Below are 53881 nucleotides of genomic sequence, written 5' to 3'. Positions count from 1 at the left end.
CTCCGCCTCGTGCGCGTCGGCGTGCCACTCGACGGGTGTCTGCGCCTGCCGGTGTGCCTGCGGCTGTGGACTCGGCGGAGACTGCGGCGCCTGCCCCGGTTGAAGCCGGTGAGACCAGTGAGGCGGAGCCGGCCGCGGCTGCCGAGGTCGCTGAAGCCGTCGAGGAGGCGGCCCCGCGTCGTACGCGTCGCCGGGCCACCCGGCGAGTGACCGCCGCCGAGACCGCTGCCGAGGCACCCGCGGGTGAGGCCCGCGCCGCTGAAGTGCCCGTGGCCGAGGCCGCTGAGGCGGAGAAGGTCGCGGAGGACGAGCCGCGCACCGAAGAGAAGGCCGTCGCCGGGGTTTCCGAAGGCGCCGCGACCCGGCGTTCGCGTCGCCGTGCCGTGCGTTCGGCTGCCGTCGGGTTCGCCGAGCCCGCGCAGCCCGCCGCTGCGGAGGCCGCCGAGGGCGAGGAGGAGACGTCGCGTCGGCCGAGGCGCCCGGTCGCGCCCGTGTTCCAGGCGCCCGTTTTCACCGAGCCGAAGTTCCAGACGCCCGAGCGGGCCGCGGCCGAGGCGGCTGCGGAGGCCGAGGTCGTCGAGCCCGAGGAGTTCCCGGAGGAGCAGGCGGAGCAGGCCGGGGCGCGGCGTCGGCGCCGGCGCCGGGGTGCGGCCTTCGACGAGGAGGCCGAGACGCAGACCGCCGCCGAGACCGCCGCCGAGACCGCCGTGGAGGACGCGGCGGAAGAGGCCGAGGAGCAGGCGGAGGACGCCGTCGACGGTGACGAGGCCGAGGAGACCGGCTCGCGCCGCCGCCGTCGCCGCGGCGGCCGTCGCCGTCGCCGTGGGGAGTCCGCGGAGCCGGGCGGCGAGGACGAGTCGGAGGAGTCCGAGGAGGTCGCCGCCGCGCAGGACGCCGAGGACACCGCCGAGCAGGGCGAGGAAGACGAGGAAGAGGCCGAGGGCCGTGAGGAGCACGGCGGCGGGACCGGCGGCTCCAGCAGCAGCCGTCGCCGGCGCCGTCGTCGCCGTCGGGCCGGTGACGGCGGTGACGCCGGCGAGCCGTCCGACGACGACCCCGAGCGCACCGTCGTCAAGGTCCGCGAGCCCCGCCCGAAGGCCGAGCCGTCCGACGAGGTGCAGTCCATCAAGGGCTCCACGCGTCTGGAGGCCAAGAAGCAGCGTCGTCGCGAAGGCCGCGAGCAGGGGCGCCGTCGCGTCCCGATCATCACCGAGGCCGAGTTCCTGGCCCGCCGCGAGGCCGTCGAGCGCGTCATGGTCGTACGGCAGAGCGGCGAGCGTACGCAGATCGGCGTCCTGGAGGACGGCGTGCTCGTCGAGCACTACGTCAACAAGGAGCAGGCGACCTCGTACGTCGGCAATGTCTATCTGGGCAAGGTGCAGAACGTCCTGCCCTCGATGGAGGCCGCCTTCATCGACATCGGCAAGGGCCGCAACGCCGTGCTCTACGCCGGTGAGGTCAACTTCGAGGCGCTGGGCATGGCCAACGGGCCGCGGCGTATCGAGTCCGCCCTGAAGTCGGGCCAGTCGGTCCTCGTGCAGGTCACCAAGGACCCGATCGGTCACAAGGGCGCCCGGCTCACCAGCCAGGTCTCCCTGCCGGGCCGCTACCTCGTGTACGTCCCCGAGGGCTCGATGACCGGCATCAGCCGCAAGCTGCCCGACACCGAGCGGGCGCGGCTGAAGACCATCCTCAAGAAGATCGTCCCCGAGGACGCGGGCGTCATCGTGCGCACCGCCGCCGAGGGCGCGAGCGAGGACGAGCTGCGCCGGGACGTCGAGCGGCTGCAGGCGCAGTGGGAGGACATCCAGAAGAAGGCCAAGAACGGCGGCAGCTCAAGTGCACCGTCGCTGCTGTACGGCGAGCCGGACATGACCGTCCGGGTCGTCCGCGACATCTTCAATGAGGACTTCTCCAAGGTCATCGTCAGCGGTGACGAGGCGTGGCAGACCGTCCACGGGTACGTCTCCCATGTCGCGCCCGATCTCGCCGAGCGGCTGCAGAAGTGGACCTCCGAGGTCGACGTGTTCGCCACGTACCGGATCGACGAGCAGCTGATGAAGGCCCTCGACCGCAAGGTCTGGCTGCCCAGCGGCGGTTCGCTGGTGATCGACAAGACCGAGGCCATGGTCGTGGTCGACGTCAACACCGGCAAGTTCACCGGCCAGGGCGGCAACCTCGAAGAGACCGTGACCAGGAACAACCTGGAGGCGGCCGAGGAGATCGTGCGCCAGCTGCGGCTGCGGGACCTCGGCGGCATCGTCGTCATCGACTTCATCGACATGGTGCTGGAGAGCAACAGGGATCTGGTGCTGCGGAGACTGCTGGAGTGCCTCGGCCGGGACCGGACCAAGCACCAGGTGGCCGAGGTGACCTCGCTGGGCCTGGTCCAGATGACCCGTAAGCGGGTCGGGCAGGGGCTGCTGGAGTCCTTCTCGGAGACCTGCGTCCACTGCAACGGGCGCGGTGTCATCGTGCACATGGAGCAGCCGACCTCCACCGGAGGCGGCGGCAAGCGCAGGAAGCGCGGGCGTGGCGGTGACGGGCAGGTGCACGAGCACGAGGCTGTGGCCGTCGTCGCGAGCGCCGAGGCCGTCGAGGCCGTCGAGACCGTCGAGCAGGAGGCGGAGAGCGAGGCGGAGGTGGCCGCCGAGGTCGCCGCGCCGGTCGCGCTGACCGCACCGGACTTCACGCCGGACGAGGAGCTGTACAGCAGCGTCGCCGAGGCGGAGGCCGCGGCCGGGCGAGGCCGTTCGCGGCGCCGGGCAAGCCGTCGGGCGTCGGCTCCGGCGGGCACGCCGAGGGGCGGGGGCGCGTCGGTGCCGGACGCGATCGAGCGTCCGGTGCAGCCGGAGCCGGCCGCCGAGGCGCAGGCCGAGCCGGTCGCGGTCGAGGACCCGGTCGTTCCGGCGGCCCCGGCTGCCGAAGAGGCCGCGCCCAAGGGCCGTACGCGTCGTCGCGCGACCCGCAAGGTGTCCGCGCCGGCCGGTTCGCCCGCGGGCGCCGAGGCTGCCGTGGTGACGGTGGCGGACACCGCGCCCACGGCTGTCGCCGAACAACCGCGGGCCGAGGCCCCGGTCGAGGCGCCGGCCGCCGAGGAGAGCGCTGCTCCGGCCCGTCCGCGGCGCCGTGCGGTGCGGAAGGCCACCGCGCCGACCACGTCCGAGGACACGGCCGTCGTGGTCGTGCCGTCGGCCGGGGAGGCACCTGCGGAGGCTGCCGCGCAGGCTGTCGCGGAGGCTCCCTCCGCCCCTGCTGAGGTGGAGGCTGCCGAGGAAGCGGAAGCCGCTCCGGCCAAGAAGACGGCCCGTAAGACGGCCAAGAAGGCCACGGCGAAGAAGGCCGCCACCAAGAAGACGGCTGCCAAGACCGCCGCCAAGAAGGCGACGGCCAAGAAGGCGGTCAAGACCACCGCCACCAAGAAGGCCGCGAAGTCGGCGTCGAAGAAGACCGCGGCGGCGCAGCAGACGCTGCCGTCCGTCACGGCCTCCGCCACCGACGAGAGCGCCGACGAAAGCGCCGACGAGAGCGCCCGCGAGAGCTAGGACCGACCGCTGGTGTGCGGCCGATCACATCGGCCGATCACGTCGACCGCACACCAGCGGCCGCACACCAGCGGCCGCACACCAGCGGTCCCGGTTTGACCCGTTCGGCCGTGGCCCCGTAACCTTGACCGTCGGCGTGTCCACAGATGACGTGCCACATCCCCGTAAACCTCTTCCTCTCGGGCCTGTCCGGCCGGGAGAGGCTGCTCGCTCTGCCGGGCGGCTGGACTGCGGGGGTGCCGTTCCCGAGCGAGAGAGTGAGATCCGCGTGTACGCCATCGTGCGCAGCGGTGGTCGCCAGCACAAGGTTGCTGTCGGCGACATCGTTGAGGTTGACAAGATTTCCACCGCCAAGGTTGGCGACACGGTCGAGCTCTCGACCCTGCTCGTTGTCGACGGCGACGCCGTGACCAGTGACCCCTGGGTGCTGGCCGGCATCAAGGTCCAGGCCGAGGTCGTGGACCACCACAAGGGCCAGAAGATCGACATTCTGCGCTACAAGAACAAGACCGGTTACCGTCGTCGTCAGGGCCACCGCCAGCAGTACACGGCGATCAAGGTCACTGAGATCCCCGCGGCTGCGAAGTAAGGGACTGAGGAGAGATGGCACACAAGAAGGGCGCATCGTCCACCCGTAACGGTCGTGACTCCAACGCTCAGCGCCTCGGCGTGAAGCGCTTCGGCGGTCAGGTCGTGAGCGCGGGCGAGATCCTGGTCCGTCAGCGGGGCACCCACTTCCACCCCGGTGCGGGCGTCGGCCGTGGCGGCGACGACACGCTGTTCGCGCTGCAGGCCGGTGCGGTGGAGTTCGGCACCAGCCGTGGCCGCAAGGTCGTGAACATCGTTCCGGTCGCCTGAATCGGCTGATCGGAAGCTTTCGCGAGGCGGACCTCACTTCCCGGTCGGGGAGGTGGGTCCGCCTTTCGCGTGTTACACATCTCGGCAATCTGTGACGTTTCTGGAGGCACCACACCATGACCACCTTCGTGGACCGCGTCGAACTGCACGTCGCCGCGGGTAACGGAGGCCACGGCTGTGCCTCCGTCCACCGTGAGAAGTTCAAGCCGCTCGGCGGGCCCGACGGCGGTAACGGCGGGCGCGGTGGCGATGTCATCCTCACCGTCGACCAGTCCGTCACCACGCTGCTCGACTACCACCACTCCCCGCACCGCAAGGCCACCAATGGCAAGCCCGGTGAGGGCGGCAACCGGTCGGGGAAGGACGGGCAGGACCTGGTCCTTCCGGTTCCGGACGGCACCGTCGTCCTCGACAAGGCGGGCAATGTGCTGGCCGACCTGGTCGGGCACGGCACGTCGTACGTCGCCGCGCAGGGCGGCCGGGGTGGACTCGGCAACGCCGCTCTCGCCTCCGCCCGCCGCAAGGCGCCCGGCTTCGCGCTGCTCGGTGAGCCGGGGGATCTGCGGGACATCGTCCTGGAGTTGAAGACCGTTGCCGACGTGGCGCTGGTCGGGTATCCCAGTGCCGGCAAGTCCTCGCTGATCTCGGTGCTGAGCGCCGCGAAGCCGAAGATCGCCGACTATCCGTTCACGACCCTGGTGCCGAACCTGGGTGTCGTCACCGCGGGGGCGACCGTCTACACCATCGCCGACGTGCCGGGGCTGATTCCCGGCGCCAGCCAGGGCAAGGGACTCGGCCTGGAGTTCCTGCGCCATGTCGAGCGGTGCAGTGTGCTGGTGCATGTGCTGGACACGGCGACCCTGGAGTCCGAGCGGGACCCGGTGTCCGACCTCGACGTCATCGAGGCGGAGCTGCGGGAGTACGGCGGGCTGGACAACCGGCCGCGGATCGTCGTCCTGAACAAGGTCGACGTACCGGACGGCAGGGACCTCGCCGAGATGGTGCGGCCGGATCTTCAGGCTCGCGGTTACCGGGTCTTCGAGGTGTCCGCGGTGGCGCACATCGGGCTGAAGGAACTGTCGTTCGCGCTCGCCGGGTTGGTGGCGCAGGCGCGGGCCGCCAAGCCGAAGGAGGAGGCGACGCGGATCGTCATCCGGCCGAAGGCCGTGGACGACGCGGGCTTCACCGTGACGCGTGAGGACGACGGGCTGTTCCGGGTCCGGGGCGAGAAGCCCGAGCGCTGGGTGCGGCAGACCGACTTCAACAACGACGAGGCCGTGGGCTATCTCGCCGACCGGCTCGGCCGCCTCGGTGTGGAGGACGAGTTGATGAAGGCGGGCGCCCGCAGCGGGGACGGCGTCGCCATCGGGCCCGAGGACAACGCGGTCGTCTTCGACTGGGAGCCGTCGGTGATGGCCGGTGCGGAGATGCTGGGCCGACGGGGCGAGGACCATCGCTTCGAGGCGCCGAGGCCCGCGGCGCAGCGGCGGCGGGACCGGCAGGCGGAGCGGGACGAGGCGGAGCAGGAGTTCGACGACTTCGATCCGTTCTAGATCAGTTCGATCCGTTCTGGATCCAGTTCGATCCGTTCCAGGTCCAGGAGCCCCATAGGCCGACCGGCGTCGGCGCCTGACGGCGTACAAGGCCCGTTACGACACGATCGCGTTGGTCGTTCTGAATCCGTGTCGCAACGGGTCTTCTCTTGTCTCTCTATTTGTCATGCACGTGAACACCTCCGTTCAGCGGGTGGACTGCCCGGAAGCGTGAGCTTCGCAGTGTCCAAGAGGCCAGCGAGGCAAGGAAGTTCGCGCATGACCGGAGCAGTATCCCCTGACCGTCGCCGCTTTCTGACCGCGGGCGCCGCCGTCCTGGGCGCCGCCGCTTCCGCCCAGCTGTGGCTGCCGTCGGCCGCCCGAGCTGCCGAAACCCCACTTCCCGACGGTGTGTTCAGCCTCGGTGTCGCCTCCGGCGACCCACTGCCCGACGGCATCGTGCTGTGGACCCGGCTCGCCCCCGACCCGCTGAACGGCGGCGGCATGCCCGAGCGCACCGTGCAGGTGGAGTGGGAGATCGCCGAGGACGAGCGGTTCCGCAGAGGAGTGCGCCGGGGACTCGCCCATGCCCGGCCCGAGTACGGGCACAGCGTTCACGTCGATGTACGAGGGCTGCGCCCGGGACGCGCGTACTGGTACCGCTTCCGCACCAGCGGCCAGCTCTCTCCCGTCGGCCGCACCCGCACCGCGCCCTCCCGCCACAGCTCCGGCGGCCGGCTGCGCGTCGCGCTCGCCTCCTGCCAGAACTGGCAGCACGGCTACTTCACGCCGTACGCCGACATGCTCGCGCAGGATCCCGACGTCGTGGTGTTCGTCGGTGACTACATCTACGAGTCGACGCCCTCGGCGACGGCGGTGCGCAGGCACGAGGGGACCGGTGAGCCGTACACCCTCACCCAGTACCGCAACCGGTATGCGCAGTACCACGCAGACCCCGATCTCGCGGCGATGCACGCGAACGCGCCTTTCGTGGTCACCTTCGACGACCACGAGATCGACAACGACTTCGCCGGCGAGATCGCGCAGGACCCGGGCAAGCAGAGCCACGACGCGTTCGTGGCCCGGCTGACGGCGGGCTACCAGGCGTACTACGAGCACATGCCGGTCCGGGCGAGCGCGATCCCCAGCGGACCGCACATCCAGATGTACCGCCGCCTGGAGTTCGGCCGTCTCGCCCGGCTCAATGTGCTGGACACCCGGCAGTACCGCAGCGACCAGGTGACCGGCCAGGAAGCCGCCAAGAACCCGTCGCTCACCATGCTCGGCGGGAGGCAGAAGGAGTGGCTGCTGGACGGGCTGCACGACTCGCCCGCCCGCTGGAACCTGGTCGCCTCGCAGATAATGGTCGCCGAGACGGACCTGCTGATCGGCGAGGGCAAGCAGTGGTTCTACGACGCCTGGGACGGCTACCAGGCCGAACGCAACGCGCTGATGGCGGAGTTCGCCGAGGTCCGCAACCCGGTCGTGCTCTCCGGTGACCGCCATCTGACGATGATCAGCGACCTGAAGAAGGACTACGCGGACCCGGGCTCCGACGTGGTCGGCGCCGAGTTCGTGGGCACGTCCATCTCCAGCAACGGCGACCAGGACCAGGCGGCCTTCCGCAAGGAGTGGGACCCGCGGATGCCGGACAACCCGCACTGGAAGCTGCTCGACGCCCACCGCGGCTACCACCTCTTCGACCTCCGCCGCGACGGGATCGACGCGCAGGTGCGGGTCGTGGACACCGTGCTGCAGCCGACGGCGGCGGCGAGCACGCTGGCCAAGCTGCGGGTGGAGTCCGACAAGCCGGGCGTACACCTCGTTTGACGGCAGACGGCAGACGGCAGACGGCAGACGGCAGACGGCAGACGGCAAGACGGCAAGACGGCAAGACGGCAGAACCTGGGAATCGCCTCAGTAACGGTTCCCAGGTTCTCTCAGCCAAGTCTCAGACACTTCTCTTACCCTCCTCTGACTATGGAGACGGACTGTACGAGAGATGAACTCCCGGACAACGCAGCCGCGGCCATAGCCCCGCTGCCCGCCGGGACCCGGCTGCTGCACATCGGCCCGCACAAAACGGGCACGACCTCGATCCAGGGCGCCCTGTTCGCGGCGAAGGATGCGATGCCGGAGCACGGCGTCGTCTTCCCGGCCCCTACCAGGCACCCCATGGAGGCCGTCCTGGCCGTCTGCGCCCGCCCCGGGATGCTGGGCAACGCCAAGCCCACCGAGCGGCACTGGGAACGGCTGGTCGAGCAGGTCACCGCGAGCGGCAGGCGCACCTCGGTGATCAGCAGCGAGTTCTTCGCCGACGCCCCGGACGACGAGACCATCGCCCGGGTCGTCGAGGAACTCGGCGGCGACCGGGTGCATGTGATGGTCACGCTGCGCCCGCTGGCGAAGATCATGCCCTCGCAGTGGCAGCAGTACGTGCAGAACGGCCTGCGCATGGGCTACGAGGACTGGCTCACGCACATGCTCCGCAAGGCCCCGTACGAGAAGCCCAATCCCAGCTTCTGGCGCCGGCACCGGCATGACCGGCTCGTCGAGCGCTGGGTCCGGGTGGCCGGGCCCGAGCGGGTCACCGTCGTCGTGGTCGACGACCGGGACAAAGGCGGGCTGATGCGCACCTTCGAGACGCTGCTCGGACTGCCCGCGAATCTTCTGCAGCCCGTTCCGGACACCGCGAACCGGTCACTCACCCTCGCCGAGACCGAAATGCTGCGGAATCTTAATGTGGAATTCCGCGGCAATGACCTCCCGGATGAGCTCTATTCGAAGCTCGTCCGATATGGCGCCGTGATGCACATGAAGAATACGTGCACCCCCGGCCCCGATGACGTGAAGATCAGCACCCCGCAGTGGGCCGTCGAGGCCGCCGCCGAGATCGGCGCCGAGATGGCCGGGCGGATCGGCGCCATGGGCGTCCGGGTGCTGGGGGATCCGGGGCTGCTGTCCGTCGTTCCGAAGCCGGTGACGGGGACCGAGGCGCAGCCGCGGATCGCGCCCGAGGTGGCAGCTCACGCCCTGTACGGCGCGCTGGCCGCGGCCGCCGCGGCGCCCGTCAAGCACAGCGCCCCCGCCAAGGCGCGCACCGTTCACCAGACGTCTTCCAGGGAGCTGCTGAAGGTGCTCGGGCATCGTTGCCTGAAGCGGCTGGGGAGGCGCTGAGCCGCCCGGGTGTCACGCTCCGCAATGCCGATCCCCTGTGGAGTTACTCACAGCAATTGCAAGGAGGTTCATGGAACGGACTCACCGATGACCAGGCGCGCAAGGTGAATGACAGGTTGCGCGCACATATGCAGTGGAGGTCGCTCACCTTGCACTGCGGTAACCACAAGTGGGACCATTTCCAAGTTCCCAGTCGCCTCAAGGTAGGTCACCTGTGTCACAGCACATTGCCAAGCCGCCCCGTACCACCGCAGTGATCCTGGCCGGTGGCACCGGTCAGCGGGTGGGACTCTCGATCCCCAAGCAACTGCTGAAAATCGCCGGCAAGGCAGTCATCGAACACACTCTGACCACCATTGAGAAGGCCGACTCGATCGACGACATCATCGTCCTGATGGCGCCGGGCTATGTGCCGGACATTGAGAAGATCGTCGCAAAGGCCGGATTCCGGAAGGTCTCCAGGATCATCGAGGGCGGCGCGACCCGGAACGAGACCACCGAGCGTGCCATCGAGGCGCTCGGCGAGGGCCTGGCCGAGGGCGAGGACCGTAACGTCCTCTTCCACGACGCCGTGCGCCCCCTGCTGTCGCAGCGGGTGATCGACGACTGCGTGACCGCGCTGGAGCGCTACCAGGCCGTCGACGTCGCCATCCCGTCCGCGGACACCATCATCGTGACCCGCACACACGGCGAGGACGGCGAGTTCATCACCGAGATCCCGGACCGCTCCCGGCTGCGCCGCGGCCAGACGCCCCAGGCGTTCAAGCTGTCCACGATCAGGCGGGCCTACGAGGTCGCGGCAGGCGACCCCAACTTCCAGGCCACCGACGACTGCACGGTCGTCCTGCGCTATCTGCCGGACGTGCCGATCCACGTCGTCGCGGGCGACGAGTACAACATGAAGGTCACCCAGCCCGTCGACGTGTTCATCGCCGACAAGCTGTTCCAGCTGGCCTCCACCGCCACCCCCGAGCAGTTCGGCGAGGAGGCCTACCGTGAACTGCTCAGCGGCAAGACGGTCGTCGTCTTCGGCGGCTCGTACGGCATCGGCAAGGACATCTGCGAACTCGCCCAGTCCTTCGGCGCCCGCGTCTACGCGCTGGGCCGCTCCACCACCGGCACCCACGTGGAGAACCCGGAGGAGGTCGACGACGCGCTGTCCAAGGCGTACGCCGAGACCGGGCGCATCGACTACGTCGTCAACACGGCGGGCGTGCTGCGCATCGGCAAGCTCGCCGAGACCGACAACGCCACCATCGAGGAAGCGCTGAAGGTCAACTACCTGGCCCCGGTGCAGATCGCGCGCTCCTCGTACAAGTACCTGGCCGAGACCAAGGGCCAGCTGCTGCTCTACACCTCCAGCAGCTACACCCGCGGCCGCGCCGAGTACAGCCTCTACTCCTCCACCAAGGCCGCCATGGTGAACCTCACCCAGGCCCTCTCCGACGAGTGGGCCGGCGACGGCATCCGCGTCAACTGCATCAACCCCGAGCGCACCGCCACCCCGATGCGCACCAAGGCCTTCGGCCAGGAGCCCGCGGGCTCCCTGCTCTCCTCCGAGGCCGTCGCCCGTACCTCGCTCGACGTGCTGCTGTCCGAGCTGACCGGCCATGTCATCGACGTCCGCCAGCAGGACCCGACGGCGGGCGTGGCGAAGGCCTCCGGCTTCGAGGCGGCGCTGGCCTCGGTGCTGGACCGACAGGACAGCGTGTAATAATCGGCGCCTCATAGATTTCCGGAATTCAGGCCTTTGTGGAGACCCATTTACGGGGTGTTCACAGAGGCCTGAAGCCGTACATAACAAAACCGGCATTCCCCCTCCAGGAGCAGGTTTCTCCGTGATTTCCACCGCTATTCGCGTCGCCCGGGTGGGCAGCGCGGCCGAGCTGGCCGCGGCGGCCATCATGATGCTGGGTTACCCGGCGCTCATGCTGGCCGCGCTCGTCCCGAGCGTTCCCGCCTTCGCGGCCGCGGCCGTTGTGACGTATCTGGCGGACCACTATCTGCACCGCAAGGGCAGCTATCTCGTCAACCGCCTGAGCAAGGTGCGCGCGGGTCTGTCGATCCGCTTCCTGATCCGGCAGCTCCTGCTGGTCCTGCTGCTGGCCCGGCTCGACCTCGCGGACGACCTGATCTTCTACGGTGCGGTCGCCGGCTTCATCACCTTCTACGGCCTCCAGGCCCCGCACGGCGCGCTGGTCACCCTCATCCGCAACCGCCGCCGGATGCCGGTCGCCACCCGCAATGTCGACCTGGCCTCCCGTATCCGCATCCCGGACGCCCCGCCGCGCACACTGATGCACCGCTCCGCCGAGAAGATGCTCCACCTCGACCTCGTGGCCGTCGCCGGCGTGCTCGTCTCCGCGGCCACGGAGTCGCCCGTGGCCGGCTTCATCGGCCTGGGCGTGACGCTGTTCCTGGGCTGCCTGTACGTCCTCGCGCTGGTTCCGTACGTCCGCGGCTCGAAGATCCCGCCGAACGCGGAGAAGGTGCTGGCCGCCGTCGACGACTGGCTGGGCGAGTACCGGCCGGACACGGCGCTGTACTTCTCCGGTTCCAAGGACTCCGCGTACCAGGTCAACATGTGGCTGGAGACCATGGAGCAGCTGGACTCCAAGCCGCTGATCATCCTGCGCGAGCGGGCCGTGCTGGACCGGATGGCGCCCACCACGGTCCCCGTCATCTGCGTGCCCGGAGGGGTGCACCTGATGAACATGGACCTCTCCACGGTGCACGTCACGCTGTACGCGGCGAACGTCGGCAAGAACATCCACATGCTGCGCGTCCCGACCATGAAGCACGTCTTCATCGGCCACGGCGACAGCGACAAGCTGGCCAGCGTCAACCCGTTCAGCAAGGTGTACGACGAGGTGTGGACCGCCGGGCGCGCGGGCCGCGACCGTTACGCCATCGCCGACGTCGGGGTCCGCGACGAGGACATCGTGGAGGTCGGCCGTCCGCAGCTGGCGCCGATCCAGACCTTGCAGGGCGTCCCGGACGGCCCTCGCGGCACAGCCGCCGATGGGCGCTGTCCCACGGTCCTGTACGCCCCCACCTGGGAAGGCTGGGACGACAACCCCGGCAACACCTCCCTCCTGCTCGCCGGCGAGAACATCGTCCGCACGCTGATCGCCGCCGACCCGCCGGTCCGCGTCCTGTACAAGCCGCACCCCTTCACCGGCACCCGCAGCGCCGAGGCCAAGGCCGCCCACCAGCGCATCACCGCGCTGGTCGAGAAGGCCGCCGCTGACGCCCGGGTCCCTGCGGACGCGGCCGGGCAGACCGCCGCCAAGGCCGAGCTGGCCCGCATCGAAGCCCGTATCGCGGAGCTGTCCGGCACGGGCGGCGAGAAGCGCGACGAGGCCGAAGCCACCCGTGACGGCGTGGCCGACGTGGCGAAGCACGAGGAGATCGCCCGGCTGCGCGCCGAGTGGAACGACGCCTACTGGCGCTCCTTCCCCGCCCACGAGCACCGCGTCATCGCGGGCGCCGAGCCGCGCCTGTACGACTGCTTCAACGTCTCCGACGCGATGGTCTCCGACATCTCCAGCGTGGTCTCGGACTTCATCGCCAGCGGCAAGCCGTACGCGGTCACCGACTCCGCCGAACTGGGCGAGGAGGAGTTCAAGCGGCAGAACACCGCCGTGCGCGCCGCGGTCATCCTCACCAACAGCGCCGCCGAGCTGGACAAGCTGCTGGCCGCCGTCCGCGACCCGGCCGCCGACCCGCTGGCCGCGGAGCGGAGGGAGCTGAAGCGGTATCTGCTCGGCCCGGACGAGCCGAAGTCCATCGACCAGTTCAACACCGCCGTGGCGAACCTGGCGGTGAAGGCCCAGACCCGCAACCTCGGCCAGGAGTCGCGGATCGCGGCGACGGAGGCGGAGCTGACAGGCTGACGGCTTCCGCCGCCGAAGGCCCCCGAGGAGCGATTCCTCGGGGGCCTTCTCCGTGCCCGATGAACGGACGTCGGCTGGAATTCGTATGAAGTAGGTCACTAATTCATGGTCTTGAGGCAACCGCTTCACTTGTTCGCTCATCTTCAAGGTTGCGAATAAGGCGATACGGGGGAAATGTCCCGTTGACGAGGGGGAAAACGTGACCGTGGCCCAGCCTGATGTCAGCGTGATCATCGGGGCGTACGAAGCGATGCCTTATCTGATCGAGTGCCTGGCATCCGTCGAGGCGCAGACCATCGACCCGGAGCGCATCGAGGTCATCGCGGTCGACGACGGTTCGACGGACGGCACGGGGGAGTATCTGGAGGAGTTCGCGGCCCGCGCGCCCGTGCACGTGACCGTGATCCGGCAGGACAACTCGGGCGGCCCCAGCGGCCCGCGCAACGTCGGCCTCGGCAAGGCATCCGGGCGGTACGTCTTCTTCCTCGACGCCGACGACCGGCTGGGCGCCGAGGCCCTGGAGCGGATGGTCGCGATGGCCGACCGCAACGGCACGGACGTCGTCCTCGGCAAGGTCGAGGGCATCAACCGCAAGCCGCCCGGGTCGATGTGGGGCAGGACGCTGGAGCGCACCGACGTCTACTCCTCCAATATCAAGTTCACGCTCAGCGCCCAGAAGCTGTTCCGCCGCGCGCTGCTGGACCGGCACGGCATGCGGTTCGACGAGTCCCTGTGGACCGGCGAGGACGCGCTGTTCACGATGGAGGCGTATCTGCGGGCCGACGGCGTCTCGGTGCTCGCGGACTACGTCTGCTACTACCTGGTCGGCCGCGAGGACGGCAAACACGTGACGAAGACCGGCGGTTACACCCTGCGCTTCGACTCGGCCCGCGCCCTGATGCGGCTGATCGCCGACCTGGTCCCGGCGGGACCGCGCCGTGACACGCTCATGGTCCGGCCCTTCCTGGTCACGCTGCTGCCGCAGTTCGGCCCCAAGTACCTCAAGGACAGCGAGAAGGTGCGGCAGCACAAGATGGAGCTGGCCAAGCCGATGATGGAGGCCCACTGGAACGAAGAGGTGGCCCGCCGCCTCAAGGTCGAGCAGCGGCTGCGGCTGCACCTGGTGGCCGGGCAGCGGTCCGAACTCCTCGTCGAAGTCCTGGAGTTCCTCCGGACGAAGAAGGAGGCCGCCGCCCTGCTGGAGAAGAAGGGCCGCCGCGTCTACCTCGCCTACCCCCTCTTCCGCGACCCCGCGGCCGGCATACCCGACTCCGTCTACCTCGCCGAGCCCCGCGAAGCCCGCGTCTTCCCCGGCTACCGCGAGGGCGGCGCCGACTCCTTCGCGAGGAAGGTGATCCGCCGGATCCGCCGGGTGCTGCCCGCACCGGGGGTGCGGACGGCGGCCTGACGCCGGACCGGGTCTCCGTCGCCGCACTCCGCGATGACGCCTGCCGAGGTGGTCACGTACTGGACAGACGGGCTGCGTCCGTCCCTCTTCGCGTAGATTGCTGCTACGCGCAAGGAAACGGGGGACAGGGCAGGTGGCAACCGTTAGGCAGGCCGTGAGTGAGGCCCGCAGGATCGTCGTCAAGGTGGGGTCCTCGTCGCTGACCACCGCGTCCGGCGGCCTGGACGCCGACCGGGTCGACGCGCTCGTCGACGTGCTCGCCAAGAGCCGCAGCGGAGGAGAGAAGGAGATCGTCCTGGTCTCCTCCGGTGCCATCGCGGCCGGACTCGCACCCCTGGGCCTGCGTCGCCGCCCCAAGGACCTGGCCCGGCAGCAGGCCGCCGCCAGCGTCGGCCAGGGCCTGCTCGTCGCCCGCTACACCGCCTCCTTCGCCCGCTACGGCGTCCGCGTCGGCCAGGTACTGCTGACCAGCGACGACATGAGCCGCCGCGCCCACCACCGCAACGCGCAGCGCACCCTCGACAAGCTCCTCGCGATGGGCGCCCTCCCGGTCGTCAACGAGAACGACACCGTCGCCACGGACGAGATCCGCTTCGGCGACAACGACCGCCTCGCCGCCCTGGTCGCCCACCTCGTACGGGCGGATCTGCTGGTGCTGCTCTCCGACATCGACGGCGTGTACGACGGCGACCCCAGCAGGCCGGGGACCTCGCGGATCGCGGAAGTGAGCGGTCCGTCGGACCTCGCGGGAGTCGAGATCGGCAGCGCGGGCAAGGCCGGCGTCGGCACCGGAGGCATGGTCACCAAGGTCGAGGCCGCCCGGATCGCCGCCGCCGCAGGCATCCCCGTCGTGCTCACCAGCGCCGTCCACGCCGCCGAGGCGCTGTCCGGCGGCGACACCGGCACCTGCTTCCACCCCACCGGCAAGCGGTCCGCCGACCGGCTGCTCTGGCTCCAGCACGCGTCCACCCCACAGGGTTCGCTGACCCTGGACGACGGCGCCGTGCGAGCGGTCGTCGAGCGCCGCACGTCGCTGCTGCCGGCCGGCATCGCCGCCGTCGAGGGCGAGTTCAGCGCGGGCGACCCCGTCGAACTGCGCGACACCGAGGGGCGCGCGGTGGCCCGCGGGCTCGTCAGCTTCGACGCCAAGGAGATCCCCCAGCTGCTCGGCCGCTCCACCCGGGAACTCGCCCGCGAACTGGGCCCGGCGTACGAACGTGAAGTCGTACACCGGGACGACCTGGTGCTCCTGCACCCGTAAAAGGTGACCGTTCCGCAAAACAGCCCCGCGGCGGCTTGCGGCCTGCTCAACTTTGTCTTAGAGGCCGATCCCATCGAGTCCCTTCGAGACCGGTCCCTTGGGGACCCATTCCGCACGAGCAGCGTAAGGAGGCCGTCGTGAGACGAGTGCGCCCTGGGGCGGCGGCGTCCCGCGATGGTGCCGCCTCCCGCGCGGGCGGCGAGGAGCGCGCCCTGACCAGCGTCGCGGCCGGCGACCGGTACGAGGAGCCCGAGGACGCGCCCCGCCTGTGGCATGTCACCTTGAGCGTCTCCGGCGCCGAGACCCCGCTGAAGGAGGTACGGCGCTGCCTGGAGCAGCTCGCCCACGACCATCCCTTTCTGCTGACCAGCCGCTATGCGGTCGACCACGCCGAGATCCGCTACTGGGAAGAGGCCCGCGACCTGCACGACGCCGCCGCCGTCGCCCTGCGCCTGTGGGGCGAGCACCGCCAGTCCGCGGGGCTGCCGCCCTGGGAGATCGTCGGCCTGGAGGTCATCGACCGCGAGACCTACCACCTGCGGATCGCGGAGGGGTACGGACCGCCGCCGGCGTCACCGGTCGGTGTCCACCCGTTTTAGGCCGGGTGTCTCGGGGGTTGGGATAAGCCCCGGCGTGCCTGGTGAAGCGCACTACCCTTCCCTCATGACCACGCTTTCGCCGTACGACTCGATGTCCCCGGTCACCCGGGCCGCCTACCGCGCCAAGGCCGCCGCAGCCGACCTCGCGCCGCTGCCGCGGGCCGAGAAGGACGACGCGCTGCTCGCCATGGCGGACGCGCTGGAGGTCCGTACGAGTGACGTCGTCGAGGCCAACGCCAAGGACATCGCCAAGGCACGCGAGGCCGGCACCAGCGAAGCCGTCATCGACCGGCTGACGCTGACGCCCGAGCGGGTGCGGGCGATCGCCTCCGACGTGCGGGACGTCGTGGCCCTGCCGGACCCGGTCGGCGAGGTCGTCCGCGGCTCGACCCTCCCGAACGGCATCGACCTGCGCCAGGTCCGCGTCCCGCTGGGCGTCGTCGGGATCATCTACGAGGCCCGCCCGAACGTAACCGTGGACGCCGCCGCGCTCTGCCTGAAGTCCGGGAACGCCGTGCTGCTGCGGGGCTCCGCCTCCGCGTACGAGTCGAACAGCGCGCTGGTGCGGGTGCTGCGCGACGCCGTGGGCGGCGCCGGGCTGCCCGCCGACGCCGTCCAGCTCGTGCCCGGCGAGAGCCGCGAGAGCGTACGCGAGCTGATGCGGGCGCGCGGACTGGTCGACGTACTGATCCCGCGCGGCGGCGCCTCGCTGATCCAGACGGTCGTCCAGGAATCCGTCGTCCCGGTCATCGAGACCGGCACCGGCAACTGCCACGTCTACGTCGACGCGCACGCCGACCTCGACATGGCCATCGACATCCTGATCAACTCCAAGGCGCAGCGCGTCAGCGTCTGCAACGCCGCCGAGACGCTCCTGGTCCACCAGGACATCGCGCCGAAGTTCCTGCCGCGCGCCCTGGACGCCCTCGCGGAGGCCGGGGTCACCGTGCACGCCGACGAGCGGGTGCTGGCGTGGGCGAAGGACTCCAAGGCCACGGTCGTCGAGGCAACGCCGGAGGACTGGGAGACGGAGTACCTGTCGTACGACATCGCCGCGGCGGTCGTCGACTCCCTCGACAAGGCCGTCGAGCACATCCGGCTGTGGACCTCCGGCCACACCGAGGCGATCGTGACGACCTCGCAGCAGGCCGCCCGCCGCTTCACCCAGCTGGTCGACTCCACCACGGTCGCGGTGAACGCCTCCACGCGCTTCACCGACGGCGGCCAGTTCGGCTTCGGCGCGGAGATCGGCATCTCCACGCAGAAGCTGCACGCCCGCGGCCCGATGGGGCTGCCGGAGCTGACCAGCACGAAGTACATCGTCACCGGCGACGGGCACGTACGGCGCTGACGCCGGTGCGTCACTGCGGGTGCGTCACTGCGGGTGCGTCACCGCTGGTACGTCACTCGCCACCGGACTCGCCACCGGCGCTCGGGCGCGCGGCCTGGGTATATGCGGGTGGCACGCGCCCCCGGCTCGCGCCCGTGCAGCACGAGAGGTGTCTCACAGGGCGGATGAATTTCCATACCGTCTGCCCAAATTGACCCCCCAGGTCTACTCTGGATGCGTGCCGGAGGACGTGGGGGGCACGCCGTTCCCTGACGGCTGGGAGCCCGACGACGACCACGACCGCGGGGTGTCGGACGAAGAGTTCGCCTCCGTGGTCTTCGACGAGGCCTTCATCCGGGCGGCCGTGGTGCACGAGCCGACCGCCGTCGAACGCCTCCTGGCCGCTGCCCAGGCCAGAGCCGAGGCCTCCGAGGCGGAGGCCCGCCGGGCCCACCGCAGAAGCGAGCGCTACGGCGACGGCTTCGGCCCCGACGGTCGCGGCGGTTTCGGCCATGATCCGGAGTTCGACGACCTGGACGACCCGGAATCCCCCGACGGCCGCTACGGCGCCCCGGGAAGCTACGGCAAGCAGGTCCGCTGGCACCGCCCGGTCGCGTGGCTGCTCGCCGTCCTGATGGGCATCGGCATGGTCGCGCTGGCCTTCACCGCGGTCTACCGGGGTGCGTCCTCAAACAACCGGGACCGGGTCCCGACACCTGCCTCGACCGGCCTCGAACAGGGCAGTGCGGCGGCACCCTCCGCTTCCGCCAGCTACTCCCAGCCGCCGGTCCCCGCGACCCCGCGCACGCCCTGACGCCTGCCCGCACAACTTGACGTGTACCACAGCGTTTACCTTGCCTCCCAGAGACCTACCCTGAAGATATGGGAGGGCCTTCAGACCCACCCGAGGGGACACCCGAGGGCGGCCCCGGAGGTGGCGAGGACGAGTACCGATCCGTCGTCTTCGACGAGTCGTTCGTCCGGGCTGCCCGCCTCCAGGAGTTCTCCGCGCAGGAGCGCATGGCCGACCACGCGCCCGCCGTGCGACGCCGTCCGCCGGTGCGCCATGGCCTGTCCCGACAGGCGCTGATACTGGTCCTGCTGATCGCGGTCGCCTTCAGCACCGCGGTCTACATGGGCGTACGAAACCCTTATCAGACCCCGCAGTCCCGGCAGTCTGCCGAGCCCCTGCGGATGACGGTCATCCCGCTCGCCCCGCAGGGCAAGGTGCCCGGCGCGGCCGACCCCGAAGAACTGTTCGCGCACAGCCCCGCCGCGCAGTACCGCATCGGCGCCGAGGGCATACCACTGCCCGCCACCCGGCGCACCGAGCACTTCTCGGACAGCCAGGTCGTGACGGCCCTGAACACCGCCAAGGACTACCTCGTCCGCTCCTCCCTCTACCCGGAGGTGCTCACCGGCGGACAGGTCCGCCCCGTCCGTGTCCTGGTCGCCCCGGACCAACTCGACCAGTTCGACCAGAGTTTCCGGCAGCCGACCGCCGACGGCAGGCATGCGCCGACCGGATGGCTGGTCCGCTTCGACCCGAACAAGGCCGAGCTGGCCGACGACGAGATCCGTGTCCAGGGCAGCCTGCACGCGACCGAGGCCGACTCGTCCACGCTGGAGGTCACCTCGGACCACACCTTCGTGTACGCGCTACGGCCCGCCGGCGCCGGCGAGAAGGCCGAGGCGTCCCTGTTCACCGTCCGCCGGGAGCTGCACTTCCGCTTCGACCGCGACGACCTGCGCCTCCAGCAGACCCAGCTGACCGCCTCCTACGTCCAGGCCGGGCCGGTCTCCTGCTCCGACGACTCCACCAACCAGCTGCGCCCGCTGCTGGCCGGCGAGACCGCCAAGGGCGGCGGCCCGGCCGGCACGGACCCCTACGCCACCGGCAGCGCGACGGCGCTGTGCGGAACGCTGGCGCAGAGCGCGCAGCCGAAGGTGTGACTCCGCGGCCTGGGTGGCTGCCGTTGGGTGTGATCCCGCGGTTCGGTTGGCTGTCGTTGGGTGACTCCGCGGCCCGAGCGGCTGCCGATGGGTGTGATCCCGCGGTTCGGTTGGCTGTCGTTGGTGTGGCCCCGCGGCCCGGACGGCTGCCGATGGGTGTGATCCCGCGGCTCGGTTGGCTGTCGTTGGTGTGGCCCCGCGGCTCGGTTGGCTGTCGTTGGTGTGGTCCCGCGGACCGAGCAGCTGCCGTTGGTGTGGTCCCGCGGCCCGGACGGCTGCCGATGGGTGTGATCCCGTGGCTCGATTGGCTGTCGTTGGTGTGATCCCGCCGCCCGGGCGGCTGCCGATGGTGTCCCGGCGGGTGGTGTAGCCGGTCGACGGACCGGAACGCGCAGGTCACGCCGGGCGGGCACCGCGACCGGCTGGAGCGCTCCCGGCGCCTCACCGGGCCACTTCGCCTTCCCGGGTCGACGGCGAGATCGCCGCGGAGCCGGGTGCGGGAGGCTGAAGCGAATGATCGCTTGCACCACCTCGCGGGACGCGACCCGGCTGCCCCGGTGGGGTCAGCGGCTGTCGCCGTCCGGGTCCGTGCTGTCGTCGCGCGGCGGCTGGTCCTTCGGCGTGGACTCGGCCGAGCCGCCCGCCGAGCCGGCGAAGCCGCTGAAGCCGCGGCGCACCCGGCCGCCCAGGTCCCCCGCGCCGCCGGCGAGATCGCTGACCAGCTTCATCAGCGGGTCCTTGGAGGTCTTGACCTGCGTGGCGTAGTGCGACGCCGACTCCCGGAACGAGTCCGAGACCGAGGTGTCCTTGTCCTCGCCGCGCCGCGGGTAGTGGCCGTCCATGATCCGCTGGTAGTCGCGGGACTCGGACCACTTCTTCAGCTCGGCCGCCCGTATGGTGGTGAAGGGGTGGGAGCGCGGCAGCATGTTCATGATCTTCAGTACGGAGTCGCGCAGGTCGCCGCCCGCCTCGTACTCCTCGGCCTGCTTCAGGAACGCGTCCACGTTCATCTCGTGCAGGTGGTTGCCGCCGGCCAGCTTCATCAGGCCGCGCATCGAGGCCTGGAGATCCTGGCCGACGAGCAGGCCCGCGCGGTCCGCGGACAGCTCCGATTTGCGGAACCACTCCCGCAGCGCGGTCACGATCGCCATGATCGCCAGGTTGCCCAGCGGGATCCAGGCGACCCTGAGCGCGAGGTTGGTCAGGAACAGCAGGATGGTCCGGTACACGGAGTGGCCGGACAGCGCGTGGCCCACCTCGTGCCCGATGACCGCCCGCATCTCCTCCTCGTCGAGCAGCTCGACGAGGCCGGTGGTGACGACGATGATCGGCTCGTCCATGCCGATGCACATCGCGTTCGGCTGCGGGTCCTGGTTGACGTACAGCGGCGGGACTTTCTCCAGGTCAAGGATGTAACAGGCGTCCCGCAGCATGTCGTTGAGGTGCGCGAACTGCTGGTCCGAGACGCGCACCGAGTCGGACAGGAACAGCAGCCTGAGGCTGCGCTCGGGCAGCAGACCGCTGAGCGCCTTGAAGACCGTGTCGAAACCGCTCAGCTTGCGCAGCGCCACCAGGGCGGAGCGGTCGGCCGGGTGCTCGTACGCACGCGAGGAGATTCCAGGGAAGCGCCTGCGCTGCCTGCTGGGCACGTTCTCGTGCCCGTTGTGCTCGTGGCCGTCGGACATGTCTTCCCCCATGTGCGTGTGTGTGGCCTTTGCGGACCCTTGTGCGGCCCTTTGCGTCCCCGAAGCAGTGCCCAGCCTAGGCGGATATACCGTGGACGGGCAGTACAGCGAAGGAGTCCCGTCATGGAGCACAACCCCGCGTCCGCCTGGCTCGCCGGAGCCGCGAACGCCGCAGAACAGCAAGGGGCGGGGAACCTGCTCCGGGTCGTACTGATCGTGATGGTGCTGGGCTGTGTCCTGACTGCGTGGTTCCTGCTGCGGGGGTACAAACAAGAGGACGACTGAGGCGGCCGGGAAGTTCCTCCGCCCCGCCCGCCGAGTACCAACGGCGGAGTCGGGGTGAGGCCTGCCGGGCCGCCCGCTTACCATGGGCCGACGTCTTTGTCCCGCCCACACCGGATAGGTCCTGCCGATGATGAGCTTCCACAGCACCGCAGCCCAGTTGGTCACCCTCGCCGCCGAGGGCGAGGAGCACGGCGGCAACCACGAGAGCCTCAGCCCCTATCTGACGGGCGGCGCCGCCTTCTTCATCCTGATGCTTCTGCTGTGGATCACCACCCGCTTCAACCGCGACCGCTGAAGCTGCCGGCCGGAGTCCTCAGGACGGGCCGGTAGGGTCTGCACGCATGGGAGAGCAGGACATGCCTACCGGCCCGACGAATCCGGGCAAGCGTCGCCTCGGCGTCATGGGCGGGACGTTTGACCCGATCCACCACGGTCACCTGGTGGCGGCCAGCGAGGTCGCGGCGCAGTTCCACCTGGACGAAGTGGTGTTCGTCCCCACCGGCCAGCCGTGGCAGAAGAGCCACCGCAAGGTCTCCCTGGCCGAGGACCGCTATCTGATGACGGTCATCGCGACCGCCGAGAACCCGCAGTTCTCGGTGAGCCGTATCGACATCGACCGCGGCGGGCCGACGTACACCGTCGACACCCTGCGCGACCTGCGCGCCCTCAACCCCGACACGGACCTCTTCTTCATCACGGGCGCCGACGCCCTCGCCCAGCTCCTCACCTGGCGGGACACGGCGGAACTGTTCTCCCTCGCGCATTTCATCGGGGTCACCCGCCCCGGCCACCATCTGACCGACGCCGGCCTTCCGGAAGGCGGTGTTTCGCTCGTCGAGGTTCCCGCTTTGGCCATCTCGTCCACCGATTGCCGTGCGAGAGTCGCCAAGGGGGACCCCATCTGGTACATGGTGCCGGACGGAGTCGTGCGCTACATCGACAAGCGCGAGCTGTATCGCGGCGAGTGAGCCGAGAGGGGCACCGGTGAACGACCGATACGACGCGGGGTACCCCGGCGATCACGGCGACCAGTACGAAGTCGTCGGCTACGACGAGTATGGCCGGCCGGTGTACCGGCAGGTCCCGGCCCAGCAGCTCCCGCACCAGCAGTCGTACGACCCGTACGCACAGCAACAGCAGCAGCAAGGCGGTCGGCAGGGCTACGGCTACGACCCGTACAGCACGGGCCAGCAGCCGCCGGTGCCCTCCTACGACCCGTACGACACGGCCTCGCAGCAACCGGTTCCTCCCTATGACACCGGTTCCCAGCAACCGGTTTCGCCGTACGACCCCTACAACGCCTACGACACCGGTCAGCAGGCGCCCGCCGCCTCTTCCTTCGACGCCTTCGGCAACCGCGGCCGAGGGGGCGCCGGCACCGCCACGCCGTACGACCCCTACGGCCAGGCCGCGACCAGCGGCCGGCAGCCGCGCGTCGAGCAGCGCACCGCCGAGCAGCGCACCGCCGAGCAGACCGCCTACATCCCGCAGCAGGCCGGTCCGGCCGAGCACGAGGCCGCGGCGCAGCCCGAACGGGAGTACCACACCGAGCAGTTCGCGTTCGTCGAGGAGCCCGACGCCGACTCCGAGGACGTCATCGACTGGCTGGCGTTCACCGAGAACCGCACCGAGCGCCGTGAGGAGGCCCGGCGCCGCGCCCGCAGCCGGGTCGTCGCCCTGGTCGTCGCCCTCGCGCTGACCGCGGTCGGCGGGGTCGGCTATCTCTGGTACGCGGGCCAACTGCCCGGCCTGTCCTCGTCGGACGACTCGGAGGCCGGCTCGGCGACACCCGTGGGCGCCCAGAAGCGGGACGTGATCGTCGTCCATCTGCACGACACCAAGCAGGGCGGCACCGCCACGGCGCTGCTCGTCGACAACACCACCACCAAGCAGGGCACCACCGTCCTGCTGCCCAACTCCCTGGGCATGACCGACGACGACGGCACCACGACCACCCTCGCCAAGTCCGTCGAGGACGACGGCTCCTCCGGAACGCGCGAGGCCCTCGACACCGTCCTCGGCACCCAGATCCAGGGCACCTGGCGGCTGGACACCCCGTATCTGCAGAACCTGGTGGACCTGGTCGGCAACATCGATGTCACCACCGACACCGACGTGCCCGACCCCGACGCCGAGAAGAAGGGCACCGCGCCCCTGGTGAGCAAGGGCGAGGACCAGACCCTCAGCGGCAAGATGGCCGTCGCCTACGCCACCTACCGCGCGTCCGGCGAGGACCAGAACGCCCAGCTGGAGCGGTTCGGGCAGGTCATGCAGGCCGTGCTGCGCAAGCTGTCCTCCGACCCGGCGGCGGCCACGACCACCGTGCAGACGCTGGCGCAGATCCTCGACCCGTCGCTGACCGACGACGACCTGGGCGCCTTCCTCGCCAAGCTCGCCGACCTCGCCAAGGGCGGCGACTACAGGACGGCGCTGCTGCCCGTCCAGACCGACGGCACACTCAGCGCGCAGGCGAGCGACGGCGTGGTCAAGGACGTCCTCGGCGGCACCGCGAAGAGCCCCGACAAGGATGCCGCCGTCCGCGTGTCCGTGCAGAACGCCAGCGGCGTCAAGGACAACACCGAGCAGGCCCGCGTCGTGCTCCTCAACGGCGGCTTCACCTTCCTGGAGGGCGGCACGCCGGCCGGCGCCCAGGCGGCCTCCAAGGTCACCTACGCCGATGCCGCCGACAAGGAGAACGCCACCGAGGTCGCCAAGACGCTGGGCCTGCCCACCAGCGCCGTCACCAAGGGCGAGGCGTCCTCGAACGCGGACGTGTCGGTGGTGCTCGGCCAGGACTACGAGCCGGCCTCGTCCTGAGCCCCGCGGCGAACGACCGGGAGTGATCTCCTAATCACCCGGGGTGCCGTCGGCGGTCGTGAGACCCTTGATGTCAAGTGACCGCCGACCGAAAGCCACGTAGTGACCGCCACTGACCGTTCTCTTGAGCTCATCAGCACCGCCGCCCAGGCAGCGGCCGACAAGCTCGCACACGACATCATCGCCTACGACGTCAGCGACGTGCTGTCGATCACGGACGCCTTCCTGCTGGCCTCCGCGCCCAACGACCGCCAGGTCAAGTCGATCGTCGACGAGATCGAGGAGCGGCTGAACAAGGAACTCGACGCCAAGCCGGTGCGCCGGGAGGGCGACCGCGAGGCCCGCTGGGTCCTGCTCGACTACGTCGACATCGTCGTGCACGTCCAGCACAGCGAGGAGCGTGTCTTCTACGCCCTGGAGCGGCTGTGGAAGGACTGCCCCGAACTGGAGCTGCCCGCCGACGCCAAGGCCACCCGCGGCAAGGCCGCCGAGCACGCCAAGCTGCAGGCCGAGGAGGACGCCGCCGAGTTCGGAGAGCTGCGGTGAGCGCGCCCGCCGGCGCGAGGCCGGGCCGGGGCCGCCGCGTCATCCTGTGGCGGCACGGCCAGACCGCGTGGAACGTGGAGCGCCGTTTCCAGGGCACCACCGACGTCGCCCTGACCGACGCCGGCCTCGCCCAGGCCCGCCGCGCCGCCCGGCTGCTGGCCTCCCTGAAGCCCGACGCGATCGTCGCCTCGGACCTGAAGCGGGCCGCCCACACGGCCGCCGAGCTCTCCGGGCTCACTGGCCTGGAGGTGGCTCACGACGAGGGGCTGCGCGAGACCTACGCGGGCGTCTGGCAGGGGCTGACGCACGAGGAGATCATCGCCCGGCACGGCGAGGAGTACGCCGCGTGGAAGCGCGGTGAGCCGGTCCGCCGCGGCGGCGGCGAGCTGGAGACGGAGGTCGCCGACCGCGCCGCCCCCGTCGTGCTCCGGCACGCCGAGAAGCTGCCCGACGACGGCACGCTCGTGGTGGTCAGCCACGGCGGCACGATCCGCACCACCATAGGCCGTCTCCTCGGCCTGGAGGCCCGCCACTGGGAGAGCCTCGGCGGCCTGTCCAACTGCTGCTGGTCCGTCCTCGGTGAGGGCGCCCGCGGATGGCGGCTGCTCGAACACAACGCGGGGACGCTTCCGGAGCCGGTGCTCGGCGACGACGACTGAGCGCTGCGCGGCCCGTGACCCGGATTTCACTTTCCGGCAGGTCGCAGGCTACAGTTCTTCTTGTTCGCCCGCCGAACGGGGCGAGACATTATGCGGCTCCGCCGCGTGGTGCAAGGGGCTATAGCTCAGTTGGTAGAGCGCCTGCATGGCATGCAGGAGGTCAGGAGTTCAATTCTCCTTAGCTCCACAGGAGGACTGTTCTTGAGATCTATCAGGAGTGGTTCACGAGATCCCGTCCGATCGAGTCGATCTGGCGGGATCTTGCAGTTTTCGGGGGTGGTTCGGAGGTCGGCCGGGGCTGAGGGGCGGTTCCGGGGCTTGCGGATCGGGCCTTCCGGGGGTGGCCGATGCCGTGGAGCGCGCGGTGGTGTGGCTGCGGGACTGGGGAAGTCTCGTGGCGGCGGTTAGTGTGGCTGTTCACTTGCGGGTCATCGGGGTGTCCCGGGTGGGAGACGTCCGATCGGCCGGGCTGCGGAACGGTCCGGTGGGGCGGGCGGGAGTTCCGCGAAGGCGGCCTGGGGCAGGTGCTCGCCGTGGGTCGTCTGGCAGTAGACGTCCAGGATGAGCAGGTTCGCGATGGTCACCATGAGTGCGGCCAGCAGGGTCTGGGCGACGCGGCCGTGGGCGAGCCGGTTCTTTGGCTGGGAGATGTCGATGTGGTGGCCCTTGAGGATCCCGTTGATTCCCTCGTTCTGGGCCCTGACGACCTTGAAGGTGTCGGTCCAGGTGTCGGTGAGGTAGGGCAGGTCCTGGCGGAACTTGTCCATGGTGCCCAGGTCGCCGGGGTGGATCGTGATCGAGTGCTGGCGGCAGATGTCCGGCAGGGAACCGGCCGCGAGGGGCGGGATGGTCACGGTGGGGCGGGCCGCCGGGTGCGCCTGTGTCTGTCGCGGGTCGGTGAGATCGATGGTGCGTGGCGGGGTGCGGGCAGGTGGCCTGCGCGGGCAGTTGACGGTGGGCGAGGTGCCGGTGGCAGGGCAGGCGAGCCGGATGGCCCCGCCCTCGTCGGGGCCCTGTTTGAGGTGGAGGAAGTACGGCTTCCGGTTGTTGATCTGTGTCTTGGTGAGGTCATCCGGCTGGCGGGCGGTTTTGTCGTCGAGCCGGTGGGTGGCGTTCGCGAGTGCGGGTGGGATGAAGGGGCAGGTGAGGGTGCCGTCGATCATGACGGCGCCGCGGTGGCTGCCCTGGATGCCGCGCTGGTCCTGCTTGTAGTCCAGGACGAGCCGGTAGCCGAGCGCGCGGGCGGGCAGGGCGAAGGTCTCGGGGCGGGTGTCGGTGTAGAGGCGGTCGACGGCGAGCGTCCCGACGGGGAGTTGGAGCCTGGTCAGGGGTGTGAGCAGGGTGATCGCGTTGGGGCCGGTGCGGACACCGGGGTAGTCGACGACCAGGCCGAGTGCGATCTGCGCGACGCGCCCCGAGTGGGGGCGGGAGGCGGCCGCGAGAGCGAGGTGCCCGCTCAGGCCGAAGGTGGGTTCGCTGGAGCCGCCGGAAAAGTGCCAGCCCGCGGTGAGGTCGACGGAGGCCATGTTGCGCTTGGTGCTGGGCGGCTTGTGCCAGGAGGCCAGGGCGGTGGCGTCGATGCCGACGTCGCCTCGCCAGTGCTTCAGTGCCCCGCAGCGGCGGGCGATCCGGATCGTGTTGGTGATCAGGGCGGTGCAGATCTGCTGCAGCACGGCCCTCCTGCGCATGTGTTCGGGATCATCGTCTTCCCAGGCCGCCGCGAAGGTGGCGGCCTCATCCAGAGGCAGGCGGCGTCGGCGGTCGCAGCGGGCCGGGTCCAGTGCGGTGGTGACGCGGTCGAAGGCCCGGTAGACGCGGCGGGAGAGGGCCAGTCGGGCCCGGGGGTCGGCGGTTTCGCCGGGCTCGATGCCGAGGCGGCCTTGGGCGGTGGGCGAGAGGCTGAAGGTGAGGATGCGCCAGGCTTCGGCCAGGGTGGCCTTGCCGGTGTAGTGGACGGACAGCAGCAGTCCGGTCAGCACTGTCCGGGGCGCAAGGCCGACAGGGCCGGGCCGCCCGGACAGTTCGCCGTTGATCAGGTCGAGGGCGCCGGAGCGGTCCAGCAACGTGGCCAGCTGGAAGACCTTCGAGTCCGGGATGCGGGCCGGGGCGTCGGTCACCGGCCGTGGCCGGCTGGAGCGGCCGGCCGGATGGTCTGGCGGCGGGGCCCTCACCGCTGGCCTCGCAGCAGCCGGGCCGTCTCGCGGTCGCTGAGCGGGGGCACGAAGTGCTGGTAGCGGGCGAGGGAGGCGGTCGAGGCGAGCCCGGCCGCGGCCGCGATCACTCCGGGGTCGATGCGGCGGCGCATCAGGGAGACGATCCAAGAAGCCCGCAGGCGGCGGGCGTTCAGCTTCGGCAGGGGTGTCTCGGGCTGGTGCTGGTGGGTCCAGGAGGCGATCAGGTTGTCCGGCGGCGGGTCCTTGTGGCCGGGGCGGAACAGGAAGTCGTCCCCGGCCTGTCCGGTGAGCTCGGCGAGAATCTCTTCCCAGCCGGCGTGGGCCACCAGGAGCCGTCCGAGCACCGCGGCGTCGAGTACGCAGGCGCCGGAGCGGGTGCGGCGGATGTCCGTCCCGCGCAGGCGGGCGATTTCCCCCGGTGCGAGTCCCATCCCGTCCGCGAGCGCCATCAGGGCCAGCGCATCCGACCGCGCCCGGGGGCGAAGCTGCCGGGCCCAGGACCGCAAGGCGGCGATCTCTTCGTCCTCGTAGGGAGACGCGGGCGCCGGCGGAGCGGACAACTTCAGCCCCTCCTGCCCGCCATCGTCGAAGACCAGTACCTCTCTCACGCGCCGCAGCCAGGTGCGGTAGGTGCGCAGGGTGCCAGGCTTCAGGCCCGCGCAGCCGGTCAGCACGAACGCGTCGACCGTCTCGTTCTTCAGCCAGGCGGCCGGCTCACGGGCAACCCCCCGCCCCTCCGCCCAGAGCGCCAGCCGGGCGACAACGTGCAGCAGGTCCACAACCGCGTAAGGGACACGCTCGACGGTCGCCGTGACCACCGCCTTCACCAGCGGCCCCACCTCAACCCAGCAGGCGGGAGCCTCCCGCGGGGTGTACGCGTCGATGACCGAAGACGTCGCCAGGTCGAGTGCCATGGACCACGAGTAGTGGCAGGACAACCTGCCGCCCAAGTCGCGTGCGACGTCAACAGACAGGAGCGTGGAAGCATGGTCGGAGGCAGCGCGCGCTCCCGCGCGCCCAGGGAATGCGCCAGCGACCCGGAAGCCTGGCCCCACGCGGTCGTCGACGACGTCGCCGCAGCAGTCGTCCAGACCATCGCCCGCCGCCTCGCCGACGCTCTGCGCGAACGCGGTCTGAGCCGCCGCGGTGCCGCTGACCTGCTGGGGGTCAACAGGCAGACCATCGCCGACGTGATCGAGGGCCGCTGCTGGCCCGATGTCGCCACGATCGCCCGCCTGGAGACGGGCCTGAACACCCCGCTGTGGCCGCCGCTTGCGCGCCGGTAACGGTGCAGACATGCCGCCAAAGCCCTCCCGGCCCGGCCAACAGACTGCAATTCCCGCAGGCCAGAGCCCAGTTACGGCCCGGCGAACCCAACACGGCGCAACAGCACTAACCTGTCGGACGCGCGAGCCTCTTCTTCATGGTTCAGGGCGCTCACGCAACCCCAGGCGCCGCCGGGACGGCCATCCCGACGGCGCCGCCTCACGCGTCCCCGCCCGCCGCCTCCACGACCGCACCCGCCGACGCCGGATCCCCGACCCCGGGCGCGATCGCGAACAGCCCCACCTGGTCCTCGGTCAGCCAGCCCTGCTTGACCAGCCGCTTCAGCCTCACCCGCATCCCTTCCACCGGCCGGTGCTCCGTTCCCGCGCCGACCGCCTCGCAGATTTCCCTCGACCGCAGCGGCCGTCCCGCCGACGCCAGCGCGAGCACCACGTCCTCACTCGCCCCGGCCAGCACCTCGCCGTCCCCCCGCGTCACCGGCGCCGAGACCACGGCTTGCGGCCTCCTGGCCGCGGCCACCGCCACCGGCGGCAGCCCGGACGCCGGCTCCCCACCGCCGGCGTCGTCCTCGGCCAGCAGCTCGGTCACCGCCTCCTCAGCAACCGCCCACCGCGACAGCTTCGCTTCCTCGGCGGCGAGCTCCTTTTCCAGCGCGGCGATCCGCGAGCGCAGGTCCTCCACCCTCGCCCGCGACTGTGACGCCCTCGCCCTCAGCCTCTCCAGCAGCGATGTCATCAGCCGCCCCCTTCACCCCAAGGCCGACGCCCGCCAACTCGCAGACAAGGGAGCCAAGTTGGCGGCACTCCCCTCACGCTGTAGGAGGTGATCATGGAGTGGGGCAGGCCGGACCCGCACATCCCGCGCCCGTGATCACCGACTCCATACTTCTCGGATGGACACACCAAGGGCCTCCTGGCGTATCACCACGCACGACTGGGCGAGCACCGTCGACCTCGACCACCTTGAACACATCCGCCAAAACCTAGCCGTATTCGCCCCCGGCGGCCTCCGGCACCTGGTTCTCGAAGTCGTCGCCTATGCGGCGGACGAGGCCGAGTGCAGCAACAGCGGACACTGCCGCATCACGCTCCACTCCGACGGCTCCGTAACCATCGCCGACGACGGACGGGGCACCGACACACGCCTCGACGAACACGGCCAGGTCGTAAAGAAGCCGGTCATGGCGACGAAGGACCTCCGCTTCTTCGACCACCCCGACGCACCACCACTGCCCGACACCCACCCCCGCCGGGGCATGTCCGTCGTCGCCGCACTCAGCACGTGGCTCGTCCATACCAACCGCCGACGCAACGGATCCTGGACCCAGCGATACGAACACGGCATCCCCACCACCGACCTGGAACCGATCACCGACGACGGCACGACCGGGACCGCCGTCCATTTCCTCCCCGACGAGCCCCTGCGTGCGGCTCACGACTTGACGGCCGACGACCTGGCACGACTCGCCGCGGCATGGCCACAGCTCTCCTTCGAAATCGACCACTGGCGCACGGCTTGAGTCATCCCCCGCAGCCACCACCGCGCCCAACCCTCTGCCGCCGGGTAACGACCTACTCCGCAACGGGCAACGCAACCCTTCCAAACACCCTGATAAAGCCCACTCAAGAACAGCCCACAGTCTCCTTAGCTCCACAGGATGAAGATCCCGTCCCCTTGGGGGCGGGATCTTTTTGTTCACGACCGGCTTGAGTGAGTTGGGCCCCGGAGGCGTATACCTCTAAGGAGACGCCGTCGGGGTGCGGGTTCGCGCTGGCCGGGGCGGCCACGGCGACCGCCGTGTCCGGACTGGTACTGAGGCGTCGCTGACCGTATCGGTCCGGCCGTGGCAGAATCAAACGGCCGGAAGGGGGCGCGGCCCGACGGGAGGGAGCCAGTGATGCCTGCGAGCATCCGCGAGGCGGTCGGTGACCACCTCGACGCAGCGTTGACACGGGACACGGTGACCCGGCTCAGCTGCCCTTCCTGCGGTTCCGTCCATGTGGCCCAGGTCCTCGGCGACAACGGCGGAATTTCCTACGTGTGCACGGCCTGCGGCCACAGCTGGAGCTGATCGATGGGTGCACACAGGCGAAAGTGCGACTGGTGCGGCAGCGGGACGCCGATCGTCCGCGACATGGAGCCGGTCAACCCCGACTACCAGTACTGGTGCGAGGAATGCGCGCGGGCGCTGATCATAAAAGGCGACCCCATCGAGACGTACCGTGAGCTGGAGGGCGAGCCGATCTACGGCCGTCTTCTGGAGGAGCACTGCACGCTCAAGCGGTTCTATTCGTTCGTCACCGCCTGACGCCGCCGGCCTGACGCCGGACGGGCCCCTGGGACACCTGGTCCGACGGAAACGATTTGGTGTTGCACCCGGTGGACCGTGTAATGTTGGCGTCGCCGCCGGGGAAACCGGCAGCACACGCAAGGGGCTATAGCTCAGTTGGTAGAGCGCCTGCATGGCATGCAGGAGGTCAGGAGTTCAATTCTCCTTAGCTCCACAGGAATTGAGGGCGGGCCATCCGATCGGATGGCCCGCTTTCGTCGTACTCCCGGCTCAGCGGCCCAGCGCGCGGCGTCCGCGGCCCTGGGACAGGACCGGCAGGTTGCGGGTCGGTGCCTTGTCGCGCGGGGTCTCCTCCTCGATGCGCAGGGCGAGGGCCGGGCAACGGCGCACCGCACGCACCGCCTTGGCCTCGGCGTAGCGCGGCACCTGTGCCTGCGCGACGGTCGGGAAGCCGTCGGCGCCGAGTTCGAAGACCTCCGGGAGGATGTCCGCGCACAGGCCGTGGCCGCGGCACAGCGTCCAGTCGACGTAGATCTTCTGGCGGCTGGGACCGTTCTCCTCGGACTCGCCGCCGCCGGGGATGCCCGTCGGGGCCCTGCCGCCCTCGAAGAGGGGCAGAACACCCTCCACGGGTCTTCCACAGCCGTTTCCGAGGACATGCGCGGCAAGGTCGTCGGTGAAGGCCTTGACGGTCGACTCCAGGAACATCGCGGAGCCGTCGGGGTGGGAGCACGCGCCGCGCCGCTTCACGTTCTTGGCGACCTGCTTGACGGCTTCCAGGGCGGCCGGACCGCCGCCGTTGAGGATGTCTTCCAGGCCGCGCGCCGCGGCCGGCAGACCCAGGTAGCAGGGACCGCACTGTCCCGCACTCTCCTCGGCCAGCCACTGGGCCACGCGCAGCGACTCGCCCAGCGGGCAGGTCTCCTGAGTGATCGGCAGGATCGCTCCGGCGCCCAGCGCTCCGCCCACCGCGTCCAGCGAATTGCGCGAGACGATCGCCTCGTTGACCGTCGCGGCGTCGATCCACTTGCCGTGGTAGCCGCCGGTCAGCACACCCTGCGGAACCGGCGGGGCGCCGGCGAGCTGAAGGACGTAACGCAGCGGCACTCCGGTGGGGACCTCGATCACCATGGGGCGGGCCACCGCGCCGGAGACCGTGAGCATGACGGTGCCGGGTTCGTCGTACAGGCCGGTGTTGCCGTAGCGCTCCGGGCCGATGCGGGCGGCGATGGCGAGTTGGGCGAACGTCTCGGCGTTGGAGAGCAGGGTCGGGGCGCCGCCGACGCCGTTCTGCGAGGCGCTGACCTTGCGGCCGGGCGGGATCGCCGGGCCGCCGTCGATGGACCGGATCAGCGACGCCGCCGCTCCGGTGACCATCCGTACGGGATTGCGCTGCACGCGCGCGCGGAGGGCCGATCTACGGCCGTTGCTCAGGCCGCGTTCGGCGAGGGCGGCTTCCATGGAGCGCTGCGTGGACTCCCGGGTGACCCCCACCACGAGCGTGCGGGCACCCAGGGCCTCGGCGCACAACAGGGCGCCGTCCAGGATCAGATGAGGGGCACGGTTGATGAGCACCGTGTCCTTGCGGCAGGCCGGTTCGTCCTCGCTTCCGTTGACGACGACGACCGGGCGCACACCGCGCTTGATCGCCGCCTCGGCGACCGAGCGCAGCTTCTTGTGGAAGGGGAAGCCCGCGCCGCCGCGGCCCTTCAGGTTGATGTTCTCGGCGAGCTTGGCGAGTTGCTCGCCGCCCAGGGGTTCGAGCGGCCCGTGCACCTTCAGGTGCATGGGCAGATCGAGTCTTTCGACAAGGTCGAAGCCCGACGTGAGCTGGGGAAGGCCGACCACGCGGACTTCTGGTACGTCGGGCAGGGCCTCGTTCACCTATAGCCTCCGGAAGGCGTGTTCCAAGGTTCGCCCGGACCTGGTGAGTCGAAGTCGTACGAATCACCGGGGGATGGTTCATTGGCGGGACCGCTGTTGTACGTGTCATTGGGGGAGTACGTGCCGTAGAGGGTGTTCGTCTCACCGGTGTCGTACACATCACTCTGGCCGTACCCGCCGGTGTCCTGATTGCCATAGGCCGGGATGTTGTATCCCGTGTCGGTGAGCGGGTCGTACGCCGACGGGGGCGCCTCGCCGACGGGCGGCGGCGACGGGATCGGCCAGCTGCCCGAGGTGCTGCCGCCGTTGTCGACCCGCGGGATCGCCTCCGTGGCCTGCATGTCCAGCGGCAGCTCCATGCGCGCGGTCTGGTCGGCTGCGTACGGCTGCTGGGAGCGCGGAGGCGTCACGGCGCGGTAGGCGGCCGCGAAGCCGTTCGCGGGCTCCGGGGCGGGCCGCTCGTACAGCGGCGCCGAGGGGGGTGTCATCCGCGGCTGGGGGCCTGTGGCGTCGGCTCGCTCGTAGCCGGGCAGGGTGGCGCGCTGGGGGCCCGTGGCGTCGGCCCGCTCGTAGCCGGGCAGGGTGGCGCCTCCCGTGGCCCGGGCGCGGCTCTCCTCCAGGTCCTCGCGGCCCGACTTCTCCTCGGTGCCGAGGATCGCGGCCACCCTGTCCTGGACCTGGCGCTTGAAGGGGCGCGGTGCCGCGCGCAGAGCCAGGGCCGCGATGACGCCGACCACGCACAGCCCGTACATGACCGTGAAGATCGGGCTTTTCACGGCGCGTCCCGCGTACAGGCCGTGCAGCAGCCCTGCGCACCAGGCCGGATAGGCCAGCATGTGCATCGCCCGCCAGCGGGCCGCGACCGGCGCCGGGGAGGCGAACTGGGTGCGCAGCGCGCCGGTGATCCCCACGAAGATCATGAGCTGGCCGGCCAGTGTGCCGAGGCCGATGAGGGCGGCGCTGCCCGGGATCTCGTCGCCGCCGGCGAAGACCAGCCCGAAGGGGATGAACACGGCGATCCAGCCGACGTGGTCGAGAGCCAGCTTGACTCCGATGTGCAGCAGGAGGAACGCGATCGAGCCGACGGCGGTCACCCGGTGGATGCCCTGCGAGATGATCCGCTGCCGGGTGTCGAGGATCATCCGGTCCTGGGCCACGAGCCCCCAGATCACGGAGCAGGTGAGCAGGACGAGCGACACCACGCCCGCCCCGAAGTTGAGGAATTCCTGGAGCCAGAGGCCTCCGTACACCACGACAAGGGGTATGGCCAGCAGGAAGACAGCCGTCGCCACCCCGTAGGCCGACCGGCCTGCCTGGGGGAGCGAGCTGTTGCTACTACGAGGGTTCATGGGGGCAACTCCGAGCAGTTCGGGAAAGCGGTCCCGCTGCCGCACTCTAAGTCCAGCCAAACCGAGCGGTACGCCGTTTGAGTTATTGCGTTGTTATCTACGGGCTCTGAGGGGCCTGTGTTGTCCTTTAGCGGCTGTTACGCCGGGTAATAATTGAACTATGTTCAGCTTTTCGGAATCTTCACAAGCGGCCGTGGGGCGTCAGTGTGCCCCATGGAAGCCCGTCGCGGCCCCCTCGACGGCTGCGGTACCCTGACGCCATGCGTGCCGTACGCCTTCTGCTTAGCGAGCCGCGCTGATCAGTCCCGACCCACGGTGAGACCGGGTGGTCGGAATCGGCGCGGCGTCCCCTCCTGTGCGAGGGGATTTTTCGTTTCTTGAAAGTCGCCGCTGGCAGAGACGATCGATGGAGCTTTGAGGACCATGAGCGAGACGAACCCCGCTGCCGCCGCCGAGGTGGCCGCGCCGCACCGCTACACCGCGGCCCTGGCCGCGGACATCGAGGCACGCTGGCAGGACTTCTGGGACGCCGACGGCACCTATGCGGCGCCGAACCCCAAGGGCGACCTGGCGGGCGACCCCGAACTGGCCGCCAAGCCCAAGAAGTTCATCATGGACATGTTCCCGTACCCCTCCGGTGCGGGCCTGCACGTCGGCCACCCCCTGGGCTACATCGCCACCGATGTATTCGCCCGGTTCCAGCGCATGACCGGCCACAACGTCCTGCACACCCTGGGCTTCGACGCCTTCGGCCTGCCCGCCGAGCAGTACGCCGTGCAGACCGGCACGCACCCGCGCGTGTCCACCGAGGCCAACATCGAGAACATGAAGATCCAGCTGCGCCGGCTGGGCCTGGGCCACGACAAGCGCCGGTCGTTCGCCACGATCGACCCGGACTACTACAAGTGGACCCAGTGGATCTTCCTGCAGATCTTCAACTCCTGGTACGACGACGAGGCTCGCACCGCCCGCCCGGTCTCCGAGCTGGTCGCGCAGTTCGAGAGCGGTGAGCGCGCGCTGCCGGGCGGCCGATCCTGGAACGAGCTGAGCGCCGCCGAGCGCGCCGACGTCCTGGGTGAGTACCGCCTGGCCTACGCCTCCGACGCGCCCGTCAACTGGTGCCCGGGCCTGGGCACCGTGCTGGCCAACGAGGAGGTCACCGCCGACGGCCGCTCCGAGCGCGGCAACTTCCCCGTCTTCAAGGCCAAGCTGCGCCAGTGGAACATGCGCATCACCGCCTACGCCGACCGGCTGCTGGACGACCTGGACGCGCTGGACTGGCCCGAGGCCATCAAGCTGCAGCAGCGCAACTGGATCGGCCGCTCCGAGGGCGCCCGCGTCGATTTCCCGATCGACGGCGAGCGCATCACCGTCTTCACCACCCGCCCGGACACCCTGTTCGGCGCGACCTACATGGTGCTGGCCCCCGAGCACCCGCTGGTCGAGAAGTTCACGCCTGCCGCGTGGCCGGAGGGTACGCACGACGTGTGGACCGGCGGCCACGCGACCCCGGCCCAGGCCGTCACCGCCTACCGCGCGCAGGCCGCCTCGAAGTCCGACGTCGAGCGGCAGGCCGAGGCCAAGGACAAGACCGGCGTCTTCATCGGCGCCTACGCGACCAACCCGGTCAACGGCGAGCGGATCCCCGTCTTCATCGCCGACTACGTCCTGATGGGCTACGGCACCGGCGCGATCATGGCCGTGCCGGCGGGCGACCAGCGCGACTTCGAGTTCGCGCGCGCCTTCGAGCTGCCCATCCACTGCATCGTCGAGCCGACCGACGGCCGGGGCACGGACACCTCCACATGGGAGGACGCCTTCTCGTCGTACGACGCGAAGATCATCAACTCCAGTGGCGAAAGTGTCTCCCTGGACGGCCTGGGCGTCGCCGAGGCCAAGACGCGCATCACCGAGTGGCTGGAGCGCACGGGCATCGGCGAGGGCACGGTCAACTTCCGGCTGCGCGACTGGCTGTTCAGCCGCCAGCGCTACTGGGGCGAGCCCTTCCCGATCGTCTACGACGAGGAGGGCATCGCCCACGCGCTGCCCGAGTCGATGCTGCCGCTGGAGCTGCCGGAGGTCGAGGACTACTCACCGCGCACCTTCGACCCGGACGACGCCGACACCCAGCCCGAGACGCCGCTGTCGCGCAACGAGGAGTGGGTCGACGTCACCCTGGACCTGGGCGACGGCCGCGGTCCGCGCAGGTACCGGCGTGAGACCAACACCATGCCCAACTGGGCCGGTTCCTGCTGGTACGAGCTGCGCTACCTGGACCCGCACAACGGGCGGCAGCTGGTCGACCCCGAGATCGAGCGGTACTGGATGGGCCCGCGCGAGGGCCAGCCGCACGGCGGCGTCGACCTGTACGTGGGCGGCGCCGAGCACGCCGTACTGCACCTGCTGTACGCGCGCTTCTGGTCCAAGGTCCTGTACGACCTGGGGCACGTCTCGTCGGTCGAGCCGTTCCACAAGCTGTTCAACCAGGGCATGATCCAGGCCTACGTCTACCGCGACAGCCGTGGCATCGCGGTGGCGGCCGCCGAGGTGGAGGAGCGCGACGGCGCGTACTACTACCAGGGCGAGAAGGTCTCCCGGCTGCTGGGCAAGATGGGCAAGTCCCTGAAGAACGCGGTCACTCCGGACGAGATCTGCGCCGAGTACGGCGCGGACACGCTGCGGCTGTACGAGATGGCGATGGGCCCGCTGGACGTGTCCCGGCCGTGGGACACACGCGCGGTGGTGGGCCAGTTCCGGCTGCTGCAGCGGCTGTGGCGCAACGTCGTCGACGAGGCGACCGGCGATGTGACGGTCGTCGACGCGGAGCCCGACGAGGACACGCTGCGTGCCCTGCACAAGGCGATCGACGGGGTGCGCGGTGACCTGGAGGGCATGCGGTTCAACACCGCCATCGCCAAGGTCACCGAGCTGAACAACCACCTGACCAAGGCCTCGGGCGCGGTGCCGCGGTCGATCGCCGAGCCGCTGGTGCTGCTGGTCGCGCCGCTGGCCCCGCACATCGCCGAGGAACTGTGGCGCAAGCTGGGCCATGAGGGCTCGGTGGTCCACCAGGACTTCCCGGTCGCCGACCCGGCGTACGTCGTCGACGAGACCGTGACCTGCGTGGTCCAGGTCAAGGGCAAGGTCAAGGCCCGCCTGGAGGTCTCGCCGGCCATCTCCGGGGAGGAGCTGGAGAAGGTCGCGCTGACCGACGAGAAGGTCGTCGCGGCACTGGACGGCGCCGGGATCCGCAAGGTGATCGTGCGGGCGCCGAAGCTGGTGAACATCGTTCCGGTGTAGGGGTCGTTCCGGCGCAGGGGTCGTTCCGGCGCAGGGGTCGTTCCGGCCGAGGCGTTGTTCCGCGGCGGGTGCGGCGGGTGCGGCGGGTGCGGCGGGTGCGGCGGGTGCGGCGGGTGCGGCGGGTGCGTCCGGGCGTGGTGCGGTGCTACGCGGGCGCGGCGTGGGTGTGAGCATGGGCGTTGGCACGGCGCGGGGTGTGCGCGGGTGCGGGTGCGGGTGTCGTGCCGGTTGGGGCCTCGGACTAGGGGTGATCCCCTACGGGCAGGATCGGGGTTTTTCTGGAACCCCGGGCCTGCCCGCTGCGTTTACCGTTGAAGAGCGGCGCGGCGGCCAGTGCCGGGCCCGTTCGGAGGAGGAGCGTCGTGGAAGCAGTCGTCGCAGTTTTCGCCCTGCTCTTCATGCTCTTCCTCGGACTCGGCGCCTACGCCACGGTGAAGGCGGTCGGCGCGGCCAAGCGCGGCGTGGACCGCACCCTCACCCAGGCCCGCCGCACGGTGGAGGACCACACCCTGCGGGCCAAGTCCCTCGCCCAGATCGGCCCCGCGGGCGAGATCGCCCAGCTCCGGCTCAAGCTGCGCACGTCGATGCGGGCCACCCAGGACGCGCTGCACGCGCGCGTGGCGCAGGACGAGTCCCTCAAGGAGTCCATCGGCCTCTTCGAGCGTCTCAGCGCGCACGGCCATGAACTGGACGACGACCTCAAGCGACTGGAGTCCGAGCCCGACCGCGCGGCCCTGGCGGAGCGTCTGCCCGCGCTGCGTGAGCGCACCAGACGCATCACCGACTCGGCGGACTCGCTGCGCTGGGCGGCCCGGGACCGGGCCCACCGCTTCGCGGACGACGACCTGGACTCGCTCAGCACCCAGATCGACGTGGAGACCGGCGCCCTGCGGCACTGGACCGGCTCGGAACCCGCGCCGCCCCCGTGGCCCGAAGCGCCCGCCGCCGACAGCCCCGGAACCCGGCAGACCTGGCCGGAGACACCCCGGTCGGAGCCGGCCGAGGAGTCGGCACGACCCGCCATCACCCCGCCGGCCTCGCGTCCGACGTACCCCTGGCAGAAGAAGCACCGTCCCGAGAGCACCACTTGATACGGTTTCGGCCTGCCCGCCTCAGCGGGGCCGGGCTGCCGCCCGGGCACTACGCCAGGTAATCTCCAGCTCATGTCCCGCCATGTCGCGATCGTCACCGATTCAACGGCCTACCTGCCGCCGCGGACGATGGAGCGCCACGGCATCACAGCGGTGCCCCTGACCGTCGTCCTCGGTGACCGGGCACTGGAAGAGGGCACCGAGATCTCCACCCGTTCCCTGGCCCAGGCGCTCCAGAAGCGCCGCCCCGTCACCACCTCACGCCCCAGCCCAGAGCTGTTCGCCGAGACTTATCGCACGGTCGCCGAGTCCGGCGCCACCGACATCGTCTCGCTGCATCTGTCCGCCGAACTCTCCGGTACCTACGACGCGGCGCTCGTCGCGGCGCGCGAGGCAGCGGTGCCGGTTCGGGTCGTGGACACCGGGATGGTCGCGATGGCGCTCGGGTTCTGTGCGCTCGCGGCCGCCGAGGCGGCGGAATCCGGCGGCACGGTGGACGAGGCGGTCACGGCCGCGGAGAAGCGGGCCTCCGGCATGTCCGCCTACTTCTACGTCGACACCCTCGACTATCTGCGCCGCGGCGGGCGGATCGGCGCAGCGCAGGCCCTGCTCGGCTCCGCCCTGGCGGTGAAGCCGCTGCTGAAGCTGGAGGGCGGCCGTATCGAGCTTCTGGAGAAGGTACGGACGGCGTCGAAGGCCATCGCCCGCCTTGAGGAGATCGTGGCCGACCGGGCGGGCGGCGCCCAGGTCGACATCGCCGTCCACCATCTCGCCGCCCAGGAGCGGGCGTCGGCCCTGGAGGACCGGCTGCGGGCGCGGGTACCCTGCCTCGCCGACCTGCATGTGAGCGAGGTGGGGGCGGTGATCGGGGCGCATACCGGGCCCGGGTTGCTGGGGGTCGTGGTGTCGCCGCGGTGACAGCGGCGTGGTGGTGTGGGGTTCCGACGGTGGTGGGCGTGGGTGTGGGTGCCTCACTCGTGTGAGTGAGGGAGTTATCCACAACTCGGCGGTAGTCCCCGGGATTTGACCAAGATCATCGCGATGGGGCGGGGCTGGCCGATCCTCGTCGCATGGCACTTCGATCACGTTCAGGCACAGCGATCGCAAGCAGCGGCCCTGGTCGCGGCCCCGCCTCCGACGGCCGCATCCGCCATCGCCGCCCTTACCCACGGAGCCGGGCCCGGTACCGATACGCGTCGGCGGATGAGCTTCGACGACGAGCGGAGATTCTGTTCGGCGAACGGGCCGGGCGGCGAGGGGAGTTGGCGGAAGAGGCGGCGGGTGCAGGCGGGGGTCGGGGCGTACCTGATGTCCCGTGCGCCGAGCCTCACATCCCGTACGCCGACATGGATGCCGGTGACGATATGGCGGGCGTGGCCGGCGCAGTCGGTGACCACGCCCCGAGTGCTTCCGTGGACGTCGGCGACGAGGTCGAGGTCCGGCCGAGCGTGGGAACTCGGCGAGGGCGGGTCGGGCCGGTGTTGCGGGAGCGGATGCCGGTGTGGCTCCAGGCGCGGTGCGGGCTGGAGCGGAGGAGCGTTGTCGCTCTCACCGCGCTGCTGGTCATCGCCGCGGCCTTGGCCGTGCAGCACTTCTGGACCGGCCGTACCCAGCCCGTGCGCCCGCCCGAGGTAGTACGGGCGGCGGCTGCCATCGGGGAAGCAGCGCAAGCGGAAGGCGAGCCGGGCAAGGCTCCCGGCGGCCCCACTGCCGGAGGGACCGCGGCGGCCGAGATCGTGGTGGACGTCAGCGGCAAGGTCCGGGAGCCCGGGATCCAGAACCTCCCCGCGGGTTCGCGGGTCGTCGACGCGCTCCGTGCGGCGGGCGGGGTACGTCCCGGGACGAACACCGACGGTCTCAACCGCGCACGCTTCCTCGTGGACGGAGAGCAGGTGATCGTCGGCGCTCCCGGTGCGGCCCCGGGCTCGGTCCCGGGCGGTGCGGCCGCCGGAGGCACGATCGGCTCAGCCGCGGGGGCGGCTCCCACGGCTCCCGTCTCGCTCAGCACGGCAACCGTGGAACAGCTCGACACCCTGCCGGGTGTGGGACCGGTGCTGGCGCAGCACATCATCGACTACCGCACCCAGCACGGCGGATTCCGCTCGGTGGACCAGCTGCGCGAGGTGAACGGCATCGGTGACCGTCGCTTCGCCGATCTGCGGAATCTCGTACAGCCATGAGCGCCACCCAGGGGCACGGCACGGCTGAGCGGGATCCCGGGCCGGCGACCCCCTCCAGTACCGACGTCTGCGATGTCTCCCACGATTCCGGCGTTGCCGGTCCCCGCGCCCCGGTGCACACGGCCTCCGGCAAGCGGCTCGGCGCTGCACACCCTCGACAGGAAGGACCGACGGACCTACGGCTCGTTCCCCCCGCGCTCGCTGCCTGGGCGACGGCCGCGCCGGCGTTGGACGCGCCGCCGGAGTGGGTCATCGGCATCGCGGGCGTCTGCCTGGTCGCGGCGGGTGTCCTGTTGGCGATACGGCGACGATGGTCCCGCGTCTCGATCGCCGCGGTCCTCCTGTGTGTCGCCGCCGGTGCGGCCTCCGCCGGGTTGCACGGGGCAGATCTGCGGCGCGGGCCGGTGCCCGGGCTGGCGCGGGATTACGCGACCGTGACGGCCGAGGTCGAGGTGACCGCCGATCCCCGGCTCACCCGGCCCCGGATCAGCGGGAACCACGCGGCGCCGAGCGCCGTGCTGATCGGCGCGGACGTGCGGCACGTCGAGACGGCGGACGGGACAGCGGTGGAGACGCGAGCACCGGTGCTGGTGATCGTCGATGCTGGGCCACGCCCCACCGCCGAGGGACCGGCGGCCTCGCCGTGGCTGCGGCTGCTGCCCTCCACGCGGCTGCGCGTCACCGCACGGCTGGCCCCCGCCCTGGTGGGCGGAGACCGGGTCGCGGCCGTGATGCGGGTGCGGGACCAGGCGGTGCCGCGGATCGTGGGGGAGCCGTCGGCGGCGCAGCGGTTCGCGGGGCGACTGCGGGCCGGGCTGCGGGAGGCCACGGACGGGTTGCCGGCGGATGCGCGGGCGCTGTTGCCGGGCCTGGTCGTCGGGGACACCGCACGGATCACTCCGGAGCTGGACGAGGCATTCAAGGAGACGGACCTCGCGCACACCCTCGCCGTCTCCGGAAGCAACCTCACGATCATCCTCGCCCTGCTCATCGGACCGCCCGGCCTGGCCCAGCGCGTCGAGCGGCGCGGCCTTGCGCCCCGCCTCGGCATCCCGCTGCGGACGACCGCGTTGTTCGGCGGCGTACTCACGCTCGGATTCGTCGTGGTGTGCCGTCCTGATCCGAGCGTGCTGCGGGCCGCGGCCTGCGGGACGGTCGTGCTGCTCGCCCTCGCGACCGGACGCCGCAGATCGCTGATCCCCGCGCTGGCGACGGCCGTCCTGCTGCTGGTGCTGTACGACCCGTGGCTGGCCAGGAGTTACGGCTTTCTGCTGTCCGTGCTGGCCACCGGCGCCCTGCTCACGCTCGCGCCCCGCTGGAGCACCGCGTTGCGGCGGCGCCGGGTACCGCCGCGGCTCGCCGAGGCGCTGGCCGCCGCTGCCGCGGCTCAGGCGCTGTGCGCGCCGGTCGTCGCGGTGCTGTCGGCGCGGGTGAGCCTGGTGGCGGTGCCGTGCAATCTGCTGGTGGAGTTCGCGGTCGCGCCCGCCACGGTGCTGGGCTTCGCCGCGCTGGTGACGGCGCCGGTGACGATGCCGGTGGCCGAGGCGCTGGCGTGGTGCGCGAGTTGGCCGGCCGGGTGGATCGCGGACGTGGCCCGTACCGGGGCGGCCCTGCCCGGCGCGGGTGTGGACTGGCCGGGCAGCTGGACCGGGGCGGCACTGCTGGCGCTCGCCACGGTGGTGTTCCTGCTCGTCGGTCGCCGGCTGCTGCGGCATCCCTGGTGGTGCGGGGCCTGTGGGGTGCTGCTTCTGCTGGTCGTCGTACAGCCGCCGCCGCTGGCCAGGGTGATCACGGGGTGGCCGCCGCCGGGCTGGCGGATGGCGATGTGCGATGTCGGGCAAGGGGACGCGCTGGTGCTCGCGGCGGGGGAGGGCGCGGGCGTGGTCGTGGATGCCGGACCGGATCCGCGGCTGGTCGACCGCTGTCTGCGCACGCTCGGCATCACCCGCGTTCCGCTGGTGGTCCTGACCCATTTCCACGCGGATCATGTGGCGGGCCTGCCCGGGGTGCTGCGCGGGCGCGCGGTGGGTGCGATCCAGACGACGGGGCTCGAAGAGCCGGTGGACCAGGCGGAGTTCGTACGGAGAGAGGCGGCCTCGCGGCACATTCCGGTGACGAGAGCCGTCGCCGGGGAACAGCGGCGCAGCGGCGCGCTCAGCTGGCAGGTCGTCTGGCCGCCACCGCATGCGGCGGCGGTGCCGGAAGCGGAGGGACCGAACGACGCCAGTGTCAGCCTGCTCGTCCGGTCGGCGGGGCTGCGGCTCCTGCTGCTCGGGGACCTCGAACCCCCGGCCCAGCAGGCGCTGCTGAGGTCACCGGCAGGGGCACAGCTGGGTGGCGTGGACGTGCTCAAGGTGGCCCATCACGGCTCCGCCTATCAAGATCCGGAGCTGATACGCCGGGTCGCGCCGCGGCTGGCGTTGATCTCCTGCGGTGCGGACAACCCGTACGGGCATCCCGCGCCCGGTACGGTCGCGGCGCTGCGGGCACAGGGAGCGATGGTGCTGCGGACGGACGAGCACGGAGCCTTGGCTGTCGCGGGTACGGGCGTGGAACTGCTCGTGACGCGGGACTGAGGGCGTGAATCCCGCAGAGGTCGATGCCTGGCTCCGTCGCCTGAGCGCAGAGCACCCGGCATGGCCCACTGTCGACGTCCCGCGCGAGTTGCATCTGCGGCATCTGCGGAGCGTCCCGTTCGAGGGAGGGGCGCGCTCGGCGGGCGGGCGCTCACGGTGACCGAGGCGGACGGGGCGCCGGGGGGCGGGATGGAGGTGGCGGCTGTGCCGGTGGTTCGAGGGTCCGGCCAGCGCGGCTGACCTGGTGCTTCGGTGTCGGGGTGGGTGCCGGAAAATGGGGGCGTGAGTGATGTGAGACATGTGCTGGTGCTGCCTGACCGGGATGCCGCGGAAGCGGTCGTGGAGGCGTTGGGGGAGCGGTTCGGGTTGCGTGAGGAGCCGCAGGTGGTGCGGGACGCGCTGGCCGGTGAGGACGATGCCGAGGATGCGCAGTGGCTTGTTGTCCTGCGGGATGTGGAGGGGCGGTTGGACCCGGGGGAGCTGGATGTGTTTGCGGGGGAGTGGGAGGGGTGGAGGGAGGAGCCGTAGCGCTGCGCTGTGCTGCGTCGGTGCTGTGTTGCCGGGTGCGCGGGGCTGGGCTCTGTTTGAGGGTGCGTGGTGCGTGGTGCCTGTGCCTGTGCCTGTGCGGGTGCGGGTGCGCGGCGTTGGTGCTGAGCGGGGGTGGGTGCGCAGCCCGGCGCTTGCGGGGTGCCGCCTGCGCCCACCCGTGCCGCCCCAGGCGGCACGCATGCCCGCAGCTTGGCGTGCCTGCTGTGCGCAGCCAGCCGTGCCAGGTCTTGCCTTCGTTGTCAGTGGGGCGTGACATGCTTGTCGGGATGGCCAGGAAGAATGCACATGACGATCCGCTGGCTTCTGTCACGCTTGCTGTGGGGCAGGAGGATCTTCTGCTTGACCGTGCTGTGCAGGAGGTGGTGGCTGCGGCCAGGGCCGCCGACGCCGACACGGATGTACGGGATCTGACGCCGGACCAGCTGCAGCCGGGGACGTTGGCGGAGTTGACCAGTCCGTCGCTGTTCGCGGAGCGGAAGGTCGTGGTCGTACGGAATGCGCAGGACCTGTCCGCGGACACGGTCAAGGACGTGAAGGCGTATCTCGGGGCGCCCGCCGAGGAGATCACGCTCGTGTTGTTGCACGCGGGCGGGGCCAAGGGCAAGGGGCTGCTCGACGCCGCGCGGAAGGCCGGGGCGCGGGAGGTCGCCTGCCCCAAGATGACGAAGCCTGCGGATCGGCTGGCCTTTGTCAGAGGTGAGTTCCGGGGGCTCGGGCGGTCGGCCACGCCCGAGGCCTGCCAGGCGCTCGTCGACTCCATCGGGAGTGACCTGCGGGAGCTGGCCTCGGCGGCCTCCCAGCTCGTGGCCGATGTCGAGGGGACGATCGACGAGGCCGTCGTCGGGCGCTACTACACCGGCCGGGCCGAGGCTTCCAGCTTCACCGTCGCCGATCGCGCCGTCGAGGGCCGGGCCGCGGAGGCGCTGGAGGCGCTGAGATGGTCGCTGGCGACCGGGGTGGCGCCGGTGCTGATCACCAGCGCGCTCGCCCAGGGCGTGCGGGCGATCGGAAAGCTGTCCTCGGCGCGCGGCGGGCGGCCGGCCGATCTGGCGCGTGAGTTGGGCATGCCGCCATGGAAGATCGACCGGGTGCGCCAGCAGATGCGGGGCTGGACTCCGGACGGAGTGGCCGTGGCACTGCGGGCCGTCGCGGAGGCCGACGCGGGGGTGAAGGGCGGCGGGGACGATCCCGAGTACGCGTTGGAGAAGGCGGTCGTCACGATCGCGCGGGCCGCTCGGTCCAGGGGGCGAGGGTAGCCCGAAGAGAGGAGAATCGGGTGTATCAGCCGTAGATCGCCGATATGACGGAAAGGTGGCGTCTGGCATGGCTGAACACCCGCACGCAACTCTCGTCCGCAAGGGCTACGAAGCCTTCACCCGCGGTGACATGGATGCCCTGCGCGGGCTGATGACGTCGGACTGCACGCACCACGTACCGGGAAGTCACCAGCTGTCGGGCGACTTCAAGGGGCAGGACGCGGTCATCGACATGTACGGCCGACTGTTCCAGGAGACGGCCGGCACGATGCAGGTCGAACTGCGCAACATCCTCGTCGACGGCCGGGGCCACGCGGTCGCCGCGCATCACTTCACGGCGGAACGCCAGGGCAAGCGCATCGACGAGGACGGAGCCATCGTCTTCCGGGTCGTCGGAGACAAGATCAGCGATCTCGACGAGTGCGTCACCGATATCGACAAGGGCAACGAGTTCTGGTCGTAAACGCCCGGCGAACGAGGTCGGCGCACACCGAAGGCCCCGGCGCCCGCCCTGGGGAAGGGCGAGGTGCCGGGGCCTCCGGTTCGAGAGGGTGAGCCCGTACCCGCGTGGCGAACGCAGGCCGCGTACAGGCTCGGGGTGCCGGACGGGAGCGGATGAGAGAGGGCCCGCTCGATTCCCTCCGGCGGTCAAATCAAGTGTCAGCCGTTGAGCGAAGCGACCTTGGAAGCCAGCGCCGACTTCTTGTTGGCGGCCTGGTTCTTGTGGATGACGCCCTTGGAGACGGCCTTGTCGAGCTGACGCGCGGCAGCGCGCTGGTACTCGGTGGCCTTCTCGACGTCACCCGCGGCAGCGGCCTCACGGGCCTTGCGGATCGCGGTCTTCAGGGAGGACTTGACGGCCTTGTTGCGCAGCCGGGCCTTCTCGTTGGTCTTGATCCGCTTGATCTGGGACTTGATGTTCGCCACGAATGAGCCTTTTCAGGTTCTGGCACGGGACCGCACGGGACCCGTACCGATGATTTTCTGGAGCGTGCCTCGCGCTGAGAGGGCATGAGACACAGCCACCCAGACTACCAGCGGCCCCGGCGACGGCCCAAAACGGTGCCCGGTCGCCGCCCGTGGGACCATGGAGCCTACGTATCGATCCGACCCGAGCCGCTGACCCTGCGGATATCTCAAGAATCAGGACCCTGCGTGCCCGCGACCCCTAACAATGTGCCCGAGCCGAGCCGTACCGCCCCGGCTCTGATCCGCAATTTCTGCATCATCGCGCACATCGACCACGGCAAGTCCACGCTCGCCGACCGGATGCTCCAGCTGACCGGGGTGGTCGAGCAGCGGCAGATGCGCGCTCAGTACCTCGACCGCATGGACATCGAGCGCGAGCGCGGCATCACGATCAAGTCCCAGGCGGTGCGTCTGCCGTGGGCTCCCACCCACGACAAGAACAACACGCACATCCTCAACATGATCGACACCCCCGGGCACGTCGACTTCACCTACGAGGTCTCACGGTCGCTCGCCGCGTGCGAGGGCACCATCCTCCTCGTCGACGCCGCCCAGGGCATCGAGGCCCAGACCCTCGCCAACCTGTACCTGGCGATGGAGAACGACCTCACGATCATCCCCGTACTGAACAAGATCGACCTGCCGGCCGCGCAGCCCGAGAAGTTCTCCGAGGAGCTCGCCAACCTCGTCGGCTGCGAGCCCGGCGACGTCCTCAAGGTCTCCGCCAAGACCGGCCTGGGCGTCGAGGCGCTGCTGGACAAGGTCGTCGCGGAGATCCCGGCCCCGGTCGGTGTCCAGGACGCCCCCGCGCGCGCCATGATCTTCGACTCGGTCTACGACTCCTACCGGGGTGTGGTCACCTACGTCCGTGTCATCGACGGCCAGCTCAACAAGCGCGAGCGGATCCGGATGATGTCGACCGGCGCCACGCACGAGCTGCTGGAGATCGGGGCGAACTCGCCGGAGATGCTGCCCGCCGACGGCCTCGCCGTCGGCGAGGTGGGTTACCTGATCACGGGTGTGAAGGACGTCCGGCAGTCCAAGGTCGGTGACACCGTCACCAGCCAGCAGAAGGGGGCGACGGAGGCACTCGGCGGCTACAAGGACCCGAAGCCGATGGTCTTCTCCGGTCTGTATCCGCTGGACGGCTCCGACTACCCCGAGCTGCGCGAGGCCCTCGACAAGCTGCAGCTCAACGACGCCGCCCTCGTCTACGAGCCGGAGACCTCCGCCGCCCTCGGCTTCGGCTTCCGCGTCGGCTTCCTCGGCCTGCTGCACCTCGACGTGATCCGCGAGCGGCTGGAGCGCGAGTTCGGCCTCGACCTGATCGCCACCGCGCCGAACGTGGTCTACCGGGTCGTGATGGAGGACGGCACCGAGCACACCGTCACCAACCCGAGCGAGTTCCCCGAGGGCAAGATCAACGAGGTGTACGAGCCCGTCGTACGCGCCACGATCCTCGCCCCGACCGAGTTCATCGGCTCGATCATGGAGCTGTGTCAGACCCGGCGCGGCACCCTGCTCGGCATGGACTACCTGTCCGAGGACCGGGTGGAGATCCGCTACACGCTGCCGCTCGCGGAGATCGTCTTCGACTTCTTCGACCAGCTGAAGTCCAAGACGCGTGGCTACGCCTCCCTCGACTACGAACCCACCGGCGAGCAGACCTCCAGCCTGGTCAAGGTCGACATCCTGCTGCACGGCGACAAGGTGGACGCCTTCTCGGCGATCACGCACAAGGACGCGGCCTACGCGTACGGCGTGCGGCTGGTCGCCAAGCTGCGCGAGCTGATCCCGCGGCAGGCCTTCGAGGTGCCCATCCAGGCGGCCATCGGCTCCCGGGTCATCGCCCGCGAGACCATCCGCGCCATCCGCAAGGACGTCCTGGCCAAGTGCTACGGCGGTGACATCTCCCGTAAGCGGAAGCTGCTGGAGAAGCAGAAGGAGGGCAAGAAGCGGATGAAGATGGTGGGTTCCGTGGAGGTTCCTCAGGAGGCCTTCATCGCCGTTCTGTCCAGCGACGAGAGCGCCGGTTCCGGCAAGGGCAAGAAGTAGCCGACCGTCACCCGCGAAAATTGGGGCTCGTCGCGTCACAGCGTGGCGAGCCCCCGCGCATGCGTACGGGCGCTCGATGGAGGAAGTGACAGGCCGCAGCCCCTTACGCACCGGCCGGTCGCGCTCTACTCTGATCTCTGCTCGGTAGTTACTCGTGAGTTAAACAACCGATCGGCAATCGCTCGTGAGTGACGATCGGCAACCGCTCGTACGTGACACAGCAGCAGTGAAAACAGCCGCAATGAGCCAGCCGCGCAGCAGCGGGCCCCGGAGGATGTCGTGAGCGACACACAGACCTTGATCGAGAACCGTCCGCCGTCCGTGGCGGGCCTCTTCCTGGAACGCGTGGCCGCCACGCCGGATGCCGAGGCGTACCGCTACCCGGTACCCCCGGCCTCCGGACAGGGCCCGGACGAATGGAAGTCGCTGAGCTGGGCGCAGACCGCCGAGCGGGTCCACGCGATCGCCGCCGGACTGATCGAACTGGGTGTGCGGCCCGAGCAGCGTGTCGCGCTCGCCTCCGCCACCAGGATCGAATGGATCCTCGCCGACCTGGGCATCATGTGCGCCGGCGCCGCCACCACCACGGTCTATCCGCAGACCAACGCCGAGGAGTCGGCGTTCATCCTCTCCGACTCCGGCAGCCGGGTCCTCGTCGCGGAGAACGCCGAGCAGCTGGCCAAGGCGCAGGAGAAGCGCGCCGAGCTGCCCGAGCTGACCCACGTCGTGGTCATCGACCCGGACGGTGTCGAGACCGGCGACTGGGTGCTCACCCTCGCCGAGCTGGAGAGCCGGGGCGCCGCGTACCTGGAGAAGAACCCCGACCTGATCAAGGAACGGGTCGGCGCGATCACCAAGGACCAGCTCGCCACCCTCATCTACACCTCCGGCACCACGGGCCGGCCCAAGGGCGTCCGCCTTCCGCACGACAACTGGTCGTACATGGCGAAGGCGATCGCCGCGACCGGGCTCGTCAGCCAGGACGACGTGCAGTACCTCTGGCTGCCGCTCGCGCACGTCTTCGGCAAGGTGCTCACGTCCGGGCACATCGAGGTCGGACACGTCACCGCCGTCGACGGCAGGGTCGACAAGATCATCGAGAATCTGCCGGTGGTGCAGCCGACGTACATGGCGGCGGTGCCGCGGATCTTCGAGAAGGTCTACAACGGCGTCGTGGCCAAGGCCCGTGAGGGCGGGGCCGCCAAGTACAGGATCTTCCAGTGGGCCTCGGGGGTCGCCCGCGAGTACGCCAAGGTCACCCAGGACAACTTCCGCCGCACCGGCACCCACTCCGTGCCGTTCGGGCTCGCCGCCAAGCACAAGGTCGCCGACGCGCTCGTCTACGCCAAGCTGCGGGAGGCCTTCGGCGGGAATCTGCGGGCCTGTGTCTCCGGCTCGGTCGCCCTGGCGCCGGAGATCGGCTACTTCTTCGCCGGCGCCGGCATCCACATCCTGGAGGGCTACGGCCTCACCGAGTCCTCCGCGGCGTCCTTCGTGAACCCCGGCGAGGCCTACCGCACCGGCACGGTCGGCAAGCCGCTGCCCGGCACGGAGGTCCGCATCGCCGACGACGGCGAGATCCTGCTGCGCGGTCCCGGCATCATGGAGGGCTACCACGGGCTGCCCGAGAAGACGGCGGAGGTGCTGGAGCCGGACGGCTGGTTCCACACCGGCGACATCGGCGAGCTGTCGGCCGACGGGTATCTGCGGATCACCGACCGCAAGAAGGACCTGTTCAAGACGTCCGCCGGCAAGTACGTCGCGCCGACCGAGGTCGAGGGCGGCTTCAAGGCGGTGTGCCCGTACACCTCGAACATCGTGCTGATCGGCGCGGACCGGAACTTCTGCAGTGCGCTGATCGCCCTCGACGAGGCGGCGATCATGGGCTGGGCGAAGGACAACGGGCTGGAGGGCAAGTCGTACGACGAGGTCGTCGCCGCGCCTGCCACGGTGGCCCTCATCGACGGCTATGTGAAGCAGCTCAACGAGGGGCTTCAGCGGTGGCAGACGGTGAAGAAGTTCCGGCTGCTGCCGAGGGATCTCGATGTCGAGCATGGTGAGTTGACGCCGAGCCTGAAGTTGAAGCGGCCGGTTGTCGAGCGGGAGTACAAGTACCTCATCGAGGAGATGTATGAGGGGGCGCGCGAGGCGTAGGGGGCGGCGTAGGACTGCGTGGCGGCCGCGGGCACGTCGTGGCTGGTCGTGCCCGCGCGGCGGAGCCGCAAGTCGACACAGCCCGCGCCCCTGATGTCAGTATCCTCGGCCCTCGCTTACCAGTTGGCGCAGTTCCCTGATCTGCCTCAGTAGAGTCGCCGTATCTTGGGGTTCATTCCCCGTCAGCTGTTCCTCCAGTACGGCCAGCCGCGCGCCCATCTCGCCGCTCAGCCTCTCCAGTTGGCGGTTCTTGCGGTGCAGGTCCAGGAAGACGCTGACCTTGGCTCGTAGGACCCAGGGATCGAACGGTTTCGTCAAGTAGTCCGCGGCTCCGGTCGCGTAGCCGCGGAAGGCGTAGCCGGAGTCGTCCTCCGCTCCGGTGAGGAAGATGATGGGGACGTCCTTGGTCTGGTCGAGCCGCTTGATGTTCGCGGCGGTCTCGAAGCCGTCCATGCCCGGCATGCGGACGTCGAGGAGGACGAGGGCGAACTGCTGCCGCAGCAGGGCCTTCATCGCTTCCTCGCCCGAACGTGCCCGCACGAGCGGTTCGTTGAGGGACCCCAGGACGGCCTCCAGCGCTATCAGGTTGTCCTCCATGTCGTCCACCAGGAGGATGTTCGCGCGCTCGTCGGTCGTTGCCTCAGCGCTCATGATGACTGTGCCTCACTCTGTGGATCGTCGTCGGCCTGCTGGGCGTCCGCGTCATCCGGATCCAGGAGTGCGCAGACGACGGTCAGCAGCTGGTCGACGTCGACGGGCTTGGGGACGTAGCCGTTGGCGCCCCGGGCGATGGACTTCTCGCGGTCTCCCGGCATCGCCTTCGCGGTCAGCGCGACAATGGGCAGGCCTGTCCAGCGGGGGGTGCGGCGGATGGCGGCGATGGTCTCGTAGCCGTCCATCTCCGGCATCATGATGTCCATCAGGACGAGTTCGACGTCCGGGTTGCGCTCCAGGGTCTCAATGCCCTCGCGGCCGTTCTCCGCGTACAGCACCGGCATCCCGACCCGGCCCAGGACATGGGTGAGGGCGAAGACGTTGCGGATGTCGTCGTCCACTATCAACACCCTTCGTCCGGGCAGTACTTGGCCCGCGCGACCGGATTTCCACTCCTCCAGTTTGGTGGGTGCCGGCCAGCTGTCATCGGGCTCGTGCGCGGCGTACGGCTCGGCCGACAGCTGCTCGGGCACCGGCAGCGGACGTTCCTCGGGGACCGGGCCGGTCGCCGCGTGGCCGGGGCTGACGACGGGGACGTACAAGGTGAAGGTGGATCCCTTGCCGGGCTCGCTCTCGGCGACGATACGGCCGCCCAGCAGACCGGCGATCTCCCGGCTGATCGACAGTCCCAGTCCGGTGCCGCCGTACTTGCGGTTGGTGGTGCCGTCGGCCTGCTGGAACGCCTCGAAGATCACCGGGAGTTTCTCCGGCGCGATGCCGATGCCGGTGTCCGAGACGGTGAAGGCGATCACTTCGTCGGTGTCGCGGACTCCCCCACTCTCGACTTCGTTCGAGCGGGGGGACCCCCATCGGTGCTCGGGGTCCTTGACCCGGCTGACGCGGAGTTCGACCCGGCCCGTCGCGGTGAACTTGATCGCGTTGGAGAGCAGGTTGCGCAGGATCTGCTGCAGCCGCTGCTCGTCCGAGTACATCTCGCGCGGCACGTCCTCGCCGACCGCGACCTCGAAGGCGAGCCCCCGGTCGAGGGTGAGCGGGCGGAAGGTGGCGTGGACGTAGTCGAGGAGCTTGATCAGCGGCAGCTTCTTCGGGCGTACGTCCATCCTGCCCGCCTCGATCTTCGACAGGTCCAGGATGTCGTTGATCAGCTGGAGCAGGTCCGAGCCCGAGCGGTGGATCGTCGTCGCGAACTGGACTTCCTGGTCGGAGAGATGGCCGTCCGGGTTGTCCGACAGCAGTCTCGCCAGGATCAGCAGGGAGTTCAGCGGGGTGCGCAGTTCGTGCGACATGTTGGCCAGGAACTCCGACTTGTACTGCGAGGAGGTGGCCAGCAGGGCGGCCTTCTCCTCCAGTTCGGCGTTCGAGCGCTGCAACTCCGCCTGCTGCTCCTGGAGTTCGTCCGAGCGTTCCTGGAGCTGCATCGCCAGGCGCTGGGACTCGCCGAGCAGGGACTCGGTGCGGGAGTTGGCGATGATGGTGTTGATGGCGACGCCGATGGTGTTCACGAACTGGTCGAAGAACGCCAGGTGGACGTCGGAGAAGCGGGAGAAGGAGGCCAGTTCGATCACGCCGAGGAGCTTGCCCTCGAAGGGGATCGGGATGATGACGACGCTGGTGGGCGCCGCCTCACCGAGACCGCTGTTGATCTTGATGTAGTCCGGCGGGGCCTCCTCCACCAGGATCCGCTTCTTCTCGCGGGCCGCCTGCCGGACCAGGCCGTGCACGGGGAGACCGCCGGTCTCGACGGTCGCGCCCTGCGCGGCGCCGTATCCCGCGATGAACGCGAGGCCCTTCGAGGGGAGGGTGGGCCGCAGCGAGGCGCCGTCCTCCTCGGGGTCGGCCAGGTAGAAGGCGCCGTACTGGGCGTTCACCAGCGGGGTCAGCTCGCGCAGGATCAGGTCGGCGACCTCCATCAGGTCGCGGTGGCCCTGCATCAGGGCGGCCAGCCGGGCGAGGTTCGACTCCAGCCAGTCCTTGGCGCGGGTGGTCTCGCGGAGGTTGGCCACCATCAGGTTGATGTTGTCCTTCAGCTCGGCGACCTCGCCCTGGGTCTCCACGGTGATCGAGCGGGACATGTCGCCCTGGGCCACGGCCGAGGCGACCTCGGCGATGGCGCGGACCTGGGTGGTCAGGTTCGAGGCGAGTTCGTTCACGTTCGTCGTCAGGCGCTTCCAGGTGCCGTACACGCCCTCGACCCGTGCCTGGCCGCCGAGTTGGCCCTCGGAGCCGACCTCGCGGGCCACCCGGGTGACCTCGGAGGAGAAGGAGGACAGCGTGTCCACCATGGTGTTGATGGTGGTCTTCAGCTCCAGGATCTCGCCGCGCGCGTCCACGTCGATCTTCTTCGACAGGTCGCCCTGCGCCACGGCCGTGGCGACCTGGGCGATGTTCCGCACCTGTGAAGTCAGGTTGTCGGCCATGTAGTTGACGTTGTCCGTCAGATCCCGCCAGACACCGGAGACACCCAGCACCTGCGCGCGTCCGCCGAGCCGGCCGTCGGTGCCGACCTCGCGGGCCACGCGGGTGACCTCGTCGGCGAAGGCG

Annotated in this window: 43 protein-coding genes, 2 tRNA genes and 1 pseudogene; 37 read left to right on the top strand and 9 right to left on the bottom strand. The window is 70.2% G+C overall.

All coding sequences use genetic code 11. The features are described from left to right. The 14 genes from GFH49_RS21125 to GFH49_RS21060 all read left to right on the top strand — a co-directional run. On the top strand, positions 1 to 3545 hold a 3545-nt coding region (locus GFH49_RS21125), incomplete at its 5' end, for an Rne/Rng family ribonuclease (protein WP_155057657.1). A gap of 268 nt (positions 3546 to 3813) precedes the next feature. Beyond that, positions 3814 to 4134 (top strand): 50S ribosomal protein L21, encoded by a 321-nt coding sequence (gene rplU, locus GFH49_RS21120; protein ID WP_004931419.1) that lies wholly within the window; start codon positions 3814 to 3816, stop codon positions 4132 to 4134. 14 nt (positions 4135 to 4148) lie between these two features. Then, on the top strand, positions 4149 to 4403 hold the full coding sequence (rpmA, locus tag GFH49_RS21115) for a 50S ribosomal protein L27 (protein ID WP_004988181.1): 255 nt from the start codon (positions 4149 to 4151) through the stop codon (positions 4401 to 4403). A 116-nt stretch (positions 4404 to 4519) separates the two neighbouring features. Then, the gene (gene obgE, locus GFH49_RS21110; RefSeq protein ID WP_155057656.1) at positions 4520 to 5956 is read left to right on the top strand and encodes a GTPase ObgE; all 1437 of its coding nucleotides are present in this window, start codon (positions 4520 to 4522) and stop codon (positions 5954 to 5956) included. A gap of 258 nt (positions 5957 to 6214) precedes the next feature. Then, on the top strand, positions 6215 to 7765 hold the full coding sequence (locus tag GFH49_RS21105) for an alkaline phosphatase D family protein (RefSeq protein ID WP_155057655.1): 1551 nt from the start codon (positions 6215 to 6217) through the stop codon (positions 7763 to 7765). A 150-nt stretch (positions 7766 to 7915) separates the two neighbouring features. Then, positions 7916 to 9112, top strand: coding sequence for a hypothetical protein (locus tag GFH49_RS21100; RefSeq protein ID WP_155057654.1), 1197 nt, complete (start codon positions 7916 to 7918; stop codon positions 9110 to 9112). A gap of 214 nt (positions 9113 to 9326) precedes the next feature. After that, positions 9327 to 10826, top strand: a complete 1500-nt coding sequence (locus GFH49_RS21095; protein ID WP_155057653.1) for a bifunctional cytidylyltransferase/SDR family oxidoreductase — start codon at positions 9327 to 9329, stop codon at positions 10824 to 10826. A 124-nt stretch (positions 10827 to 10950) separates the two neighbouring features. Beyond that, positions 10951 to 13008: a hypothetical protein gene (locus GFH49_RS21090; protein ID WP_408055932.1), complete on the top strand. Its 2058-nt coding sequence runs from the start codon at positions 10951 to 10953 to the stop codon at positions 13006 to 13008. Positions 13009 to 13207: 199 nt separating this feature from the next. Continuing rightward, positions 13208 to 14416, top strand: a complete 1209-nt coding sequence (locus GFH49_RS21085) for a glycosyltransferase family 2 protein (RefSeq protein WP_155057652.1) — start codon at positions 13208 to 13210, stop codon at positions 14414 to 14416. A gap of 154 nt (positions 14417 to 14570) precedes the next feature. Then, a complete protein-coding gene (gene proB, locus GFH49_RS21080; RefSeq protein WP_155057651.1) occupies positions 14571 to 15677 on the top strand; it encodes a glutamate 5-kinase in 1107 nt (368 codons plus the stop codon). Between the two features lie 146 nt (positions 15678 to 15823). Next, the gene (locus tag GFH49_RS21075) at positions 15824 to 16276 is read left to right on the top strand and encodes a DUF8830 family protein (RefSeq protein ID WP_155057660.1); all 453 of its coding nucleotides are present in this window, start codon (positions 15824 to 15826) and stop codon (positions 16274 to 16276) included. Between the two features lie 64 nt (positions 16277 to 16340). After that, entirely contained in the window at positions 16341 to 17627 is a 1287-nt protein-coding gene (locus GFH49_RS21070; RefSeq protein WP_155057650.1) for a glutamate-5-semialdehyde dehydrogenase, read from the top strand. 217 nt (positions 17628 to 17844) lie between these two features. Continuing rightward, positions 17845 to 18420 carry an SCO2584 family spore wall biosynthesis protein gene (locus GFH49_RS21065; protein WP_408055931.1) on the top strand — a complete coding sequence of 192 codons (576 nt, stop codon included), beginning with the start codon at positions 17845 to 17847 and terminating at the stop codon, positions 18418 to 18420. Positions 18421 to 18488: 68 nt separating this feature from the next. Beyond that, entirely contained in the window at positions 18489 to 19559 is a 1071-nt protein-coding gene (locus GFH49_RS21060; protein ID WP_155057648.1) for an SCO2583 family membrane protein, read from the top strand. A gap of 563 nt (positions 19560 to 20122) precedes the next feature. On the opposite strand, the gene GFH49_RS21055 is transcribed toward GFH49_RS21060, so the two are convergent. Next, positions 20123 to 21256, bottom strand: a complete 1134-nt coding sequence (locus GFH49_RS21055; RefSeq protein ID WP_408055930.1) for a M48 family metallopeptidase — start codon at positions 21254 to 21256, stop codon at positions 20123 to 20125. Positions 21257 to 21367: 111 nt separating this feature from the next. On the opposite strand from GFH49_RS21055, the gene GFH49_RS21050 reads away from it, so the two are divergent. From GFH49_RS21050 to GFH49_RS21020, 7 genes are all read left to right on the top strand, one after another. Beyond that, on the top strand, positions 21368 to 21529 hold the full coding sequence (locus tag GFH49_RS21050) for a hypothetical protein (protein WP_155057647.1): 162 nt from the start codon (positions 21368 to 21370) through the stop codon (positions 21527 to 21529). A 127-nt stretch (positions 21530 to 21656) separates the two neighbouring features. Then, a complete protein-coding gene (locus tag GFH49_RS21045; RefSeq protein WP_155057646.1) occupies positions 21657 to 21824 on the top strand; it encodes a hypothetical protein in 168 nt (55 codons plus the stop codon). A gap of 46 nt (positions 21825 to 21870) precedes the next feature. Continuing rightward, a complete protein-coding gene (nadD, locus tag GFH49_RS21040; RefSeq protein WP_155057645.1) occupies positions 21871 to 22497 on the top strand; it encodes a nicotinate-nucleotide adenylyltransferase in 627 nt (208 codons plus the stop codon). A gap of 16 nt (positions 22498 to 22513) precedes the next feature. Further along, positions 22514 to 24346, top strand: coding sequence for an LCP family protein (locus tag GFH49_RS21035; RefSeq protein ID WP_155057644.1), 1833 nt, complete (start codon positions 22514 to 22516; stop codon positions 24344 to 24346). A gap of 102 nt (positions 24347 to 24448) precedes the next feature. Further along, positions 24449 to 24892, top strand: a complete 444-nt coding sequence (rsfS, locus tag GFH49_RS21030; RefSeq protein WP_155057643.1) for a ribosome silencing factor — start codon at positions 24449 to 24451, stop codon at positions 24890 to 24892. Continuing rightward, on the top strand, positions 24889 to 25551 hold the full coding sequence (locus tag GFH49_RS21025) for a histidine phosphatase family protein (protein WP_155057642.1): 663 nt from the start codon (positions 24889 to 24891) through the stop codon (positions 25549 to 25551). The genes rsfS and GFH49_RS21025 overlap by 4 nt, the downstream gene beginning before the upstream one ends. 114 nt (positions 25552 to 25665) lie before the next feature. Then, positions 25666 to 25738: transfer RNA gene (locus GFH49_RS21020), tRNA-Ala, on the top strand. Positions 25739 to 25979: 241 nt separating this feature from the next. Here the strand turns inward: GFH49_RS21020 and GFH49_RS21015 are convergent. Both GFH49_RS21015 and GFH49_RS21010 read right to left on the bottom strand, forming a co-directional pair. After that, on the bottom strand, positions 25980 to 27668 hold the full coding sequence (locus tag GFH49_RS21015) for a hypothetical protein (RefSeq protein ID WP_155057641.1): 1689 nt from the start codon (positions 27666 to 27668) through the stop codon (positions 25980 to 25982). A gap of 50 nt (positions 27669 to 27718) precedes the next feature. Next, positions 27719 to 28639, bottom strand: coding sequence for a hypothetical protein (locus GFH49_RS21010; RefSeq protein ID WP_155057640.1), 921 nt, complete (start codon positions 28637 to 28639; stop codon positions 27719 to 27721). Between the two features lie 72 nt (positions 28640 to 28711). On the opposite strand from GFH49_RS21010, the gene GFH49_RS21005 reads away from it, so the two are divergent. Then, positions 28712 to 29011, top strand: a complete 300-nt coding sequence (locus GFH49_RS21005) for a helix-turn-helix transcriptional regulator (protein WP_155057639.1) — start codon at positions 28712 to 28714, stop codon at positions 29009 to 29011. A 199-nt stretch (positions 29012 to 29210) separates the two neighbouring features. On the opposite strand, the gene GFH49_RS21000 is transcribed toward GFH49_RS21005, so the two are convergent. Next, entirely contained in the window at positions 29211 to 29747 is a 537-nt protein-coding gene (locus tag GFH49_RS21000) for a hypothetical protein (protein WP_155057638.1), read from the bottom strand. A gap of 157 nt (positions 29748 to 29904) precedes the next feature. Here GFH49_RS21000 and GFH49_RS20995 point away from each other — a divergent pair, with 157 nt between their 5' ends. From GFH49_RS20995 to GFH49_RS20985, 4 genes are all read left to right on the top strand, one after another. Continuing rightward, the gene (locus GFH49_RS20995; RefSeq protein ID WP_155057637.1) at positions 29905 to 30531 is read left to right on the top strand and encodes a DNA topoisomerase subunit B; all 627 of its coding nucleotides are present in this window, start codon (positions 29905 to 29907) and stop codon (positions 30529 to 30531) included. Between the two features lie 378 nt (positions 30532 to 30909). Beyond that, complete coding sequence (locus GFH49_RS39435; protein WP_196218072.1) at positions 30910 to 31083, top strand: hypothetical protein; 174 nt, start codon at positions 30910 to 30912, stop codon at positions 31081 to 31083. A 3-nt stretch (positions 31084 to 31086) separates the two neighbouring features. Then, the gene (locus GFH49_RS20990) at positions 31087 to 31320 is read left to right on the top strand and encodes a hypothetical protein (protein ID WP_003976229.1); all 234 of its coding nucleotides are present in this window, start codon (positions 31087 to 31089) and stop codon (positions 31318 to 31320) included. Positions 31321 to 31443: 123 nt separating this feature from the next. Then, positions 31444 to 31516, top strand: a tRNA-Ala gene (locus GFH49_RS20985). 56 nt (positions 31517 to 31572) lie between these two features. Here GFH49_RS20985 and GFH49_RS20980 read toward each other — a convergent pair. Together GFH49_RS20980 and GFH49_RS20975 are read right to left on the bottom strand one after the other, a co-directional pair. After that, a complete protein-coding gene (locus tag GFH49_RS20980; protein WP_155057636.1) occupies positions 31573 to 33186 on the bottom strand; it encodes an NADH-quinone oxidoreductase subunit NuoF family protein in 1614 nt (537 codons plus the stop codon). After that, on the bottom strand, positions 33183 to 34535 hold the full coding sequence (locus GFH49_RS20975; protein WP_196218071.1) for a ferric reductase-like transmembrane domain-containing protein: 1353 nt from the start codon (positions 34533 to 34535) through the stop codon (positions 33183 to 33185). Before GFH49_RS20975 ends, GFH49_RS20980 begins: the two co-directional genes overlap by 4 nt. A gap of 423 nt (positions 34536 to 34958) precedes the next feature. On the opposite strand from GFH49_RS20975, the gene leuS reads away from it, so the two are divergent. The 9 genes and pseudogenes from leuS (at position 34959) to GFH49_RS20930 (ending at position 45950) form a co-directional block, all read left to right on the top strand. Then, the gene (leuS, locus tag GFH49_RS20970; RefSeq protein ID WP_155057635.1) at positions 34959 to 37835 is read left to right on the top strand and encodes a leucine--tRNA ligase; all 2877 of its coding nucleotides are present in this window, start codon (positions 34959 to 34961) and stop codon (positions 37833 to 37835) included. A 362-nt stretch (positions 37836 to 38197) separates the two neighbouring features. Then, entirely contained in the window at positions 38198 to 38926 is a 729-nt protein-coding gene (locus GFH49_RS20960) for a hypothetical protein (protein ID WP_155057633.1), read from the top strand. 72 nt (positions 38927 to 38998) lie between these two features. Further along, positions 38999 to 39844 (top strand): DegV family protein, encoded by an 846-nt coding sequence (locus tag GFH49_RS20955; protein WP_155057632.1) that lies wholly within the window; start codon positions 38999 to 39001, stop codon positions 39842 to 39844. 152 nt (positions 39845 to 39996) lie between these two features. After that, positions 39997 to 41106: a ComEA family DNA-binding protein gene (locus GFH49_RS20950; protein ID WP_155057631.1), complete on the top strand. Its 1110-nt coding sequence runs from the start codon at positions 39997 to 39999 to the stop codon at positions 41104 to 41106. Further along, positions 41103 to 43682, top strand: coding sequence for a ComEC/Rec2 family competence protein (locus tag GFH49_RS20945; protein WP_155057630.1), 2580 nt, complete (start codon positions 41103 to 41105; stop codon positions 43680 to 43682). The genes GFH49_RS20950 and GFH49_RS20945 overlap by 4 nt, the downstream gene beginning before the upstream one ends. 4 nt (positions 43683 to 43686) lie before the next feature. Next, positions 43687 to 43806: pseudogene (locus GFH49_RS40250) on the top strand (arylamine N-acetyltransferase); the annotation flags it as partial. Positions 43807 to 43964: 158 nt separating this feature from the next. After that, positions 43965 to 44210, top strand: coding sequence for a hypothetical protein (locus GFH49_RS20940; RefSeq protein ID WP_155057629.1), 246 nt, complete (start codon positions 43965 to 43967; stop codon positions 44208 to 44210). A 287-nt stretch (positions 44211 to 44497) separates the two neighbouring features. Further along, on the top strand, positions 44498 to 45487 hold the full coding sequence (gene holA / locus GFH49_RS20935; protein WP_196218070.1) for a DNA polymerase III subunit delta: 990 nt from the start codon (positions 44498 to 44500) through the stop codon (positions 45485 to 45487). A 67-nt stretch (positions 45488 to 45554) separates the two neighbouring features. Next, positions 45555 to 45950 carry a nuclear transport factor 2 family protein gene (locus tag GFH49_RS20930; protein ID WP_155057627.1) on the top strand — a complete coding sequence of 132 codons (396 nt, stop codon included), beginning with the start codon at positions 45555 to 45557 and terminating at the stop codon, positions 45948 to 45950. A 197-nt stretch (positions 45951 to 46147) separates the two neighbouring features. Here the strand turns inward: GFH49_RS20930 and rpsT are convergent, their stop codons facing one another. After that, on the bottom strand, positions 46148 to 46414 hold the full coding sequence (gene rpsT / locus GFH49_RS20925) for a 30S ribosomal protein S20 (RefSeq protein ID WP_155057626.1): 267 nt from the start codon (positions 46412 to 46414) through the stop codon (positions 46148 to 46150). Between the two features lie 228 nt (positions 46415 to 46642). On the opposite strand from rpsT, the gene lepA reads away from it, so the two are divergent. Then, positions 46643 to 48511 carry a translation elongation factor 4 gene (gene lepA / locus GFH49_RS20920; protein ID WP_155057625.1) on the top strand — a complete coding sequence of 623 codons (1869 nt, stop codon included), beginning with the start codon at positions 46643 to 46645 and terminating at the stop codon, positions 48509 to 48511. Between the two features lie 279 nt (positions 48512 to 48790). Further along, positions 48791 to 50665 (top strand): AMP-dependent synthetase/ligase, encoded by a 1875-nt coding sequence (locus GFH49_RS20915; RefSeq protein ID WP_155057624.1) that lies wholly within the window; start codon positions 48791 to 48793, stop codon positions 50663 to 50665. 96 nt (positions 50666 to 50761) lie between these two features. On the opposite strand, the gene GFH49_RS20910 is transcribed toward GFH49_RS20915, so the two are convergent. Both GFH49_RS20910 and GFH49_RS20905 read right to left on the bottom strand, forming a co-directional pair. Then, on the bottom strand, positions 50762 to 51316 hold the full coding sequence (locus tag GFH49_RS20910) for a response regulator (RefSeq protein ID WP_155057623.1): 555 nt from the start codon (positions 51314 to 51316) through the stop codon (positions 50762 to 50764). Further along, on the bottom strand, positions 51313 to 53881 hold a 2569-nt coding region (locus tag GFH49_RS20905), incomplete at its 5' end, for an ATP-binding protein (RefSeq protein ID WP_155057622.1). The genes GFH49_RS20905 and GFH49_RS20910, both read right to left, overlap by 4 nt.

Source organism: Streptomyces blattellae, assembly GCF_009709555.1.
GTDB lineage: Bacteria > Actinomycetota > Actinomycetes > Streptomycetales > Streptomycetaceae > Streptomyces > Streptomyces blattellae.
The sequence above is the reverse complement of the archived record's forward strand: the minus strand, read 5'-3'. Positions and strand labels throughout refer to the sequence as shown.

Bases quoted from the DNA above. Each gene is read 5' to 3' on its own strand.
- GFH49_RS21045 (WP_155057646.1), top strand. From the start codon at position 21,657: ATGATGAGCTTCCACAGCACCGCAGCCCAGTTGGTCACCCTCGCCGCC.
- GFH49_RS21070 (WP_155057650.1), top strand. From the start codon at position 16,341: ATGACCACGCTTTCGCCGTACGACTCGATGTCCCCGGTCACCCGGGCC.
- GFH49_RS21055 (WP_408055930.1), bottom strand. From the start codon at position 21,256: ATGGGGGAAGACATGTCCGACGGCCACGAGCACAACGGGCACGAGAAC.
- obgE (WP_155057656.1), top strand. From the start codon at position 4,520: ATGACCACCTTCGTGGACCGCGTCGAACTGCACGTCGCCGCGGGTAAC.
- GFH49_RS20950 (WP_155057631.1), top strand. From the start codon at position 39,997: ATGGCACTTCGATCACGTTCAGGCACAGCGATCGCAAGCAGCGGCCCT.
- GFH49_RS20990 (WP_003976229.1), top strand. From the start codon at position 31,087: ATGGGTGCACACAGGCGAAAGTGCGACTGGTGCGGCAGCGGGACGCCG.
- GFH49_RS21050 (WP_155057647.1), top strand. From the start codon at position 21,368: ATGGAGCACAACCCCGCGTCCGCCTGGCTCGCCGGAGCCGCGAACGCC.
- nadD (WP_155057645.1), top strand. From the start codon at position 21,871: ATGGGAGAGCAGGACATGCCTACCGGCCCGACGAATCCGGGCAAGCGT.
- GFH49_RS20955 (WP_155057632.1), top strand. From the start codon at position 38,999: ATGTCCCGCCATGTCGCGATCGTCACCGATTCAACGGCCTACCTGCCG.
- holA (WP_196218070.1), top strand. From the start codon at position 44,498: ATGGCCAGGAAGAATGCACATGACGATCCGCTGGCTTCTGTCACGCTT.
- GFH49_RS20995 (WP_155057637.1), top strand. From the start codon at position 29,905: ATGGACACACCAAGGGCCTCCTGGCGTATCACCACGCACGACTGGGCG.
- GFH49_RS21010 (WP_155057640.1), bottom strand. From the start codon at position 28,639: ATGGCACTCGACCTGGCGACGTCTTCGGTCATCGACGCGTACACCCCG.
- GFH49_RS21105 (WP_155057655.1), top strand. From the start codon at position 6,215: ATGACCGGAGCAGTATCCCCTGACCGTCGCCGCTTTCTGACCGCGGGC.
- rpmA (WP_004988181.1), top strand. From the start codon at position 4,149: ATGGCACACAAGAAGGGCGCATCGTCCACCCGTAACGGTCGTGACTCC.
- GFH49_RS21000 (WP_155057638.1), bottom strand. From the start codon at position 29,747: ATGACATCGCTGCTGGAGAGGCTGAGGGCGAGGGCGTCACAGTCGCGG.
- GFH49_RS21060 (WP_155057648.1), top strand. From the start codon at position 18,489: ATGGGAGGGCCTTCAGACCCACCCGAGGGGACACCCGAGGGCGGCCCC.
- GFH49_RS20930 (WP_155057627.1), top strand. From the start codon at position 45,555: ATGGCTGAACACCCGCACGCAACTCTCGTCCGCAAGGGCTACGAAGCC.
- GFH49_RS20910 (WP_155057623.1), bottom strand. From the start codon at position 51,316: ATGAGCGCTGAGGCAACGACCGACGAGCGCGCGAACATCCTCCTGGTG.
- GFH49_RS20945 (WP_155057630.1), top strand. From the start codon at position 41,103: ATGAGCGCCACCCAGGGGCACGGCACGGCTGAGCGGGATCCCGGGCCG.
- GFH49_RS21100 (WP_155057654.1), top strand. From the start codon at position 7,916: ATGGAGACGGACTGTACGAGAGATGAACTCCCGGACAACGCAGCCGCG.
- GFH49_RS39435 (WP_196218072.1), top strand. From the start codon at position 30,910: ATGCCTGCGAGCATCCGCGAGGCGGTCGGTGACCACCTCGACGCAGCG.
- leuS (WP_155057635.1), top strand. From the start codon at position 34,959: ATGAGCGAGACGAACCCCGCTGCCGCCGCCGAGGTGGCCGCGCCGCAC.
- GFH49_RS20975 (WP_196218071.1), bottom strand. From the start codon at position 34,535: ATGAACCCTCGTAGTAGCAACAGCTCGCTCCCCCAGGCAGGCCGGTCG.
- GFH49_RS21005 (WP_155057639.1), top strand. From the start codon at position 28,712: ATGGTCGGAGGCAGCGCGCGCTCCCGCGCGCCCAGGGAATGCGCCAGC.